This is a genomic window from Lentzea xerophila (genome assembly GCF_051094245.1).
Lineage (GTDB): Bacteria > Actinomycetota > Actinomycetes > Mycobacteriales > Pseudonocardiaceae > Lentzea > Lentzea xerophila.
On record NZ_CP194934.1, the window covers coordinates 4,103,928 to 4,160,297 of the forward strand.

Sequence of the window (56,370 nt, forward strand, 5' to 3'; positions counted from 1 at the left end):
CGGCGCGAAGAGGACGGCCACACGATCATTTCGGTCGGCGCCGAGGAACTCTCCGCACAGGAGATCGACACGCTCCTGTCCGAAACCGGGTCGACATTGCCGATACCCACAGCGTTCGAGCTGCTGAGCGACTTCTTCGGCGACAAGAGCAAACTGCGCAACGCCTATCCGGACATGCTGGGCGACGCGGTCATCGAAACCTCGAACAATCCTGATGGCTCGAACAATCCGGGTGGAACGACAACCACGATCAGCAAGCCCGGAGCAGACGCCGCCCTCACCGTCGAAGTCACGACACACATCCTGCAGGACGTTCCGACCGTGAGCGTGTCCATCACCGACACCGGCAGCAACGCGCGCCGGATACTCACATTCGACAGCCAGAACCTGGACACGATCGCCACGGATCTCCAGGACGGCACTCTCGAGAACTCCGAGACCTTCGAGTCGCTGATCTGGCCGTTCGAGTGGTACTCGCTTCCCGTTGCCCACACCAATGCGGGTCTGTTCGGCACGGACGCGCAGCAGCCTCACGCGCCGCAGCGGCGAAACTCCGACGACTTCGAGGTGCTGGACGAGTCGGACTGGTCCGACGGGTCCGACTGGTACGAGGTACCGACGGCAGACGCGACGAAGCCGGATGCCAGTGCCGGTGCCAGCAAGAAGGCAGACGAGCAGGCCGCCGAGGCCGCGTTGCAGGCTGCGCGGGCGAGCTTCCAGGCCGCGCGGACCGAGCTGCGCGCGGCACGCGACGAGGAAACCGACGCGTCGGCCGAGGTGAAGAAGAGCCGCTGGCGCAGCTACGCCATCACCGCCATGGCGGACGCCTTGACGCGGCAAACCGACGCTCGCGCGCGGCTGCGCGACGCCAAGCGCAACTTCCAGACCGCGGAACAGAACCTGAACGCGGCGTCACAGGACCGTGTCGCCCGCTCGACCGGCGTCGAGCGCCCAGCCCCACGCTCGATCATCGAAGACCGATCGTGGCTGCACAGCGACGCACCGGCCGCAGCATGGTCCCGGCCACTCGAGCCGGTGTCACAGGCCGACATCGAACGCCATCGTGACCGGGCGCCCGTCGCCAAGGTGAACACGATCTACACCGACGCCAGGGATCACGACGGCAACGGGAACTACTCCACTCCGCAGGGCCCCCTGCACGCCTTCGAAGGCCGGCTCGCCTACGACATGCGCAGGTTCACCGTCGACGGCGTCCCCGTGCGCGACCTCACCGTCAAGGTCCACCTCGACCTGCCGCCCTCGGTGACACGCGAACGCGCCGCCGATCTCCAGGCCCAGGTCCGCACCGGCGTCGACGACTTCTACAACCAAGGCCACCGCCTGCCCTCAGGAGACCAGCTCCACGTCACCGTCCAGTTCGTCTCGGCCAACGACGCCCACGGCACCATCAAAATCGTCGACACGCCCGGCCGCCACCGCTCCAGCCAGCAGAATTGGTGGATCGGCGCCTCCAACCAAACCTTCGCGCACGAGATCGGGCACTTCATCGGACTCAGCGACGAGTACCTCGACGACAGCACGATCTCCCGAAAGAACGCGACCTCATCGGGCGTGCACCACGACCACGCACCCATGACCGCCGCCTTCGAAGCTTCCGACGCCGAGATCAAACCCCGCAACCTCTGGAAGATCGAAAGGCGGGCCCTGGGCACCGGCACCCTGCCCGAACCCGCCTCCAGCAACTACCAGCACGCCGATCCCCAACCGACGCAGGACGGGGACCCGCTCGGCGATTCCGATCTCAGCTCCGATCCCGGCGACGCCGATCCTGACCTCCTCGCCGGACTCGACCCCGCCATCGACCTCGACGACGTGGACCTCGACGCCGTCCTCGACCTCGACGACGCGGACTTCGACACCGCCTTCGGTCTGCAACAGCCCGGAGAACCCACCCCGCCACAGCAGGTCGGCACACAACCGGCGGCAACGGAGGCACCGGCCCAGCGGCCGCTGCCGGCCTACCTCCGGGAAGTCAAGGCGCCCGGCACGATCGAGCCGGTCGAAGTCGACGGCGGCGCGAAAGCCGAAGCCGCCCTGACCGAACTGCTCCCGCCCCGCGAAGGCGTCACGCCGGAAGGGATCGACGAGGTCGGCGCCGCGCCGGCCCAGAACTTCGAGAGGATGACCGACCGGAGCCCGGCGAACGGCGAGCCGGTGCACGCCGAAGCCTGGCAGAACGCACACCTGCCCGGCGAGAGTCCGGCGGAGCTGCCGGGGGCCGCGACCGTGGTGAGCGAACGCGTCACCGACGCGATCGCGGGCCCGTGGCCCTCCACCGCCTCGCCGTCAGGTGACACGACGGCCGTTTCACAGCTGGTTTCCGAGTCCGAAGAGTCCACAACGGACTCCGGACGAGCGCAGTCGTCCCCCACCGGCGGACAGCCGGGGTCGAAGCGTTCACGCGACGAGTTCGAGGAACGCGGGCGCCTCGCCACCGATCAGCACGCCGTCGTCGAGCCGTTCCTGCCGCCGGCCAACGGGCAGACCGCGACAACGTGGAACCCGCCCAAGAAGGTGGAGACCCAGCTCGGCGCACCGCAGAAAGACCGGAACCCGGCCGTCTCCGCACCGATGCCCACGCCGTTCACCCAGCCGCAGGCGGGAATCCAGAAGGACCAGAAGGTCGTCGCGGCGCACGGGCTCGTGGCGTCCGACCACGTCAGCAACACGCAGCGCCAGTTGCGGTTCCTGAACGAGGACGTGCTGGCCCGCAGGCCCGCGCCCCCGACCACGGCGAACGGGCTGTACGCCGCCGTCGGGCAGGCGCGGGGCATCGACCCGGCGACGCTGCGCGGGCAGGTCGTGAGCCTGGCCGCAACCCATCAGGTCGTGACCAGGGCCGTTGCCGATTGGACCGTCAACCGGCCGATGCACCAGGGTCACCTGTACGGGGCGCTGGTGGAGAACCAGAACTGGCACCTGCAGTCCGACCCCGCCGAGAACAGTGGCGCGGGCAACGCACGCGACCTGGTCGGTCACCTGATCGCGACGCAGCTGAGCGTCAACGTGCGGATCCACCAGGCGGGCCACAACCCGGTCCTGCTGCGCCCGATGGGCCCGCTGTTCGAGGAGACCGTCGAGGTCGAGATGGTGATGGACGGCCGTCAGGTCACCTACCGGCCGTACCGGGCGCCCGGAGGACTACAGCCGGACGTGCCGATGCATTAGCGTGACCTGCGTGGACGAGTTCGCGGAGGCGCTCCGGACGGCGATCACGAACCGTGGTCTCGGTCTGGAGCGCCTGCGCGAGCACCTCTCCCAGAACGGCGTGTCCGTGTCGATGGCGACGCTGAGCTACTGGCAGACGGGCCGCAGCCGCCCGGAGCGGCAGAAGTCGCTGCAGGCCGTCGTCCACCTGGAGCACATCCTGCAGGTGCCGCCGGGCCACCTCTCCGACCTGCTCGGCTCGCCCCGCTCGCGTGGCCGCTGGCTGCGCAGGGCGCCGGCGCCGATGTCGGCCTTCTGGCCTTCGCCGTTGCCCGTCGAGCACGCGTTGCACGACCTCGACACCCAGTGGGACGACCAGCTGATCCGGGTCAGCCAGCAGGACTTCGTGACGATCGGGGCCGACCGCACCGAGCGGGCGTTCCGCTCACGGCAGGTGCTCTCGGCGTCCATGAACGGGCCCGACCGGTGGGTCGTGATCATGCACGTAGACGACCGCGACCGCCCGCTGCCGGTGGTCCGCGCGCTGAAGGACTGCCAGGTCGGCCGGGTGGTCCAGGACCCGGCGCAGGGGTTGCTGGTCGCGGAGCTGCTGTTCGACCGCGTGCTGCGCAAGGGCGAGAGCATCGTGATCGAGCACGAGCTCGTGAACCAGGCGCCGTGTCCGCCCGCGACGAACTACGAGCGGACGTTCCGCCTGCCCGCCAGGGAGTACGTGCTGGAGGTGACGTTCGAGGGCGCTCCGCCGGCCTCCGTCACGCAGCTCGCCGACGGGTCGTCCGTCGCTCCCAGGCACACCCTGCTGGACGTGGCCCTGGACGTGCCGCCGGGTGTCCGCGGGTTCCAGTGGTCCTGGGAGGTCACGGCCTAGCGCGGAACCCCCGCGAGGACGGGACCAGCGCGGCCGCCGCGGGTGCGGCGAAGCAGATCGCCGCGCAGACGCCGAGCACGGCGCCCACCCCGAACTGACCGATCGCGGGCGCGATGAACGCCAGGCCGACCGGCGCGAGGCCGTAGGACAGCAGGAAGTCCAGGGACGACACGCGGGCGAGCTTGGCCGGTTCGACCTCGCGCTGGATCGCGGTGAACCAGGGAACGTTGAACAGCTCGATGCCGATCCCCGCGACGGCGTACGCGCCGATCAGCACGAACGGGTGCACCGGCATCAGCAGGCTCAGCGGGATGACGCCGTAGAGACCGAGTCCGGCCAGCGCCGCCCAGCCCGCCCTTCGCGGCCGCCAGCGGGAGATCAGCACCGCGCCCGCGAGCGCGCCGAGGGTGTACGCGGTCGTGGCGGCCGCCAGCACCGCCTCCGTGTCGTAGCGATCCCGGCTCACCAGCGGCAGCACGACGGCCGTCGCGGAGTAACCGAAGGCGATCATCGCGGTCAGCGCGCCGAGCCCGGCGAGGAACCACGGGTGACGGCGCGCCTCCCTGATGCCGTCGAGGAAGTCCGCGGCGAACCCCGCGCGGGTGTCGCCGGTCCGCTCCGGCGTGCCCGTGCCCGCGGGCGGCACGAGCGCCGCGCACAGCCACACCACGCCGGTGATCGCCAGCAGCGCGCGGGAATCCACGAGCAGCGCCGCGAGCACCGTGAGACTCGGCGCGACCAGTGACGTCACCCGCACGGCCAGCGTGATGGCCGCGTTGGCCTGCTGCCGCCCGGACTCCGGCACCACCTCGGCCACGAGCGCCTGGAACGCCGGCCGGCACGCGCCCTGACCGGCTCCGACGACTGCCGCGGCGACGGCCATCACCAGCAGGGACTTCCCCATCCCCAGGGCGATGACCGGTGTCGCGACCCCAGCCGTGACGCACGACCAGAAGACGACGACTCTGCGCGCGTGCCGGTCTGCGAGCACACCCGCGACGGGCACCGCGGCGACGAACCCCGCCGTTCTGGTGGCCAGGACGACACCCAGCTCGACGGCCGTGATCGAACGTTCCAGCACCGCCAGACCCAGGATGAACGGCAGCGCCCACATCGCGAGGCCCGACGCCGTTGTCCCCGTCCAGAGGCGTGCGAACGCGGCGTTGCGGAAGACGGACGGTGGCGCCGGTGTCGCGTTCTCGGTCACTTGACCAAGACTCTCACCCTCAGCACGCTTCTGACTACGGTGAGATTCGGGAACATGCCGAGAAATCTCGTTGCCCGGCAGGCCGCACCGGACAGCACGATGGACGGGCACGCCCGGAGGCATGCCCGTCCATTGTGGACAGTTGTCAGCCGATCTTCTCGATCAGCGCCCTGCGGATGAGGAACTTGCCGGGCTCACGCACCTGTTCGAAGGCCGCGTTGTTCAGCAGCGCGCAGCTGCCGGACACCGACGCCACCTTGACGGTGGTGGACTTGTTGTTGTCCAGGTTGGTCACCTTGAGCGTGGTGCCGACCGGGAACGTGCCGCTCGACGCGGCGGGCGCACCACCCTCGCCGGACAGCGTGACGGTCGAGCCGTCGCAGACCTGCTGGCCGGCCGCGCCGCCGTCGCCCTCCTCGGCCTCGGGCTGCTCGGGCGCCGGCTGGGCCGTCGCGTCGCCCTCGTTGCCCGCGTTGTCGTCGCCCGCGTTGTCGTTGCCCTGTTCGGCGTTGCCCCCGCCACCGTCACCCTCGCAGCCCGCCGCCTCGCGCCGCTGCTGGATGAGGTCGACCACGGCCTGCCGGTTCGCGATGCGGGCCTCGGACTGCGCGTCCGGGCTGGCCTTCTGCCCCGCGATGAAGTTCAGGTTGTTCTGCAACGCCTTGTCCAGCCCGCCACAGTCCTCACCGGACGTGGCAGCCTGCCCCTTCCCGGGCTGCGCCTGGACGTTGCTGTCACAGCCGGCCGCCGAACGCCGCTGGTTGATGAGGTTGACGACCGCCTGCCGGTTCGCGATGCGGGCGTCCGACTGCGCGTCGGGGTTCGCCTGCTGACCTGCGATGAAGTTCAGGTTGTTCCGCAGCGCCTGGTCCAGTCCGCCGCAGTCCTCGGCCGCGTTCGAGTCGGTGCCGCTGAAGGCGAACATGCCTCCGGCGACAGCGGCGACCGCGAGCATGGCGCCCGCGCCGATCATGGCGGGCTTGCGGTGTCGAGCGCCCATTCTGTGTCTCCTCGGGGGATGGATCGGTGTTGTACCGATGACTACGGGGAGGTCACGGACGGGGTTCAAATCAAACTGGACCGCGGTGTTTTTAAATGCCTTTAAGGTTTTCGGGGTGTCAGTCCGGTTGCACTGTGGGAATACGGCGATCGGGTGATACCGGCGGCTTCGGTGGTCCTGACCTCACGTTGCCCGGTCGGCTCGGGTGAGCCGGATCCCGTTCCAGCGAAGGGGTTCCGTGCCGTGCAAACAGTCAGCCCGCCCAAGTGGTCCTGCGCATTTACCGGCCGAACCATTTCATCGCCGGTTCGCGAAGATTGGCCTTTGACCCGGAGTCTCTGGCCGAGATGCTCTATTCATACTGGTTGTCAGGCGGACTCGGCGGCGCGCTTCAACCGCTGCAACGTCGCCTCGATGTTGCGCTGGTTCGTCACGGCGCGGTTCCTGACCCCGGTCGCGAGCATCGTGATCGGCACGTACCAGCCGGGCCGGCGGTCCCACGTCGACTCGGTGACGCGGCAGCCGCCGGCCGTCTCGTCGATGTCGTACTGCCAGCGCGACACGGCCATCCCCAGCGACCTCACCTCGAACGCGAACCGGGTCGCGGAGCAGTCGGTCACCGTGGAGGTCGTCGGCCACATCCGCCAGCCGCGCCTGTTGATACCGCGGAACCGCGCGCCCACCGACGGACCGGAGCCGCCGAGCCACTTGCCGCCGGAGTACTCCTCGGCGCACTCGCTGAGGCCACGAAGGTCGCTGACCAGGTCGAAGACCCGCTGCGAAGAGGCGGCGATGTCGATCTGCGCGGAGGCGTCCGGCGTCATGCGGCCGAACTTACTACGGGTAGGTTCGCTTCACCAGGCGCCCGCGGCGGCTACCGGAGTTCGCGGATCGGTTCCCCGGCGACGAAGGCGTGGATGTCCTCCACGGCCTCGCGGAAGTACGTGCGGTAGTTCCCCTCGGTGACGTAGCCGAGGTGCGGGGTCGCGAGGACGTTCGGCAGCGTGCGCAGCTCGTCGGTCACCGGCAACGGCTCGACCTCGAAGACGTCCAGGCCCGCACCCGCGATCCGCTTGTGCCGCAACACCTCCAGCAACGCGTCGGAGTCCACGATCGCGGCACGGGAGGTGTTGACCAGGAACGCCGAGGGCTTGAGGCAGGCCAGCGCCGCCGCGTCGACCAGGCCGCGGGTCCGGTCGCTCAGGACGAGGTGGATGGACGCGAAGTCGCTCTGCGCCAGCAGCTCGTGCAGCCCGGGCGCGAGGCGGACGCCCTCCTCGGCGGTCCGATCAGGAGTGAGGTTCGCGCTCCACGCCACCACGTCCATCCCGAACGCCTTGCCCACGCGGGCGACGGCCTTGCCGAGGTGGCCGAAGCCGAGCAGCCCGAGAGTGCGGCCGGCCAGGTCCACGCCCACCGTGCTCTGCCACCGGCCGCCGGTGTGGAAGGCCTCGTTCTCGACGACCAGGTGGCGCGCGAGGCCGAGGATCAACGCCCAGGTCAGCTCGGTCGGCGGGGTCTTGGCGCTGCCGGTGCCGCACACCGTGACGCCGTGCGCGCGGGCCGCGGCCAGGTCGATCGACGCGTTGCGCATGCCGCTGGTGACCAGCAGCCGCAACCGGGGCAGCCGCGCGAACAGCTCCGCCGTGAACGGGGTCCGCTCCCGCATGACCACGACGCACTCGGCCTCGGCCAGTTCGGCGGCCGGATCGTCCAGGTGGTCGCGCAGTACCGTCACGTCGAGGCCTGACCAGTCCGCGGCGGCGAGCGCCACACCCTGGTAGTCGTCGAGCACCACACACCTCATGGGCCGATCATGTCAGAGTAGGGCCATGGGGGAATTCCACCTGGCACAGGCCAACATCTCGACCGGGCGGTGGGCGTTCGACCACTGGCGGATGCGCGGGTTCGTGAGCAGGGTCGAGGCGATCAACGACCTCGCGCGGCAGGCGCCGGGGTTCGTGTGGCGGCCGACGTCCGAGCGGATGACGGAGGACCTGACCCGGCTGGGGCTCGACCCGTGGCGCGACGCCTACAACCTCAGCGTGTGGGAGTCGGTCGAGGCGTTGTGGGCCTTCACGTTCGGCGGCGTGCACCTGGAAGCGGTCAAGCGCAGCGACCAGTGGTTCGAGTCCGGCAGCTCGTTCGACGTGATGTGGTGGATCCCCGCCGGGCACCAGCCCACGACGGAGGAAGGCCTCGCGAAGCTCGCACTGGTGAAGGAGAACGGCCCGACGCCGGAAGGGTTCACCTTCCGGCGCCGCTATCCTTGTCCTGACTAGCAGTTCGGGCGCGTGTTCTTCCCGGCGAAGCGGTCACCGAGCCAGTTCATCGCGTTCGTGCCCCACGCGCTGACGGCCGTCACGTGTCCCAGCAACGGCAACGGCGTCCACTGCACGTCGGCACCCAGCGAGCACCACTGCGAGCGGAGCTTCTGCCCGACGCTGAACGGGATCAGCTCGTCCAGCGTGCCGTGGTAGAGGTACACGGGCGCGGCCGGCTTGGCGGAGCCGAGCGTGTTCTCGTTCAACCGCTTCTGCCACAACGGGTTCTGGATGACGTCCGGTGTCGTCGTCAGCGAGTTGAGGCGCGTGAACGGTGCCACCAGGGCGAGTTCGGCGACGCAGGACTCGCGGATCTTGTCGATGACCTGCTGACCGCGCGCGTTCAGCACCGACGACAACGGCAGCTCGGGGTAGGCCGCGGCATAACCGGCCGCCGCCGCGAACACCAGGCCGGAACCGGCGTTGCCGTCGTTGAACTTCGCGACCGCGTTGAGGTCGGCCGGCACTCCACCGGCGGCCACACCGACGACGTTCAGCGAAGGCGCGTAGGACTTCCACTGCTCGGCGGCGGCCGACGCGGCCTGACCACCCTGGGAGTAGCCGAAAACGCCGACGGGCGCGTCAGCGGACAGACCGGGGAGGCCGCTCGCCGCACGCGCCACGTCCAGCAGGGCACGTCCCTCCGACCGGGCCACCGCGTAGGTGTGATCTCCTGGCGTGCCGAGGCCTTCGTAGTCGGTGACGGCGACCGCCCAGCCGTTGAACATCGCCCGGGCGAGGAACGCGATCTCGACCTCGGTGCCGTTCTGCAGCTGCCGCGAGGGCGCGCACTGGTCGCCCATGCCCTGCGTGCCCATCGCGTACGCCACGATCGGCCGGGGACCATTGGTCCACGGCAACGGCGACACGAGCACCATGCCCGACACGACGTTGCTCACGCCCGTCGCGGACGTCGAGCTGTACCGGATGTCGTAGGCCTTCACCGGAGCGGGCAACAACCGCAGCGGCTCCGGATGCCACGCCACCTCCCGGCTGCTGAGCAGCTCACCCGGTGCGGCCGCCGTAGCGGGCGTGACCAGGGAGAACAACAGGAGAACGGCGGCGAGCACGGCACGGAGCTGCATCGTTGGACCCCTTTGTGGTAACCGGCGTTACCGCAACGTAGGGCCGAACGTCGTAAAGGGGCAATAGCGCGTTCGGGTTCATGGATTCAGTTCGAGTCCACAAGGCGCAGGACGCTAGGGGTTCACCGCGAGGAACAGGAACGCCGCCAGCAGGATCAGGTGCACGCCACCCTGCAACCGGGTCGCGCGCCCCGGCACCACCGTGAGGACGCTGACCAGGACGGTGAGCAGCAGCAGGATCATCTGCGTCGGGCCGAGGCCGAGCATCAGCGGCCCGTCCAGCCAGATGGTGGCCAGCGCGATGGTCGGGATCGTGAGGCCGATGCTCGCGATCGCCGAGCCGTAGCCGAGGTTCAGGCTGGTCTGGATGCGGTCGCGCAACGCGGCGCGCGCGGCGGCGATCGTCTCGGGCAGCAGGACCAGCAGGGCGATGACGACGCCGACGAACGACTGCGGGAACCCGGCGGCACGGACGCCGGCCTCGATCGCCGGCGACTCGATCTTCGCGAGGCCGACCACCACGATCAGCGCGACGAGCAGGAAGCCGAGCGAGACGAGCGCGGCCTTGCCGGACGGCGCCTCGGCGTGTTCGTCGGCCTCGATGACGCCGTCCTCGTCGACCGGGAGGAAGAAGTCGCGGTGGCGGACGGTCTGGGTGAACACGAACATCGCGTACAGGCCGAGGGAGGCGAACGCGGCGAAGGCGAGCTGCGGGCCGGAGAACTCGGGGCCGGGCGTGGACGTGGTGAACGTCGGCAGCACCAGCGTGAGCGTGGCGAGCGTCATCACCGTGGCGAGCGCGCCACCGCTGCCCTCGGCGTTGAACAGGATCGTGTGGTGCTTCAACGCTCCGAGCAGCAACGCGATGCCGACGATGCCGTTCGTCGTGATCATCACCGCGGCGAACACCGTGTCACGCGCCAACGAGGAGGCCTCGGGCCCGCCGGACACCATCAGCGTGACGATCAGGGCCACCTCGATGACCGTCACCGCGACCGCGAGGACCAGCGATCCGAACGGCTCCCCCACCCTCAGCGCGACGACCTCGGCGTGGTGCACGGCGGCAAGCACGGTCGCGGCGAGAACCACGGCGACGAGCGCGACGAGCACGCCTCCGAGGTCGCGCCCCCAGGTCAGGACGAGCAGGAGCACGCCTAGCACGGGGGTGATGGTCGTCCAGTGGAGCAGCGAGAAGCGTGGGGCGGCGGCCATGATCACACCCTGACATACCGGACGGACCGTCCGCCATTCGGCGCAACACCCATTCCGGGTGCAACAAAATGTGTGGCGGAGCGCCCCTGCCGCGCCCCGCCACACATTTCTATTTCGGTGCCGTGATCGATCCCTAGAAATCGAAGAGGGCACCGGTGTGCGCCAGCATGACGCACGAGTTCGGGTAGGTGTGCACCTGGTTCACGGGTTCGCCGCGCCAGACACCGAACATCGCGACCTCGACGGGCGCGTAGACGAACGTGCACGCCCTGTCGTCGGCCTGCATGGCCCGCAGGTCGGCGCCGGCGGCGGCGAGCTCCGCGCAGGCGAGGGCCCTGCGCGGATGCTGGTCACCTCGCTCGCAGGTCAGGACCGTCGCCTTGAAGGCGTTGTCCTCGATGTCGGAGTACTGGACCGACAGGATCAGCGCGGTGCCACCCCGGGATGCGGCTGCGGCCGGGGCGGCCTGCGCCGTGCCGGCGAAGGCGAAAAGTGACACGAACAGAGCAACCAACACACAAATGCGGCCGGACATGAAAGCGGTCCTCCTGAGACCTCATAAACGGGCCGGTTCTCGGCCGCCGCAGATGTTGCCACCACGTTTCGTCGCGGCGAAAGGGGCCAGCAATCGTTCACCGATCACATTTGCCCGCTCCGCCGAAAGCGTGGTTGGGCCGAACGGATGTGTCGACCGCCACGTTCACCGGGACACAGCTGCCGACGGACTGTTACGGGTTGCTGACAGACACCGTCGCCCGAGGACGTATTATCGAAATCATGTCCAAGACCTCCAGACGCGTCGTGTTCGGCGTGCTCCTGATCGTCACACTCGTGGTTTCCACCGGCGGCGCGCTGGGTTACCTGGGCAGATTGACGCTCGTGTTCGACCGCCATCCCGGAAAGCCGCTCGCGATTCTCGCGGAAGTGCCGGGACCGCCGGACGGGCCGAACTGCCCGATCGACGCGCGCTACTTCGACGAGAAGCCGGAGGGCCTGCCGCCCGAGGTGCTGCAGGCGTGGCTGAAACTGCGCGCCAAGGCGTCTGAGCAGGGCGTGACGGTCTGCCTGAACGACGGCAAGCGCAGCCGCCGGCAACAGCAGGCGGAGTTCGACGAGGCCGTCCGGAAGTTCGGCAGCGAAGAACTCGCGTCGCGCTATGTCCTGAACCCGCCGGACCTCTCGATGCACGTAATCGGACTCGCCGTCGACATTCAACCCATCGAATCGGCGAAATGGGTCGAGAAGAACGGCGGCGTCTTCGGCTGGTGCCGCCGTTACGAAAACGAGCAGTGGCATTTCGAGTACGACGCCGGCTACTCCACCGGAGGCTGCCCCGCGCTCATCCCGAGCGCGACCGGCAGCTGAACCCCGGTCAAAGGTCTAGACGCCTGGGGTGCGCCCGAGGTTGCGCCGACGTAATCTGACAAGCGCAGTTACCAGATTGGAGCACCCGGTGGTTCGTGCTTACGGCGGCATCTCACCCGAGCAGCGCAGGGCAGGGCGCCGGGCGAAGCTGCTGCAGGCGGGCCTCCAGCTGTTCACCAGCACGGGTTTCGCCGCCACCAAGATCTCCGAGCTGTGCACCGAGGCCGGTGTCTCGACGCGCAACTTCTACGAGGAGTTCACCTCGAAGGAAGACCTGCTGCGCGACCTGCACGACCTGATCAACGCCACGGCGTTCACGCGGGTCCGCTCCGCGCTCGCCGAGCTGGAGACCGACGACGTGGCCATCCGGATCACGACGCTGCTGGACGTGTTCCTGCACAGCGTGACGTCCGATCCCCGCGCGCCGCGTCTCAACTACGTCGAGGCCGTCGGGGTGAACGCGGAGATCGAGCGCCAGCACGTGCGGTGGGTGACCACGTGGGCGGAGTTCATCGAGTCCGAGGCCCTGCGCGCGGCGGCCGCGGGGGTGGCGCCGCGGCGGTCCTACCGGCTCACGGCGATCGCGCTGGTGGGCGCGATCACCGGGCTGCTGCGGGAGTGGCAGGCGCACCAGCCTCCGCTCGCGGTCGACGAGATCGCCGTGGAGATCCGGGAGCTCATGCTGGCGGCCATCACCCGGCCGTGAGGGCGCTGCACCGGCGAGCGAGCCGGTGCCGGATGTGGCACAGGCCGCTAGGTCGCGAGCCTGACCAGCAGTTCGCGGAAGAGCCCCAGTTCACCGGCCGTCAGCGGCACCTCTGTACGGGCGAGTTGCGCCAGCAGGTCACCGGCTGCCGACGCGAGGTCCGACCTCCCCGCCTCCTTCACCAGGATCGAGCCGAGCACCGCCTCCCTGGTCCGCTCGGACAGCCCGTCGAGGCCGGGACGGCTGATGAGCAGGATCGTGGTGCCGACCGTGGCGGCGTGGATGCTCTGCACGGCGTCGTCCACCGGCATCGTCAGCAGCCCGGCCTCGTCGATCCGCGCGACGATGCCGCGCAGGATCCGTTCACCCTCCGCTGAAGCAGCGTGTTCGGTCGTGCGTGCGCCGCCGTACATCAGGCCGTACAGCGCGGGGTTGCGCAGGCCGAACTCGACATGCGCGTCCCAGCCGCGGCGCAGGTCCTCGACCGGGTCGACGGACGGGAGGCGGTCGCGCTTCTCGGCCAGGTACCGCTCGAACCCGACCGCGACCACGGCGTCGAGCAGGCCTTTCTTGTCGCCGAAGTGGTGGTAGACGGTCGGCGGCGTGACGCCCGCCGCCGCGCACACGTCGCGGATGGACGCGGTGACGCCCAGCTCGGCCGCCGCCGCGAGTACGCGGTCTCGCACCTGCTCACTCATGTAATGGCACTATACAGCTAGTTGTCACTGTTATAGACACCGTGTTAGCGTCGATTCGGACATTGCCTTACCAACGCTAACGTCGAAGGAGCACCATGAAGCGCGTCCTCGTCGCGACGGTCGCCGCCGCGCTGGCCTTCCCGGCCACGGCCCACGCCCACCCCGGTCACCCGGTGGCGCCCACGCCCAGCGCGCCGATCGTGGCGCCCACCTACGCCGGCGGCTGGCAGTTACGAGCCCCGATCGCCGGCGGTCCGCGCCAGGAGCACAGCGTCGCCGCGCTCGGCCGGCACGTGTACGTCGTCGGAGGCATCCGCCCGGACGGCAACGGCGGTTTCGTCACCGTCGCGGACGTCGAGGTCTACGACACTCGCGCCAACACCTGGCGCAGGGCCGCCCCACTGCCCGTGCCCATGAACCACCCCAACGTCGTCGCCGTCGCGGGCAGGCTCTACGTGCTCGGCGGCCTGTCCGGTGGCGCGTCCTGGCAGGCGCTCCCGGACAGCTACGTCTACAACCCGGTGACCGACCGCTGGACCTCCCTCCGGCCGATGCCTAAGGGAGTCGAACGCGGCAGTGCGGCGATGGGTGTGCACGGCACCCGCATCTACCTGGCGGGCGGCATGCGCACCCTGACGCCCGGTCCCGGCGGCCTTCAGGACACGGTGGCCGACGTGCACTCCTACGACGTGATCACCCGCCGCTGGACCACGCTGCCGTCCCTGCCGGAAGCCCGTGACCACGTCGGCGGCGCGTTCGTGGGCGGCACCTTCTACGTCCTCGGCGGGCGCGACCGCGGCCAGGTCAACGTCCGCGACACCGTCTACGCCTACCGCGGCGGCAGGTGGACCGAGCGCGCTCCGATGCCGACCCCGCGCGGCGGCCTCGCGTCGGCCGTGATCGGCACCAAGATCTACACGTTCGGCGGCGAGGGCAACGTGGTCAACGGCGTGAACACGGTCTTCTCCGAGACCGAGGCCTACGACACCCGCCTCGACAGGTGGGAGAAGCTCGCCCCCATGCCGATCCCCCGTCACGGCACCGCGGCCGTCGGCATCGGCGACACGATCTTCGTCCCCGGCGGCGGCAACCGCGGCGGCGGCGCGCCGATGGACGTCAACGACGCCTACCGCCCGCGCTGAACCGATCGGGCATCGCTGTCCGTATTCCCCCCATGTGAGCCGATTCGCCGTTCTCGCGCTGCTCGTGTGCCTGGGCGCCTGCTCCTCACCGCCGGAGGAGACCGCCTCGCTGGAGGAACTGGAGGCCGCTGCCGGTCCCGTCGCGGGGCCCACTCAGGTGCTACCAGGGGACATCGCGAAACTGCAGGTGGAACAGTCGCCCGCGGTCGGCCCCGTCGTCGCCGACCGCGAGCACTACACCCTGTACTTCACCACTCGGGACGGCACCGCCCCGACGTGCCTCGAACCCGAGTGCACGCTGGTGTGGCCGCCGCTGCTGGCCGCGGGCGGCCAGATCGAGGCGCCGGCTCTCGACCGGAAGCTGCTCGGCACCGTCAAGCGTCCCGACGGCCTGGAGCAGGTCACCCTGGCCGGTAAGCCGCTCTACCGGTACGTCGATGACGAACAGGCCGGCGACGCCACCGGGCACGGGGTCGACGACCGCTGGTTCGCCATCGCGCCCGACGGGTCCAAGGCGTCGCGCTAGTGCGGAATCGCCCGCAGGGCCGTCTACTGTGATCGGATGGAGCTGGAGCTTCGCCACTTCCGGATCGTGGCGGCGATCGCCGAGGCGGGCAGCATCACGAAGGCCGCGGCCGCCCTGGGGCTGGCGCAGCCTGCGCTGACGGGCCAGTTGCAGCGGATCGAACGCATCATGGGCGGCCCGTTGTTCGACCGGGACCGGCGTGGCGTCCGGCCCACGGCGATGGGCGAGCTGGTGCTCGACAGGGCCAGGGTGCTGCTGCCCGCGGTGTCGGGACTGCGCGCCGAGGCGGCCCGGCTGAGCCAGAGTGCGACCGTGCGCGGTGATGTACCCAGCAGACTACGCATCGGTGCGGCATCGGGTCCGGTGCTGGGCGGGCTGATCCGCCACCTGGGCAGCGCCTATCCCGACCTGCGGGTCAGCACGCACGTGTCCTGGTCGGCGGAAGAGCTCGTCGGCATGCTGGACGACGGCCAGCTCGACTTCACCCTGGTCGGGGTGTGTGGCGACGCCGCACCACCCACGCGGCCCGGGATGCGGTGGCGCGTCCTGGCCGTGGACCCGGTGTTCGTCCTGTTGTCGGAGCGGCACCCGGTCGCGCAACGGGTCGACGTCGAGGTCGAGGTCGATCTCGCCGAGCTGGCGGACGCGCAGTGGGGTGCGACCCCGGGAGACGGGTGCTTCGGCGAATGCTTCGCCGCCGCCTGCGCGAGGGCGGGGTTCAGTCCGCGCGTGCTGTACGAGACCGATGTGGCCACCAACATCGACATGGTCGAGGCGGGCGACACGGTGGTGTTGTGCCAGCCGATGTTCCGGCCGATGCAGGGGATCGTGGCCACGGCGATCGCGGGCAACCCGCTGACCTGGCGCACGATGATCGGCTGGCACGGGGACGGTGCGACGGCCCCGTTCGCCGAGGAGGTGCTCAAGTGCGCGGGTCTGGCCTACGGCGAGATCATCACGCGCAGGCCGAGATACGCCGCGTTCCTGGAACGGTTCCCGGACTTCGGGGTCCAGATATGAGACGACGCCGCGCATCGTGCCCGCGCGGCGCCGTCCCGGAGCTATCTGTCTAAGGGTTGTCGAACTTCAGGGTGTAGCCGCCGCCACCGCTGTAGGCGTGGATCTGCCAGCGGTAGTACCCGGCGGTGCCGCTGTAGGTCACCGTCTCGTCCGCGGCCTCGGTGGTGCCCTGGGCGACGCTCGCCCAGGCGGAGCCGTTCCACTTCTGCAGGTACAGGTCGAAGTCGCTGCCTGACGGGCCGGTCAGGCAGCCGCGGTGGGTGCCGGACGCCGTGCTCTGGTAGTACTGCCCGTCCGGCTGGTAGGCGGACTGTCCGCCGGAGAGGCTGCCGGTGCCGGTGAACTCGGAGCAGGTGCCGCCACCGGGCGGGTTCCCGCCGCCACCGAAGCGGGAGTACAGCAGGCGGTTCGGCGAGCCGGTGCCCGCACTGGTCACCTTGTTCGGCGTCGCGTTGGTCACGAGGGCGTCGCGCACCTGCGCCGGGGTGGCGCCTGGGTTGGCCGCGAGATACAGCGCGGCGACACCGGCGGTGTGCGGGGACGCCATCGACGTGCCGGACATGGTCGCGGTGCCGGTGGTGCTGGAGTGCGACGCCGAGGTGATGTCCACGCCGGGCGCGAACAGGTCCAGGCAGCTGCCCCAGTTGGAGAACGAGGCGCGCGCGTCGTTGCGGCCGGTGGCACCCACGGTGATGGCCGCGCCGACCCTGGCGGGAGACACGTTGCACGCGTTCTGGTTCTCGTTGCCGGCCGCGAGCACATAGGTGATGCCCGCGTTGATGGAGTTGACGATCGCGTTGTCCAGCGGGGTGTTCGCCCCTCCGCCCAGGCTCATGTTCACCACGGCGGGCTTGGCCGCGTTCCGGGTGACCCAGTTCACGCCGGCGATGATGCCCTCGTTGGTGCCACTGCCCTGGCAGTCCAGCACCCGCACCGCGACCAGCCGCGTGGCCTTCGCGATGCCGTAGGTGCTCCCGCCGACCGTGCCCGCGACGTGCGTCCCGTGCCCCTGGCAGTCCTGACCGTTGTAGCCGTCACCGATCGCGTCGTAGCCCACGGTGGCGCGGCCGCCGAAGTCCTGATGGCGCGTGCTGATACCGGTGTCGAGGATGTAGCTGGTGACGTTCGAGGCGCCGGTGTCGTAGGTGTAGGCGCCGTTGAGCGGCAGGTCACGCTGGTCGGCCCGGTCCAGGCCCCAGGTGGCACCGTGCTGGGTGTCAGCGAGCCGCACCCGCACCACCGGCGCCACGTAGTCCACCCGCGGGTCGGCGGCCAGCTTGCGCGCCTTGTCCTCGCTCAGCTCCACGGAGAAGCCGTTGAGCGCGTCGCTCCAGGTGCTGCGCACCGCACCGCCGTACTTGCCGGCGAGAGACCGGGCGGTCGCCGCGGACTCCGATCGCGGCGACTTCGCGTCGGACAGCACCACGATGTACCGGCCGGGGACTTGCAGGGCCCCGTTCGCCGACAGGATGGTGCCCTCCGCCGCCTGCGCGCTGCCCGCCGTGACCGTTCCGGCCGCGAGCATCGCGGCGGCGAAACCGACCGCCACTTCCCGGGATCTCCGAGAATTTCTGACCCTCATGTCATCTCCGTTTGCAGGGGGATCTTGACGGGGGAGACGTTAGGTCGGGATCGATCATTCGGGGCATCCCAGCAGGACCATCCAGCCGAGCTGATGACAACGCGAGCCACCCGCTGCCGGTGACCCGTTCGGCCTAGTCAGGCCCCTCCGTTCGTACCGGAAATGCTGAAACCGGTTCCGCGCGGAACCGGTTTCAGGTATCAACTGTGAGAGCGCTCCCATGAACGCTGCCGCCGCACGAGCCCTCCCGGAGACCACATGGATCGCGACGACGTGCCCTACCTCGACGCCACGCTGCCGACCGCGGAGCGGGTCGCCGACCTCCTGGCCCGCATGACGCTGGCCGAGAAGGTCGGTCAGATGATGCAGCTGGACTCGAGGGAGGACCTGGACGACCACGTGCTGCACAAGCATGTCGGCTCGATCCTGCACACCTCGCCCGAACGAGTGCTGCGCGCGCAGGACCTCACCACGCGGACACGTCTGCGCGTCCCGTTGCTCATCGCCGAGGACTGCATCCACGGCCACTCGTTCTACGAGGGCGCGACGATCTTCCCGACGCAGCTCGGCATGGCGGCGACCTGGGATCCCGGGCTCGTCGAGCAGGTCGCGCGGGTCACCGCCGTCGAGGCCGCCGCGACCGGCGTGCACTGGACGTTCTCGCCGGTGCTGTGCATCTCCCGGGACCTGCGCTGGGGCCGCGTCGACGAGACGTTCGGCGAGGACCCCGTCCTGATCGGTGAGCTCGCGGCCGCGATGGTCCGCGGCTACCAGGGCGACGGTTTGACCGACGAGACGGCGATCCTCGCGACCGCCAAGCACTTCGCCGGCTACTCGGAGACCCAGGGCGGCCGTGACGCGAGCGAGGCGGACCTCTCGCGGCGCAAGCTGCGGTCGTGGTTCCTGCCGCCGTTCGAGCGGGTCGCCCGCGAGGGCTGCGCGACGTTCATGCTCGGCTACCAGAGCACCGACGGCGTGCCGATCACGGTCAACTCGTGGCTGCTGGACGAGGTGCTGCGCGGCGAGTGGGGCTACCAGGGCACGTTGATCACCGACTGGGACAACGTCGGCCGCATGGTCTGGGAGCAGAAGCTGCAGCCCGACTACGCGCACGCCGCCGCGGCCGCCGTGAAGGCCGGCAACGACATGATCATGACGACCCCGCAGTTCTTCGAGGGCGCGCTGCAGGCCGTCGAGGAGGGTCTGCTGGCCGAGTCCGACCTGGACCGGGCCGTCACCCGCATCCTGACGCTCAAGTTCGACCTCGGCCTGTTCGAGAACCCGCGCAGGCCCGACGCCGAACGCCAGCGCACGATGATCAACCACGACGACCACGTGGCGCTGAACCTCCAGGTCGCCCGGCGTTCGCTGGTGCTGCTGCGCAACGACGGCGTGCTGCCGTTCAGCAAGCCCAAGGGCAGGATCGCCGTAGTCGGCCCGCTCGCCGACGACGCCCAGACCCAGCTCGGCGACTGGGCGGGCTCCTCCGGCCAGGCCGACTGGCTGCCCACCGGCCACCCACGCGAGATGATCACCACGGTCCTCGACGGCCTGCGGGAACTCTCCTCGCAGGAGGTCACCTACGCCCGTGGCGCCGACATCCTGACGCTGGAGCCGGACCCCGAGGGCGACACGTTCCCGGACGGCCAGCCGCGACCGCCGATCGTGCGGCCGTGCGCGCCGGACGCGGACCTGATCGCCGAGGCCGTCGCGGCGGCCGAGGACGCCGACTACGTGGTGGCCGTCGTCGGCGACCGGATCGAACTGGTCGGCGAGGGCCGGTCCACCGCCACGCTCGACCTGATCGGCGGCCAGATCGCCCTGCTCGACGCGCTGGCCGAGACCGGCAAGCCGTTGATCGTGGTGCTGCTCGCCTCGAAGCCGCTGGTCCTGCCCGCGTCGGCGCACAAGGCCGCCGCGCTGCTGTGGGTGGCCAACCCCGGCATGCAGGGCGGCCGGGCGATCGCCGAGGTGCTGCACGGACTGGTCGAGCCGAGCGGCCGGCTGCCGATCTCGTTCGCGGCGCACGCCGGGCAGCAGCCGACGTACTACAACCAGATCCGCGGCCAGCACGGCACGCGCTACGCCGACCTGACGCAGGAGCCGGCGTTCGTGTTCGGCGAGGGCCTCTCGTACACGACGGTCGAGTACGGCGACCTGCGCGTGGAGACGGCCGTGCTGCGGCCCGACGAGACCGTCAAGGCGAGCATCTCGCTCACGAACACCGGGTCACGGCCTTCTCGCGAGACCGTGCAGGTCTACGTCAGCGACGCCGTCACGTCGGTGAGCTGGGCGGACAAGGAGCTCAAGACGTTCAGGCAGGTCGACGTGGCGCCGGGCGAGACCGTCAAGGTCGATCTCGAACTCCCGGTCGCCGCCTGCACGATCGTCGACGCGGACGGCAACCGGGTGGTCGAGCCGGGCGAGTTCGTCCTCCTGGTGGGTCCGAGCTCGAGGGACCTCCGCCGGGCGGAGTTCACCGTGAAGCCTCAGTTTTAGACGACACTGAAAGTATTGAGAGCGCTGGGAACGATCGTGAGGTAGCGGGGAGGGACCTCCACCGCCTTCGTGATCGCCCTCTTCACCGCCGGGACCAGGTCCGCGTCGACCAGTGCGACCGCGGGCCTGCCCGGCGGGTCGATGAGCATGCTCGCCCCTCGCGCACCGGCGGCGAGGGCGGCCCGGACCACCGCGTCCTGCTCCGGATCCGGGTCCTGGACGTGGTGGTACGCCGTCAAAGCCGCCCCGAGATCGTCGGTGTCCGCGGTGTACGGCCGTTCCGCCTGCGGTTCCTCGCGCCGGATCCGCGTGTCGACGACGAGCAGCCGCCGGCCGGGCAGGTCGAGCGCTGTCGCCGGAGGCTCTTCGAACCTCTCGCCCGCGAGGTCCCGCAGCGCCAGCCCCACCGCGGTCCGCAGAGCCTCACCGGCGGACAGGCCACTCCCCTGCGGCAGGTCCACGCTGCACATCAGCGCGGCACCGCCCTTCGCTCCCAGGCCCGCCGCCCACCGCGGGACCTCGTCCGACGGCAGCAGCACGCGCTCGACCGGCCGGTTCACCGACACGAGCTCGAGCCTGCCGTCGTCGCGCCGGTCCCCCGCCACGATGGCGCCCCACTTGGCGTGCACCTTGACGGCACCGCCCAGCAGGTTCAGCACGCCCGGCGCGTACCAGACGCCTTCGGCGGGCCGTCCGAACGTGCGCCGGAACGCGTGGGGCACCAGCCTGAGCTCCGGCGCGAGCTCAGGCCTGTCCGCGATGTCGGTCATGACGTCTTCCTGGCCAGCAGGCGGTAGGCGTTGCCGTTTCCGGTGCGGTGCGCCAGGAACCGGTTCACCGTCTGGTCCAGCCCCAGCGCGACGAAGAACGCCGGGATGCCGAGCGTCCACACCAGGAAGCTCCTGGTCCTGCGCAGCCGCACCCTCTCCGGACGCCACGGTGCCGGGGTGCGAGGTGCCTTGTTGCCGAGGAACAGCAGCAACGCGAGCGTGAAGTCGTTGCAGAGGTGGGCTTTCGCCCGTTCGGTGGCCACTGTGGTCAGTCCGCGCTCGGCCAGCGCCTGCTCCAGGTTGCCGATCGGCATCATGTGCTGGTGCTGCGGCTGGAACCACGGCATCCAGTACTGGCCGAACAACCGCCCGAGCCGCCACTCCGGGTCCGGCAGCTCGATCAGCAGGTAGCCGCCGTCCGGCAGCACGTCCGCGGCGATGTCGAGCTCCTCCCACGGATCGCGCACGTGCTCCAGGTAGTGGTGCATGCTGATCACGTCGTAGCGGCCCTTGAGCTCGCCCGCGAACTCCTTGAAGCTGCCGCGGTAGGCCTGCTCGATGCGGCCGAGCCGGGCGGCGTCCTCGATGGCCGCGCCCTGGTCCAGCCCGTCGAACGTCGTCCGTGGCAGAACCTCCTTGGCCCCCAGGCAGAAGTGGGCGTGCCCGGAACCGACGTCCAGCCACCGCTCGGGTGTGGTGAACGGCTCGACCATCCGCGCGCGGCCGTAGTACGGGTCGGTCTTGCCCGAGAACACCGCTTCCGCCGAGGTCTCACCGAGACCGTCGTAGAAGTCGCGGTAGTAGAAGCCCAGGCCTTCCTCGGACAGCCGCGGGTTCTGCCAGACGTGTCCACATCGGACACAGCGGTCCATCGTGAACGTGCCGGGCTTGCGCTGCACCAGGTCCGTGGCGGTGACCCAGCGGCGCAGCTCGGTGCCCCCGCAGGACGGGCAGGTGTCGCGCGGTGCCTCGTGGAAGTTCCGGTCGCGGTTCTGCTCGTACCAGGGCGTGGCCTGCCTGAGGTGCTCGGCCTGGCGGCGTTCGGCCGTGGACTTCTTGCCCCCGGCCGTCTTGAACCACAGGTAGGGCGTGCGCAGAGGCCGCGGCACCCACAGGTCACGCGGCCGCAGCGGCGTTCCGGCGAACACCAGGACCGGGTGGGCCCAGTAGGCGGCGAGCGCGACGAGTCCCCACTGCCAGTTCGTGACCAAGGCGGCCACGACGGTCGCATAGCCGATGACCGAGCCCGCGATCCACAGCGACGGCCGCTTGCCCAACTGCCGCAACGTCGCCGCGCGGTACCCGAGGTCGTACGGCCCTGCCCTGAGCCCTGGAGCGACCGCGAGGTCGACCCGTGCGCGGACGTGGTCCTTGACCCGCCGCACGAACGCGACGAACTCGGTGGGATCGTCCGGGTTGATCTCCTCGGCGTACTCCGCCCGCACCAGGACGGCCTGCGACGCGCTGATCCCGCGCGTCCACTGGTCGTCGCGGTACTTCGCCGGGTCGACCGAGCCGATCAGGTCCAGCGCGGCCACCGTGGGCAGATCGCGCGGAACGAGGTCGACCAGGTCGGCATCGGTCTCCCACGAGCCCTCCGGATGGACTCCGGTGGCGGTGAGGAGCGAGTGCCCGCCCGCGCCCTGGGCGAGCACTCGCAGCTTCGACGCGCGGGAACGCAGGCGCAGCACGTCCAGCAGGACGACCACCACGACCAACACGCTCAGGATCACCCGGCCACCACCTTTTCGAGTCGGTCGGCCGCGGCCGCTGCGCCGCCTGCCGCCAGGAACGATTCGCGCACGACCTCCGCGGCGGCCGCGTACTCCGGCTCGTCCAGCACGGATTCCAGTGCGCTTCTGATGTCCGCGGCCCGCGCCCGTGAGTAGGTCAGCCGCACGCCCGCACCCGCCTCGACGACCTGGGCGGCGACGGTCGGCTGGTCGTCCCGGATCGGCGCCACGACCAGTGGCAACCCGTGTGCCAGCGCCTCGCAGACCGTGTTGTGCCCGCCGTGCGTGACGACGGCGTCCAGGTGTGGCATCAGCGCGAGCTGTGGCACGGACGGCAGCATGAGGACGTTCGGAGGCGCGGGTCGCGGTGGTGCGACCATGACCACCTGAACGTCGAGGTCCGCGACGGCCTCCAGCACCTGGCCGAAGAACCGTTCGCCCGCAGGCCCGTTCAGCGTGCCCAGCGAGACGAGCACGCGGCGTTGACCGGTCAGCCGCTCCCAGGGGAACTCCGCACGTTCCACGCGATGCGCCAGAGCCGGTCCGACGAAGGCGACCTCATCCCCGAACTCCTCGGCCACGAGCGCCTTCGAGCTGTAGACCAGCACCAGCCGGTCGGAGAACCTGATGTCCCCACCGGCGAAGTCGTGCAGGAGATCGCGCACCCAGGCGTCGACCTTCGGCATCGTCCTCAGTGGATTGACCAGCTCGGCCGACGTGCTGGCCGACGTCACCCACGGCAGTCCCGCGCCGCGCGCCACCAACGGTCCCGCCAGCGCCTGCTGGTCGGCGACGACCACGTCCGGGGCGAACACCGTGACGGCGTCGGAGACTCCGGGCACCATCGCGTGCCCCAGCGGGAGCAGGAACTCCTCCCAGAAGAACTTGAGCACCGCCATCCCGCGCAACGCGAGCCAACGCTCCCGCTGCGCGCGGATGCCGTCCTCCAGGACGTCGTCGATCGCGGCGAACACGAGCGCGTCGTCCGGCAGGAGTGGTTCCAGCGTGCCGGGATGCCCGACCCACGCGACCTCGTGGCCGCGCGCCAGCAGCTCGCCGCCCACGGAGGCGGTCGGGTTGACGTGGCCGGTCAACGGCGGCACCACGAACAGGAACCGGCTCATGACGGCAACCAGTCGAACAGCACGTCGAGCAGTTCGGCCGTGGCTTCGCGGAGAACTGTGTGCCCCAGCCCGGACACCACGTGCAGGCGGCACGACGGGATGCGCTCGCGCAGTTCGGCGGCGGCCCCGATCAGTTCGGACTCGGCGCCGTAGACGCCGAGCACCGGGCACCGCACCTCGGTGAGGTCGAGCTTCGCGCCGGAGCCGAGGTCGTCGATCAGCGTCGTCCCGTTGAGCAACGCGTCGGCGTTCACGGCGAGCTTCGCGATCTTGCGCTGGCCCAGCGCCATCAGCTGGTCGTGCGTCCGGTCGAACTCCAGGCCCAGCGCCGCTACCGTCAGCGTGTTGGTGATGTCCTCGAACCACGCGTCGCCGACCACTCCCCCGACCGCCGACTCGACCAGCACGACGCCGCCGACCCGGTCGGGGGCCGCAACGGCCGCGTGCATCGCGACGACGCCGCCGTAGCTGTTGCCCAGCAGGAAGACCGGCTCGGTCACGCCGATCTCGTCCAGCACCGCGACCAGGTCCGCAGCGCTCTCCTCCGGCGTGTAGCCGGTCGGCGGCCGTTCGGACAGGCCGTGCCCGCGCAGGTCGAACAGCACCGTGCCGAACCCGGCCTTGGCCAGCGGTGCGGCGAGCGTGTAGTAGAAGCTGGACAGGTTGTCCATCACCAGGCCGTGCACGAACACCACGGTCGGCGCGTCTACTGGCCCGAGCCGCTGCACGTGGAACCGCAGCCCTCGGGCGTGAACGTCAGACACGAGCCGTGATGTGGTCGACGAGCCGGCCGACGGACATCGCCATGATCTCGTCGATGTCCATGTCCGCGAGGAACGCCACCAGGTCGACGCCGTAGTGGGCGTTGAGCCTGTCCGCGAGCGCGACGAACTCGATCGACTCCAGGCCCAGGTCGTCGCTGAACGTGGTGTCGCGGGTGATCTCCACGCCCAGCAGGAAGTCGGGCCCCACCACCTCCGTGACCATCCTGGCGACCTGTTGCAGCACCTCGTCCATCACTTCTCCGTTCGCACTCGGGCCGCGGCTCGCCCGGTTTCAGAGGTCACGTCGATCCGGGGCACGGCGAAGGCTCCGCGCACCCGCGCGTCGGCGTCCACGGTCAGCTCCGCCGGGTAGACGGGGCCGGCCCCGCGGTCCCACAGCCAGGCGCGCACGGCGTCCTTCACCGCGATCACGCGCAGCAGCCAGGCCCGTTGGGCGGGCACGTCGAGCCCGCCGTAATGCTGTCGTTCGGCGGAGTTCAGGTAGCGGCGCATGATCAGGTCGCGCGTCGCGCTGTCGGACCAGTTCTCGGCGACGGTGAGCCACTCACCGTCCCGAGTGGACAGCATCTCGGTGCCTGGCTTGAGCTTGACCTGCCAGATCCGGTCGTCCGTGGTGAACCGGCGGGTGGTCCAGCCGGTGATGCGGCACCACAGCGAGCCGTTCACGGTCAGCTCGGCGTCCGCGATCATCGCCTGCTCGGTGACCTCGCGGATCCACGCGGTGCAGTGGACGTCACCGGCCGGTGCCGGACCGTGGAACGACACCTGCTCGATCCCGGTCGGCAGCACCGTCTGGTCCTCCGTGCGGCAGACCTGCATCCAGTGCCCGATCAGCTGTCCCGCACTGTCCAGCAACGCACCCGGCGCGGGCAACGGCGTCAGCACTCCCGCGATCCCGTTGTCCGCCAGGCAGTCGATCGTCACCACACCTGCGAACGCCGGTCCGTGGAACATCCAGTTGTCCCGGTACAGCTCGGCGGCGGACACCGGTGCCGCGCGGACACCTTCGAGCTCCTTGCCGACCGGCTGAGGCGTCTGCGGGGACATCAGCACGATGCCTTCGGCGTAGTCGCCGACCTTCACCACAACGCGCTCGGGGCCTTCCGAGCGGGCGGAGATCTTCACGGTGGTCGCGGGCAGGGCCGTGAGCCAGCGCTTGGCCCTGACCTGCGCGAACCCGTGCACCGTGCCGCCGGTGAGCCTGCGGGCGGCGTCGGCGAAGACCTCCAGCAGGCCGGTCGCGGGCACGATCGGGAACCCGTCGGCGAGGTCGGGCCAGCCCGGTGCCTGCGGGAACACCGAGTGGTCCACCAGTTCCGGCATGGTCCGCAGGGAGAACTCGCGGGTGAACCCGGCCTCGTTCGGCCTGAGCGCGCCGGCGACCTCGCGCGCCACGGCGTTGGTGTGCGCCAGGAGCTTGGTGACCGCCGCCGACATGGGGCTGTCGTCGGCCACCAGCACGGGTTCGGTGCCGAGCGGGTCGAGGGTGATCCTGGGCGTGCCGAGCCGCAGGGTGACCTTGTGGTCGGTGCCGCGCTTGAGCCCGAACGCCCACAACGCTTCCGGCGCGATGTCGGCGGTCACGGCGATGTGCGGCTTGCCGTTCAGCGTGTCGCCGACGAAGCCCGGCAGGCTGCCCTGTCCGATCTGGACGAACGCGCGGAAGCCCTCCCGGTGCAGGCGTTCCAGCAACGGGCGGAACCTGACCGGTTCGACCAGGTGACGCAGGACCAGGTCGCGGACCTCGCCGGCGCTCATCGGTTCGAGGGAGTTCGCCGACCACACCGGGATGTCCGAGGCGCGGACCGGCAGCTGGTCGAGCATCTCCCTGGCCCGTCCCAGGTACGGGGCGAGCGCCGGGGTGTGGAAGCCGGTGCGGAACGGCATCAGCTGCGCCATGACGCCGTCGGCCTTGAGCCTGGCCAGGACCTCTTCCAGCTGGTCGATCGGCCCGCAGATCACCGACTGGTGCGGGCAGTTGTCGTGGCTGACCGTCACGCCGCCGGTGAGGTACCGCTCGGCCGTCTCGGCGGAGCATCCCAGTGCGGCGTAGGCGATGTCGACGACGGCGACCGCGCCGGGTCCCAGCGCGGCGACGAACTCGTCGATCGTCGGGTAGATGCCGCCGACGACCATCGCGGTCCACTCGCCCATGCTGTGCCCGGCGAGCGCGCCGGGGGTGATGCCGTGGGCGATGAGTTCGCGGGCCTCACGGCGGCCGTCCTGCAGCAGCCCGACGGCGTGGTCGACGACCTCGCCGCTGAACTCGCGCTCGAAGCCGGGGAACACGAACGCGACCTGGTCGGTGCTGCTCAGCAGCGGTTGCGGGGTGAACCAGATGTCGTGGCGGCCGGGCCAGGCCCTGCCCTGGGCCAGCACCCGTTCGGCGAGCTTGAGCTTGCGCTCGTCCGGGTTGCCGATGGCGAGCCGGAACGCCCTGTCGGCGCTGGAGGTGCGCCGGTTCCGCAGAGCCTCCGCCAGTTCCTCCGCGGTGTCGGCGGCGAAGGTCATGACCGGCTTGCGCGGCTTGGCGATGGTGTGACCGTCGAGGACGGCGTGGGCGTTGATCCCGCCGAACCCGAACGCGTTCACGACCGCTCGGTGCCGCCCGGTCCACTCGCGGGCGGTCGTCACCGGTGTGAACCTGGTGCCGTGCAACGCCGAATGCGGGTTCTCGACGTGCAGGGTCGGCGGCATCGTGTTGTGGTGCAGAGCGAGCGCGGCCTTGATGAGCCCCGCCATTCCGGCGGCGGGCATCGCGTGGCCGATCATCGACTTCACCGTGCCGATGCCGATCTCGTCGCCCTGCCCGCCGAACGCGTTGATCATCGTCTGGAGCTCGGCGGCGTCACCGGCCGGCGTGGCCGTGCCGTGCGCCTCGATCAGCCCCGGTGCATCGTCGTGGGGATCGAGACCCGCGCTGGCCCAGGCCCGGTGCACGGCAAGCAACTGGCCGTCGGGGTTGGGCGTCATCATGCTGGTCGCGCGGCCGTCGCTCGCGGTGCCGATGCCGCGGATCACCGCGTAGACGCGTTCGTCGCCGACGTCCTCGATGCGCTTCAGCACGACCATGCCGACGCCTTCGGACAGCAGCGTGCCGTCCGCCTTCTCGTCGAACGGCCGGATTCGCTCGCTCGGGCTGAGCGCCCGGAGCTGGGTGAAGACGCTCCACAACGTCGGGTGGTGGCAGACGTGCACGGCACCGGCGAGCATGGCGTCCGCGCGGCCCTCCTGGAGCTCGCGGACGGCGTGCTCGACGGCGACCAGCCCGGACGCACAGGCCGCGTCCACCGTGTAGGCGGTGCCCCTGAGGTCGAACCGGTTGGCGATCCGCGACGCGGCGAGGTTCGGCACGAGGCCGATCGACGACTCCGGCTGCTCCGGCCCGAACCTGTCCCGGATGGCCTGGCGCACCGTGTTCAGCTCGGCGCCGGCGAGGTTCGGGAAGAGGTCACGGACGACCGACACGACCTCGTCGGCGAGCCTGACCCGCTGGTCGAGGCGCGCGCAGCCCGGCGTCAGGTATCCGCCGCGTCCGACCACGACGCCGATGCGGTCCCGGGCCGGCAGGGCCGCTTCACCACCGGCGTCCGCGATGGCCTCGGCGGCCGTGGCGAGGGCGAGCAGCTGGTCGGGCTCCGCGCCGTCCACTGTGGACGGCATGATGCCGAACCTCGTGGGGTCGAACTCCGCCAGGTCGTCGACGAACCCGCCCCTGCGGCAGTAGAACCGGTCGCCGCTGGTGCTGTCCTGGTCGTAGTAGGTGGCAGGGTCCCAGCGGCCGGGTGGGATCTGCCCGATCGCGTCGACGCCGGCGGCGATGTTGCGCCAGAACGTGGCCGCGTCGGGGGCACCGGGGAAGACGGCGCCGATCCCGACGATCGCTATGCCTCCCATCGGTAGACCACCTGCACGTCCTCACCGGCGGCGATCTCGTTCAGCAACGCGTCGACGCCGTGCTTCGGCTCGATCAGCCCGATGCCGCGGCGCGCGTACTCGCCGGCGAGCCCGACGGCCATGCCCGCGCCGGCCCAGGGACCCCAGTCCACGGCGACGACCCTGCGCTGGCCACCCCAGAACCTGGCCATCCGGTCCAGGGCGTCGTTCGCGGCCGAGTAGTCGGCCTGCCCGCGGTTGCCGAACACCCCGCTCACGCTGCCGAACAACACCAGGAACCCGTCACCGAACGCCTTGGCGCCGTTGACCTTCGTGGTCCATACCCGGTCGAACGACTCCTGGGTCTTGGCTTCGATCAGCCTGTCGTCCAGCACGCCCGCGCCGTGGATGACGCCGTCGATCCGGCCGAACCGGGCCCTGACGTCGTCGAGGACCTTGCCCACGGCTTCGGCGTCGGTGACGTCGCACTCGTGGTAGCGCACTGAGGAAGCCTTGGCGCGCAACCGGTCCAGGGTCTGGCGGACTTCACGTTCGGCGAGCACCTTGCGCGCCCTGGCCGGCACGTTGTCCTTCTCCCCCAGCTCGAACAGCGCCTTCACGAGTTCGGGCTCGGTCGTGGCGTGGCCGAGCCGGTGGTCCTCCGGCGCGATCGGGGTGCGGCCGATCAGCTCGATGTGGCATCCGGTGCGCCCGGCGAGCTCGATCGCGGCCAGCGCAGTGATGCCGCGGGCGCCACCGGTCAGCAGCACGACGCTGTCCGCGTCGAGGGTGAGGGCCGCCGGACGGAGGTCCTCCGGCACGGCTTCGATGACCTGGCGCCTGCCCGCGGTGTAGCCGACGACCGCCGGGCCCGGTCCGATCTCGGCGAGGAGCGCGGTGGCGATGTCGCGGTGGCTTTCCTTGGGGTTGACGTCGACCGAGCGGACGACGAGGTCCGGGTACTCGAGCGCGGCCGTGCGGATCAGGCCGTGCAGGCCGATGTCCGCGGGCAGCTCGTCGGGCGTGTGGTCGAAGCCGAACGTGCCGCCGCCCGTGGTGACCACGACGAGCGCGACGCCGTTGGTCACACAGGCCTTGACCTCGCTGAAGGCCTCCGGCAGCCGTGCTCCGAGCCGGACCACGACGTCGACGCCGGAGAGGTCGGCCGGGAAGACCGGCTCGACGCGCGGGCGGGTGGTGTGGCGTTCGAGCAGGTCGGCGAGTTCGAGGCCGATCCCGTTGTCGTCGATGATCAGCACGCTCTTGCCGGTGAGGTCGGGCGGCGTCGCCGGCTCGTACGGCACGATTCGCGGCACGAGCCGCACCAGCCGTCCTGAGGTCGCTGGAGCCGGCGTCTCCCCGAACCACGCGACGATCCCGTCGATCGTCTTGAGCTGTGCCAGTTCGTCGATTTCTCCTGGCGCGCCCAGCTCCTGGGCCAGCTCGCCCACGATCTCCGCGCGCTTGATGGAGTCGATCGACAGGTCCGCTTCCAGATCCAGACCCGGCTGCAGCATCTCGATCGGATAGCCGGTGCGGGTGCTGATCGTCCGCAGCACGGCCGCCCGCACGTCCTTGGTGGGAGCGGCAACCGGTGCGGCGGCACCGAACCAGCCGACGATCCCCTCGATGGTCTTGAGCTGCGCGAGCTCGTCGACCGAACCGGCCGCCCCCAGCTCGGCCACCAGTTCGCCGACGATCTCCGTGCGCTTGATGGAGTCGATCGACAGGTCCGCTTCCAGATCCAGACCCGGCTGCAGCATCTCGGCCGGGTAGCCGGTGCGGGCGCTGATCGTGCGCAGCACCACCGCCGCAACGTCTTCCTGCGGTTTTGCTTGTGGTTGTGCCTGCGGTTCCACGTCGACGGAGGTCTGCTCGATCACCTGCCTCGGCGCCGGGCTCTCGGCGGGTGCGGTGCCGAGGTAGCTCACCAGCACGTCGCGCTGGGCGCTGACCGCGTCCCGCATCCCGTCCAGGAACTTCTCGATGATCTCGTCGCGCCCCAGCCCTGTTCCCACCCGCAGAGTGGGGAACTCGGTGGCGGGCCGGAGCCCGCCGGGCAGTGCGTCGCCGTTCGCGTCCCGCACGAGACCTCCATCCACGTACCAGGACGGCCGCCCCGGCACGGCCGTCGCCGGTTCGGCCCTGTCCTCGAACAGCGGTGCGGTGTCCACCTCGACACCGGCGACCGCGAGCGCCGCCAGAGTGCGCAGGAACGTCACGTGCTCGTCGCAGCGCAACGCCTGGTGCGGCCGGTCGCCGAGCGTCTTGCCCACCAACGACGTCAGCACGCCGCCAGGCCCTGCCTCGACGAAGATCCGCGCTCCCGACGCGTACATCGACTCGATCTGGTCCACGAACCGGACCCGGCCCGCGAGTTGCGCGGACAGTCCTTCGCGGACGTCCTCGTGTGGTCGCGCGGACACGTTCGACCACACCGGGAAGGCCGTCTGTCCAAGGGGAACGGCAGAAAGGCGTGCCGCGAACCGGTCGCGGGCGCCTGCCATCAACGGGCTGTGGAAGGCGGCGGCGACCGGGATGTTCTTCACGGTCAGCCCGGCACCCCGAAGCACCTCGACGGCGTTCTCCACGGCCTTGGTGGCACCGGAGATCACGACCTGCTCGGGTGCGTTGTGGTTGGCCACCACGACGTCCGGCGGCAGCAGTGCCTCGACCTCGGCCACCGGTGCGGACACCGCGGCCATGGTGCCGGGGTCCTCGCCGACCGCGTCCAGCATGGCCTCGGCACGGGCGGCGCTGAGGTCGAGCAGTTCCGCGGCGCCGAACGCACCGGCGGCCGACAACGCGACCAGTTCGCCGTAGCTGTGGCCACCGGCCAGGTCCGGCCGCACTCCCACGGAATCGAGCAGCGCCGTGACCATGAGCCCGGCGATGCCGAGCGTCGGCTGGGCGTTGCGGGTGTCGGTGATCTCCGCGCGCTGCCGTGCCACGTCGTCGGCGGTCAGCGCGGCCGGCGGGTACATCACCCGCTCGTACCGGGCGTCCAGGAAGTCCTGCAGCCGTGGGAAAGCCGTCACGAGGTCGAGCAGCATGCCCGGCCGCTGGCTGCCCTGGCCGGGATAGAGGAAGGCGACCTTCGGCCGTTCTCCGCTCCGCAGCCGCACCACGTCGGACTCGCGCCACGCTTCGACGTCCGCGAGCGCCCTGCTCAGACTCTCGTGATCACTGACCACGAACGCCGCCTGCACCGTGCCGCCACCGCACGCGGCGGCCAGCGACCGCAACGGCGTCCTCGGGTCGACCAGCGCGGCGAGGCGAGCGGCTTCCCGTTGCGCGGCAGCCTGGTCGTCACCGCGGACCAGGAACAGCTCGGCCGGCCAGGCGGTCAGGCCGTGGCGTGGCTCGTCGGCGCCGGTGTAGCCGGCCAGGACGGTGTGGAAGTTCGTACCGCCGAAGCCGAACGCGCTCACGCCCGCGACCCGGTTCCTGCTCGCCCAGGTCCGGTGGCCGAACGCGAACGGGCTGGTCTGCGCGTCCCAGAAGGCGTTGGGCTGCTTGACGTGCAACGTGCCGGGCCGCACGCCGGTGTGCACGGCGAGCGCCGCCTTGATCACACCCGCGAGTCCGGCTGCGCACTTGGCGTGCCCGATCTGCGACTTGACCGAGCCGATCGTGCAGGAGCCCGGTTCGGCCTCGGAGAACATCTCGGTGAGCGAGGCGAGCTCGGTCCGGTCGCCGACCACGGTTCCGGTGCCGTGTGCTTCGACGAGCCCGACGTCGGTGACCGGCAGTCCGGCGGACGCGTAGGCACGGCGCAGTGCCCGCTGCTGGCCTTCCGGACGTGGCGCGGTGAGGCCCATCGACCGGCCGTCGCTCGACGCGCCGATGCCCTTGATCACCGCGTAGACCCGGTCACCGTCCCGTTCGGCGTCCGCGAGGCGCTTCAGCACGACGCAGGCCACGCCCTCACCGAGCGCGATGCCGTCCGCCGCCGAGTCGAACGTGGCGCAACGCCCCTTGGCGGACAACGCCTTGACGGAGGCGAACATCTGGTAGTCGTGCGCGCTGTTGTGCAGGTCGACCGCGCCGCACAGGACCATGTCGCTGGTGCCGCCGACGAGTTCCTTGCACGCCACGTCGAGCGCGGCGAGGCTCGACGCGCAGGCCGCGTCGACCGTGTAGTTCGCGCCGCCGAGGTCGAGCCGGTTCGCGACCCGGCCCGCGATCACGTTGCCCAGCACGCCGGGGAACGAGTCCTCGGTCAACGCGGGCAGGTGGTCGTCCAGATCGTGGATACCCAAGGCGGGCAACGCGGTGCGGACGGTGTAGGCGTTCGCCAGGTCGGCGCCGGCCTCCGCTCCGAAGATGACCGACGTGCGTTCACGGTCGAACACCCGCGTCGCGTAGCCGGCGTCCTGGAGGGCTCTCGCCGAGACCTCCAGCGCCAGCAGCTGAGCGGGTTCGATCGAGGTCAGCGAGGCGGGCGGGATGCCGTACGCGAGCGGGTCGAACGCCGTGCGCGGCAGGAAGCCGCCCCAGCGGAACGGGCTGCCGTAGCGTTCGGGCGACCAGCGGTCCGGGGGGATCTCGGTGATGGAGTCGGTGCCCGCCAGGACGTTCGCCCAGAACTCGGCGACGTCCCGCGCGCCCGGCATGATCGCGGCCATGCCGACGATGGCGACGTCCAGCGGTTCCGCCGTGTCCTGCCGCTCGGCGGTCTCGGGGACGGTGCCGGAGACGATGTCCTCGTGCAGCTGAGCGATCGTGGTGCGTTCGGACCGCAGGGTCGCGACCTGACCGATCATGAACATGCCTTCGCGGCGCTGCTCGTCCTCACCGACTTCCCTGAGCCCGCCGTCGTCCCGGACGAGACCACGGCTGGCGAGCCGGAGCCGTCCCAGGTTGAGCTCTTCGAGCCGTTCCCAGCTCTCCTGCTTCGGCAGCCCGGCGAGCTCGGCCCGCGCCCGCTCGAACGTGTCCACGTAGGACGTCTGAGCGCAGCGGACCGCGTGGCCCGGCGAGGTCTCCAGCAGTGCGGTGTCCTCGCACTCCAGCGCGACCTGCTGGAACACCGGCCGGATGGCGCCGTGCGTGACGGCTTCCTCGGTGAACAGGTAGGCCGTGCCGACGAGGACACCGACCGCGGCGCCCAGGGCCGCGATCGGTGCGGTCATCGCGGAGATCATCGCGGCCGAACGGGCGTCGTGGACTCCCCCGGCGAACAACACCGTGATGTCGCCGATGTCCTTCTTGCGGCCGCGCAGCACGTCGATCTGCTGCTGCCACAACGTGAAGCTGGACCGCGGGCCGGTGTGCCCTCCGCACTCCGAGCCCTCGAAGACGAACTTGCGCGCGCCCTCGTCGAGGGACCGGCGCAGCAGCGCGGGTGACGGCACGTGCAGGAACGCCTCGATGCCGGCGTCCTCCAGCTCGCGCGCCTGCGCGGGCGTGCCACCGGCGACGATCGCGTACTTCGGCCGGACCGCCAGCACGGCCTCCAGCTGCCGCGCCCGCAACTCCGGCGGCGCGAAGCCGAGCAGGCCAACACCCCACGGCCGGTCACCGAGCCTGGCCGCGGTGTGGTCCAGCAACTCGCGGACCGCCGCGCCCTCCATCAGCGCGAGCGCGAGGAACGGCAGCGCCCCGCCCTCGGCGACGGCGGCGGCGAACGCGGGCTGGTCGCTGACGCGCGTCATCGGCCCCTGCGCGATCGGGTACCGCAGGCCGGGCACGCGGTCGCAGAACGGACCGCCGGCCCGGATCGAGCGGTGCTCACCCGTCAGGGTGAGATTGTCCCGGATGCCGCGCTGAATCGCGCCGACGACGCCCCCGACGGTGCCATGTGAGATACGGTAGAAATCGGCCAGGGAACCTTCTTGACCAATTTCCAGCGCCTTTTGACGAACATGCACGCGTAACCCGTCGTTCACGACGGTGTCAGCGCCGTCCATCATCCGGACCGCGTTGACAATTTCTCCGGAAATCTGTTTCCGAGCCTCCGCGACGAGTGCGAGCTGCCCTTCCAGCACCACTCCACGCGCACCACCGGCGACCGCGGCGGCCGCCGTGTCGGGCCCGATCGACCCGGCCACCCAGACCGGCAGATCGGTCAGCGCGAGCACCTGCTGGAGCAGGACGAACGCGGGCGAACCACCCACTCGGCCGCCTGCCTCGGCACCCTTGGCGATCAATCCGGCCGCCCCGAACTCGATCGCGGCAACGGCTTCCGCCACCGAGGTGACCACCGCCAGAACCCGGCGTTCACCCAGCTCAGACAGGTTGGGAGCATGCCGGGCGAGATCGACTACGACGGTGTCGACAGCCTCAGGCAACGGGACCGTCAACGGCCCGTGCAGCCGCACCCCGAACGCACGCGAGTACCGCGCCGTGACGCGCCCGAGGTCGGCGGCGGCGTCCGGCCCGAGGTCGAGCACGCCGAGCCCGCCCGCCCGTTCGGCGGCGACCACGAGGGCAGGGTTGGGGGTGCTGAACGGACTCAGACACAGCACCCGTTCTCGATCCGAGAGCATCTTCACTGCGCTCACTTCCTCACCCGGCAGGGTGGGGAGAAAGGAATTCAGCTAGGGCTTCCTACTGGCCGGTACGGTGACAACGCGCTCACCGTACGCACAAACCCGATGTGCCGTCGAGAGGGGTGGTGAAACTTTCTCACATACGTAACCTGACGAATGACCCCGGATGGCGGGGTGCATTACTCCGGTTCGCGGATGGCGTGACGTGCTATGGCGAGCTTGGCAACTGCATGATGTCGGCGCCGCACCGACAGGTTCTGTTCACCAAGATCGGCCGGGCGCCTCGGCGTGGTGGGTGACGATCACCTGGCGCGCGCCCGGGAGTGTCCGGACCGGCGGCTCGACCGGCTTGCGGGCGGCCGCCGGCGTGCTGTGCCCGGCGCCGGTCACGAGCTCAGCCGTCGACGCCGCACCGGTCGGCCGGTCCCGCCGTGCACGCAGGCCGCCTTACACCGGTACTGGCCGCCGCTTCCGGTGCCCACCCTCGCTCTTCCGCGAAACCGTTGCGCGCCAACCGGTCCGCGTCGGACGGCACAACGAAGTGATCGCGTTCACCGCGATCTAGGCGCGGCACACCTGGTCGATGCCACCGTGCCCCAGCTCGGCGAGCGCAGCCCGTGCCGGCGCGGGAACTGCGTGCGGACCCGTTCGTCCACAAGGGACAAGTCGATCCGCGTCAGTCCTCCCAGCCGGGGCACACCGCGTCGAGCGTGCGGCGGGCGATTCCCGCCAGGAACCTGTTGGTGTCCCGGTAGTACGGGAGCGCGAGGACGGCGAGGTGCAGCGCCCAGCCCTTCGCGCGCACCCAGGTGGCGTCGTCGAACTCGCTGAGCTCACGCTGGAAGAGCTTGCGGCCGCGCTCGTCAAGGTAGAGCCAGGCCGTCATCAGGTCACCCGCCGGGTCGCCCACGCCCGCGCTGCCCCAGTCGATCACACCGGTCAGCTCGCCGTCGCGGAACAGCAGGTTGCCGACGTGGAAATCGGCGTGCACCCAGCGGGCGGGCCGATCCCACGGCGGCGCGGCGAGCGACTCCTCCCAGATGGCGGTGAGCCTCGGGTCGCCACCGAGCTGGCCGACGCGGTCGCGGACGGAGTGGTCGTCGCCGAGTCCGTCCAGCCGGCCGCGATTAGGGGTCCACTGGCCGGTCGCGTCGATCTCGTGCAGTGCGCGGATCAGGTCCGCCAGCCGGAACGGCGTGTCGTCGCCGACGGTCTCGATCGGGGCGGTCTCGCCGTCGAGCCAGCGCACCACGGACCACCGGTACGGGTAGCTTTCGGTCGGCTCGCCCAGTTCCAGCGGTTCCGGGACCTCGACCGGGAGGTGCGGCGCGACCAGCGGCACGATCGCGGCCTCCTTCGCCGCTTCGTCCTTCGCCCATTCTCGGCGCGGCAGCCGCACCGCGAGCGTGTCGCCGAGCCGGTACATCGCGTTGCTGGTGCCGCCGTGCCGGACCTCGGTGATCGGCAGGCCGTGCCAGCGCGGGAACTGCGTGCGGATCAGTTCGTCTACAAGGGACACTTCGGTGGCGGTCTCGCCGTCGCGCATCGATCAACTCCCCCTACCGGCCTCTCTCATGCAACACCGGGCCTCCAGCCGGAGCAACTCGTTTTCGCGGCGGAAGCAGCTGTTGCCTTGACGTGAACGTCAAGGTTTAGCGTGGGGTCCATGAGGATCGGCGAACTGGCCAAGCGAGCCGGCACCACCACCCGCGCACTGCGCTTCTACGAGTCCCAGGGGCTCCTGGAGGCGCAGCGCACCGCCAACGGCTACCGCGAGTACGGCGAGCACGACCTGCGGCTGGTCCGGGAGATCCAGTCATTGCAGGCGGTCGGGCTGTCCCTGGAGGACACGCGGCCGTTCGTGGCGTGCCTGCGCGCGGGGCACGAGTCCGGCGACTCGTGCCCCGACTCGCGGGAGGTCTACCGGCGCAAGCTCGCCGAGGTGGACGCGTGCCTGGAGCGGCTCACGGCCGTCCGGGAGTTCCTGCTGGCCAGCCTCGCCTTCCAAGACCCGTGCCTCGTGCCAGAACCCAAGGAGTTCCAGTGCAGCTGACCGACGCCACGTTCGCGGAGAAGACCAGAACCGGCACCGTGCTGGTCGAGTTCTGGGCGCAGTGGTGCGGGCCGTGCCACATGCTCACGCCCGTGCTCGACGAGATCGACCGCGAGCGCGGTGACCTGACCGTGCTCAAGATCAACGCCGACGAGAACACCGCCAGCGCCCGCGACTACCAGGTCATGTCGCTGCCGACGATGCTGCTGTTCCGCGACGGCGTGCCGATCCGGCAGATCGTGGGTGCGCGTCCCAAGGCACGCCTGCTGGCGGAACTGGACGACGCCCTGAGCGCGTGAGCCGCTTGTGGTGCTGTCCTGCGAACAGGCCAACCAGGACGCTCCTCAAGGGACTGAAACGTGAGCGGCGCTGGGAGATCCGCTCGGCCGGCAAGGGCTCCGAAGGCGACCGGTGGTATGCCTGGGCCTGGATCGCCACCGCCTGACCTCCGGCCCGTGGCCGACTGATCACCCAGCTGCGCCTCAACCAGCGTCCTCATCCACACTGTGAACCAGTACGTCCTGAACCCGTTCGGTCCGTTGAACCCTAAGGAACCATTCGAGTGAGACAACGCGTCTGCACGCTTCTGGCACTCGCCGCACTGCTCACCCTCGCGACGAGCTGTGCGGCCGGAAGTGAACAGGGGTGCCAGGAGGTGTCGATCGCGGTCGCGGACGTCGCGACCGTCAGTCCGGCGGATCCGGTCGAGCTGACCGCCAAGATCCTGGTCGACGGCGCCCCTGTCCCCGGTGCCGACGTGGCGTTCTACGTCCATGACGGCAGCGAGGGGGGCAGAGTCACCGCGAACGCGGCGACGGACGCGGAGGGGGTCGCGACAGTGGTGTATGCCGGGTCCGACGACCTGCCGGGGTTCAGCGACCAGACTGTCAGCGGCTACAGCGCCGCGCTCGTGAGCAGCGAGGGATCGTACTGCCGGTCCCGGAGCGAGATCGCGAGCCTCGACGTGCCGTGCGCCGGGTTCGCCTGCGGCGGCCGGTGAGCCCACGGAAGCTTCCGCAGGCCTCAGGAGCGTCGCACCGTCCCGGACGGCGTATCGCTACAGCGAGGAGATCCCCGGCGCCGAGTTCGTCGCGCAGACCCTCGCCGAGGCGCGCTGCCGGTGACCGACATCCGCGCCACCACGGGACGGAACCGCCGGTCGGGAGAGCATGCCTTCCAACACCGCGCCTGCTGGAAGGCATGGCGCAGCTCTCCTCGGAGCGGTTCGCCGCAGTGGCGATTACGGTGCGAACTCAGTGGATGGTTCCGTGGCGTAGTTCTGCCAGATCGGCACCATGGTTTCGCGTGTCATGGGCTGCCCGGACTCGACCATGGCCTTCAGGTCGCGGAAGTACTGCACGTAGTGATCCGGTGTGAAGGTGGTCAGCATGACCGCCGGGTCGTCGCCCGGGTTGGCGAAGGTGTGCGGTGCGCCCGGCGGGACCGTGACCCACGTGCCGGCTTCGACGTCGTGGTCGTCCTGCCCGATGGTGAACCGCACGTTGCCGGTGAGCACGTAGAAGCCTTCGTCGTGCTGCGCGTGGCGATGTTGCGGCGGACCGGGAGTGTGCGGGGGAATGACGACCTCACCGATGCCCAGGCGGTGAGCGGTATTGCTGCCGTCTTCGAGGATCCGGATCTGCGACGGACCGCTGGCGATGAGTTCGCCCTCGCCGGGACGGACGATCGACACCTCGGCCATGAGGAAGCCTCCCTGATGTGATTGCAGCTTGTGCAATCACCCTAGCACCAGCGAGTGCACATTGTGCAGTCGCTAGGCTCACGGCATGCCGCGATGGAAACCGGACGCAGCCGAGCGCCTGCAGACCGCCGCGTTGGAGCTCTTCGACCAGCAGGGGTTCGAGCGCACGACGGTCGCCGAGATCGTCCAGCGGGCGGGGCTCACCCAGCGAACGTTCTTCAACCACTTCGCCGACAAGCGCGAGGTGCTGTTCAGGTTGAGCTCAGAGCTCCAGCAGGAGGTCGTCCGCGAGATCGCAACGAGCGACGACACCGTGCCGCCGCTCGACGCTGTCGTGCGCGCGCTGGAAGTCGTTGCCGACAAGATGTTCGAGAATCACCGTGCCGTGGTGGCGCGCCGTCACGCTGTTGTCACCGCGAACCCGGAGTTGCTGGAGCGCGAACTGGGCAAGAACGCCGCGCTCACCGAGGCCGTCGCGGCCGCGCTGCACGCGCGGTGCGGTGATCCGGAAACGGCGTTCCTCGCCGCGGGTGCCGCCATGCTCGCGCAGCAGGCGGCGTTCCGGCAATGGACGCGACCGGGCGAGACCCGGACCTTGCGCGATCTTCTGCTGGACGCGGTGCGCACTCTGCGCACGACGGTCAGCCAGAACCCGGCTAGCTGACCAGCGAGAGGCCCCGGCGGACCGGCTCCGGGGCAGTAGCCGGCACGGCCGAAGGCACCTCGACCTCCTCACCGCCGATCTCGCGCGTGATCCACGCCCCGGACTCCACCATGACCTTCAACGTGCGGGTGTCCAGGGCGCTGACCCGGCCGTAGTACCACTCGTCGGTCGCCAGCGGCCCCATCCGGTCGCCCATGCGCTTCTTGATGTCCAACACGCGCTCGAACAGCGTCTGCACGAGGGCGGCGCGGTCGTACGGACCCTGGAGGCCCTCGCGGATGCGGTCCTCGATGCCGCGCGGCGTGCCTTCGGAGTCGGGCATGAGCATGGTGGTCCAGGCGCGGGACTTCTCCCGGTACTGGAGCTGCTGCATGACGCCCTCGTGCCGGGCGAAGTCGGCGGCGCGGAAAGCCTTGCCCCGCCAGCGCTTCTGCAGGTTCACGGCCAGGGACAGCGCGCTCTTGAGCCCGGTGTTCAGGCCGCGGCCCGGCCAGAAGTGCAGCGAGTTCGCGGCGTCTCCCAGCAGGAACCCGAACGTCGAGGGGGCGAGCTGGGCGGTGAACTTCGACATCTGCTGCATGCCGAGGGTGAACGAGTTGATGCCCACGACGTCGGCCACACCGACGCCGAAGAAGCGCAGACCGTCGAGAATCCGGGGCCACAGGTAGGAAAGCTTGTCGACCGACGGCTTGAACACCGCGCGGTGACGATCGCAGACGAAACGGCCGCCCGCAGGACGCATGGCGCACCCGAACTTGCCGATGCACGGCACCGGGCCGCTCTCCCCCAGTGCGACGATCTCGGAGGCCTCCTCGGCGGTCAGCCGCATGTTGATGAAGCCGCCGCCGAGCGAGTTGAAGAGGAACCTGTTCTGCGCCACGGTCAGCGGCACGGTGTGCTCGTCGGGAACCTTGGCGGTGACGCGGATCCCGAGCACACGCTCGTCGAGCGGGGAACCGTCCACTGAGAACAGTTCGCGGCTCGGGGTGCCGAACTGCGCGGAGAACGCGTCGCGGGTGGCGGAGCGGGCGCCGTCCGCGATGGCGAGGACGTGCAGGCCGTCGAAGCGGGCGGGCGCGGTGTAGGCGCCGGGGACGACCTCGATGCCGTAGACGTCCTGCGCCATGTCGAGCAGGCAGTCCTCGATCCAGCGGATCTTGATGTTGCGCGGACGGCCCTTCGACGCGGGCGAGTCCGGGCCGAGGGGCCACATCTCGGAGAACTTGCCGGGCGCGAACAGCCGCTGCTGCACGGCGGTGGGCAACGAAGCCCACACGTTGCTCTGCAGCGTCACGACCTGTTCGCGGCGGTTGTTGCCCTCGGGCAGACCCTTCCACACGATGCGGCTGCCCTGACGCATCCAGCGGCGGTCGTGGACGCGGACCGAGACCTGGTCACCCAGCAGCGACTTCACGGTGCAGGCGAACGCGAGACCGACAGGGCCACCGCCCGCCACGTCCACCCGCAGCGGGGTGGCCTGGCGCAGCGGCACGACCCGGCTGCCCTGCTTCGGCAGCATCACCGTCGGAGCGATCCTGCCCACCAGCACCGTCTTCTCGTCCATGACCCGTCCCCCTCGTTCCTGCTCGACGGCGGGTACACGTGCTGAGACGGGAGACGGTTCAACGATTCTCGAGGAAGTTTTTCCAGGCGGACGAAGTGAAGGTCAGGACGCCTCCGGAGGGGTTCTTGGAGTCACGGACGAGAGCGTCGGCGGACAGCGACACCTCGACGCAGTTGTCGTCCTCGGTCCCGCCGCTGTAGCTGCTCTTACGCCATGCGCGTTCCTGGGTCATCGAAGTCCTCTCGCGGTCGGCCGACGTACTCCGCCAGCTTGCTCCGCGATTGTTCCTCATCCAAGGCGACCTCAGCCAAACGGTCGAACAGCAGGCGGGTACGGGCGATCGCGCCCGGATCCTGCACGAACACCTTCGCCAGGTCTGTCGACGTGAAGGCCACCGGCATCGCCTTCTCGTACTCCCACAACACGCAACTGGTCCACGCGACCGAAACGCCGGCAGGCACGATGCGGATCTTGTTCGGGCTGAACAGCAGCGCCGCGTACTGGTCCTCCATGATCTGCGGACTGCCGACCTGCATCCGCAACGCGTGCTCGTGGATGTAGAACAAGCAGGTCGGCCGATCGTGTCGCTTCAAGATCGCCTGCCGATCGATCCGGAACTGGACCACCGTGGGAATCCGCTCCTCCGGGACGAATCCGGTGAGCCGGTAGATCCCGTCTGCGTACTCAGGGGTCTGAATGAGGCCCGGCACCGCCTGCACGTCATAGCTCGTGATCGTCGTGGCGGTCGCCTCGGCCATCGCGAGTGTCCGCAGGTTGTCCGGCACCTGGACGATGTACTCCTCGAAGGCGCAGCGGTAGCGGCGCTTGAAGTCCTCGAAGAAGTCGATGTCCTTGCCGAGCATCGAGAGGTACTGCAACAGGTCGATCTCGCTCGGGCGGTACTTGCCGTTCTCCAGGGTCGAGACCTTGCTGGGGTCCCACCCCAGGCGCACAGCGAACGCGGCACCCGTCAGGTTGACGCAGGTCTCGCGGACCTTGCGCAGTTCGTCGCCGAGGTCCCTGCTGAGTGCGGTGGATGGAGTACTCGTGGCCATGGCTCGACCGTAGGGCTTGCTCGAAGAGCAACAAGGGGCTCGTTCGGGTGAAAACCAACCGGCCGATCTTCAGCCGGCTCCCAGGAAACTCGCAGCTCTGACACAGCTTCGGGGCCGAGGATCCCGAGCCATGACTCGACGTCGCAGATCCTTGGTGATCAACGGACTGCTGGTGGTGGTGCTCCTCGGCGCCGGCGTGGCCGGCTACCTGGTGTTCTTCGGTTCCTCAGGCAGCGCCCAGCCCACCGCCGCTCGCACGGCCGCGGCCGCGAACCGGGACGTCAGCGAGGTGGTGACGGCGGCGGGGACGGTGCAGAGCTCGTTCAGTGCCGCCGCGTCGTTCGGGGCGAGCGGCACGGTCACCGAGATCAACGTCAAGGTCGGCGACGTCGTCACCAAGGGCCAGCAGCTCGCGAAGCTCGACCCCACGCAGGCGCAGCTGCAGGTCGACATCGCGCAGGGCAACCTGAACGCCGCTCTGGACAAGGGCACCGGCACGACCGCGTTGCTCACGGCGTACCGGCAGGCGCAGCTCGCGCTCCAGCAAGCGAAGGACGCCCTCGCCGCCACCACCCTCACCGCGCCGGGCGACGGGACGATCACGTCCGTCACGGGTTCGGTCGGCCAGAAGGTGGCCGGCGGTAACACCAGCTCGACGACCAGCAGCAGCACCACTTCGGCGGCCACGTCCGGGTTCGTCGTCGTCACCGACCTGAAGAACCTGGTGCTGCACGCGAACGTCTCCGAGTCCGACGTCAGCAAGCTGAAGGCCGACCAGGCCGCGACCGTCACGGTCAACGCGATGCAGTCGCAGCCGATCCAGGCCAAGGTCACCCAGGTCGACCTGACCCCCACGACGTCGGAGAACGTCGTCCAGTACGGCGTGACGCTGACGCTGACCGAACCGCCGGCCGGGCTGCGGCCGGGGCAGTCAGCGAGTGTCGAGGTCACGGTGGCGGGGGCGGCCAACGTCCTCGCCGTCCCCGCCGCGGCCGTGCAGACGGTCGGCGGTGCCAGTTCCGTGCAGGTCATGGAGAACGGCGCCGAGACGCGCAGGACCGTCGAGGTCGGCGTGCGGGGCGACCAGTACGTGGAGATCAAGTCGGGGCTGGCCGCGGGCGAGGAGGTCGTGCTCCCGCAGGTGACCACGTCGACCAACCAGAACCGCACCGGTCAGCAGCAGGGCGGCCAGTTCCCCGGCACAGGCGGCGGGCAGCGCAACGGCGGCGGCCTCACCGGGACCGGTCGATGAGCCCGGTGATCGAGGTCCGGGACCTCCGCAAGACGTACGGCAACGGCGACACGGCCGTGCACGCGTTGCGGGGCCTCGATCTGACCGTCGAGAAGGGCGAGTACATCGCGATCATGGGCGCGTCCGGGTCGGGCAAGTCGACGTTGCTCAACATCCTCGGGTGCCTCGACGTGCCGACGTCCGGCAAATATCTGCTCGACGGGATCGACACGGGCGAGTTCGACGAGGAGCAGCTTTCGTTGCTGCGCAACAGGAAGATCGGGTTCGTCTTCCAGTCCTTCAACCTGGTGCCGCGCACCTCGGCACTCGCGAACGTCGAGCTTCCCCTGGTCTACGCGGGAGTTCGGCGGGCGCAGCGTCGTGAGCGGGCGCTGGCGGCGCTCGAGCTCGTCGGCCTGGCGGACCGCACGCACCACCGGCCCAACGAACTGTCCGGCGGCCAGCAGCAACGTGTCGCGATCGCCCGCGCACTCGTCACCTCGCCGGCGATCGTGCTCGCCGACGAACCGACCGGCAACCTCGACACGGACTCCAGCCGCGAGGTCCTGGGCATCCTCGACCGCCTCAACGCCAGCGGCCGCACGGTCGTGCTGATCACGCACGAGGACGAGGTCGCCGGCCACGCCATGCGGACCGTGAGGGTCGTCGACGGCACAGTCGCGGGGGTGCTGGTGTGAGCTTCTTCGAGATCGCCGCCTTCGCGGTGCGGGGCCTGACCGCGAACAAGATGCGGTCCGGACTCACCACGCTGGGCATCCTGATCGGTGTCGCGTCGGTGATCCTGCTGATCGCGGTCGGCAACGGCGCGTCGAGCGCGGTGCAGCAGAGCATCGCGGGGCTCGGCACGAACGTCCTGACGATCAGCCCGCAGCGCGCCCAGCCCGGCACCACGAGCAAGCCGCTGACGACGGCGGACGCGGCGGCGCTGGTCGGCCAGGACTCCCCCGCCGTGAAGTACGCGTCGCCGGTGGTCTCCGCGCAGGCGACCGCCGGGTACGGCGACACCACGCACGACATCGGGCAGTTCATCGGCTCGGACCCGCGCTACTTCGACACCACGAACAGCGCTGTCGCGCAGGGCAACCTGTTCTCCGACAACGACGTCCAGCAGGCGCGCAAGGTCGTGGTGATCGGCGCGACGGTCGCGACCCAGCTCTTCCCCGGCACCGATCCGATCGGGAAACCCATGCTGGTCAACAACATCCCGTTCACGGTCGTCGGGGTGCTGGCGGCCAAGGGTTCCAGCGGGTTGCAGGACGCGGACGACCTGGCCGTGGCGCCGCTGACGACCACGCAGAACGCGTTGACCGGGTACGGCAGCCTGACCCAGATCGTGGTGCAGGCGCGGTCGGCCGACGCGCTGCCGGACGCGCAGGCGCAGGTGACGACGATCCTGAACGGTCGGCACAAGATCACCGGCACCGCCGACTACCGGATCCTCAGCCAGGACCAGCTGCTCACCGCGCGGACCGCGACGACGGAGACGTTCACCGTGCTGCTGGCGTCGGTGGCGGCGATCTCGTTGCTGGTGGGCGGGATCGGCATCACGAACATCATGCTGGTCACCGTCACCGAGCGGATCCGCGAGATCGGCATCCGCAAGGCCGTGGGCGCGCCGCGGTCGTCGATCCTCGGGCAGTTCCTGGTCGAGGCGACGCTGCTGAGCCTGTTCGGCGGGGCGCTCGGCGTGGCCGCGGGGATGATCGGCAGCCGGTTCACCATCGCCGGTATCCAGCCGGTGCTCGTGCCGTCGTCGGTGCTGCTCGCGTTCGCGGTGTCGGCGTTGATCGGCCTGTTCTTCGGCAGCTACCCGGCCTCCCGCGCCGCGAAGCTCCGTCCCATCGAAGCCCTCCGGCACGAATAGGAGTCCCCGGACGTGACCAACCCACTCGACCAGCCGCTCGAGAACGACATCTCGGACGAGCTGAAGGAGCGCAAGGCGGGCTTCGGCAAGACCACCATCGTCCTCGGGGTCGCGGTGCTCGCCATCGTGGCGTTCGTCGGCGGGGTGTTCGTGCAGAAGTCCTTCGGTGCCAGTCAGACGCCCGGACAGAACCTCGCGGGGCGGCAGTTCAACGGCGGCACTCCCCCGTCGGGTCAGAACCGGCCCAACGGTGGCAACTTCGGGCGCGGCACCATCGGAACGATCGACCGCGTCGAAGGTACGACGGTCTACGTGAAGACGCAGAACGGTCAGGTCGTCAAAGTGTCCACTTCGGACACCACGAAGGTGGAGATCTCTTCGGAGGGCGAGCTCAGCGACCTCGAGGCCGGGCAGCAGGTCGTCGTCCAGGGCCAGGCAGGCGAGGACGGCACGGTGGACGGGCAGACGATCACCCAGCGGCCGGCCACCGGCTGATGCCCGATCCACGCGCGCGGGATTCACCGTGACCAGCGCGGCGACCGGCGGCGAGGCCCTCCAGGCGGCGCGCGGTGACACGCCGGATCCGGTGCTGCCCGACCGGGACGGGTTCGAGGTTGTGCTGCGGCTGCGTTCCGACGGCGTCCAGGTGCCCGTGCTGTATCTGACGGCGCGGACGACCGTATCACCGGTCTGACGATCGCGGCGACGGGTACATCACCAAGCCGTTCAGCCTGGAGGAGGTCATCGCACGCATGACGGCTGTGCTGCGCCGCACCCGGCGTGGATAGTCATGTCGTGCGGCGCGGTGCGCGGGTCACTACTTCCTGCGCAACAGCGGGCGGGTGCCGATCACGGTCGGGCCGTCCGGGGCGATGCCGTTCATCGAGGTGTTCGGCGCGCTCGGGTTGCGGCAGAACGGAACCACGGCGATCGACGTGCCACGCCTGCTCGCCGCGCGCGACGTGCACGCGGTGGTGGCCGATGACGGTGATGAACTGGGTGCAGTCGTTGACGTTGCCGCCGGTCAATACCACCGACAGCGGTCGACCGTGGCCGTCGCAGGCCAGGTGGATCTTGGTGGTGGGTCCGCCGCGTGAGCGGCCGATGGCATGATCAGCTGGCTCGCTGTGCCCACCGCGCGATCCGTCCGCCCCCTGTGCGGGACGCGGCCACGGGTGTGCGGCGGGCTCCGGCGCGTGCTGGTGGGCGCGCACGATGCTGGAGTCCACCGACACCTCGCGGTCGAGCTCGTCGATCGCTTCGGCGATCACCCGGACCCGCGACACCAATGTCGTGAGGGTGCCGTTGCGCGACCAGCGCCAGAACCGGTTGTAAACCGTCTTCCACGGCCCATAACGTTCCGGCAGGTCACGCCACACCGGTCTTGGCCTTGAACAGCATCCCGTTGATCATCCGCCGGTCGTCCACCCGAGGACGACCCTTCACACCCGAAGCGGGCAACAGCGGCTCGATCACCTGCCATTGCTCATCGGTCAACTCATGCGCCACCTCTCCCCGGCCGACACCCCCTGGCTGACCCGGCAGATCACCGACCTGCTGACCGGGACCGCGGGCTGACCGCCAGCTTCTCCGGAAACCCGGAGTGATCTCGGTCGCCGTCGCTAGGCTGTCGGGAGTGACCGAGAGGGGGGACTCGATGGGCACTTTCCAGGCGGATCTCGCGGACATCGAGAACGGGATCCGCAAGGACATCCGGCCGGCGGTGGAGCACTTCACCCAGCTGGTGAAGGACGTGGAGAAGATCGAGGACCACCCGGCCGCCACGGTGATGGGAGGCGGTCTCACCGTCATGCCCGCCAACCTCGTGATCATCCCTTTGTACGGGACGGTGAGCGCGGCGCTGGTCGAGGGGCAGCGCGCGGCCGTGCGGTCGTTGGAGGAGTTTCACGAGGCGTTGGAGGACGTGGTGCGGACCTACCGCACGGTCGAGGAGGCCAACGCGGAGAGCTTCCGGGGGCAGCCGTGACCGACAGCGTCTCCGACTACAACCTGGACCCGACCTTCACCGAGGCACTGCGAGGGAGCTTCCCACTGCTGGCGGTGATGGCCACCTGGGTGCACTTCCTGACCGTCGAGTCCAGCGACCCGTTCGAGCGGAACAGGCAGGCCTTGCAGGGGCTGCCGGTCCAAGGCGTTGCCTACGAGGACTTCTTCCGGGTGCCGATGCTGCTCAGCGGTCAGCCCCTGGACGAGGTCGGTGCGGTGTACGAGGCGCTCGTGCGCAACAGCCGTGAGATCGACGACGGCATGGAGAACTTCCAGAGCGGCTGCACCAACACCTTCCGCAACTGGACCGGTGCGGCGCAGAAGGCGTGTGCCGACTACGGCGGCGCCCTGATGGACTACGTCAACGACGAGCGCGACCGGGGCACCAGGCTGGCCGCCACGGTGCTCGCGTACGGCAGCATCATCAAGGCGGCCCGCGAAGACTGGCTGAAGATCGCCAACCAGTTCATCGATGCGCTCGGGCAGAAGGTCGAGGAGGACCGGGCGTCCGACCAGAAGGTCCTGATCACCGCGCTGGGCGCGCTCGCGGGCGTCGCGTTGGCTGTGGTCACCGCTCCGGCCTCCATGGTGGCGGGGACCTTCGTGGCGGCCGCCGGCTCCGCGATCGCAGACGTAGGCGCCGAGGTGGCGAAGGAGTCGCTCGGCGGCGAGTTGTTCGCCGACATCGCCCACAACTACCTCGCGGTGTGCCGTGAGCTGGAGGAACGCCTGACGAGCGCGATCACCACCGAGGTCGCGGACAAACTGGCCCACCTGAACGAGGTGCGACCGGCACCGCCGCCGGCACCGTTGGACATGGGCGAGTTCGACCGGAACCCCAAGGGCCAGCTCGCGCCCGAGCACCCGACGCCCGGCGTCGAACAGTGGCTGGACAAGAAGGAGAAGCAGGCTCAGCAGGCCGAGCCGTCGAACATCTCCGCCCGACTGGGCTGACAGGGGCCGGCTCGCGATGGCCGCTTTCGAGGACGAGTTCCGCGAGATGCACGTGCGCGCGTTGCGGCGCAACTCGGTGAAGGTCATGGCGGACACGTTGGCCAGAGCACGGGAGATCACGGGCACGGCGAGCTCGCCGGACGGGTCGATCACCGTGGTGGTCGACTCGACCGGCATGCTCACCTCGCTCGACCTCGGCACGTCGCGGCACGCCAACGCCACGCTCGCCACACAGGTCACCGCCGCGATCCAGAAGGCGGCTGCGCGGGCACGTGCCGAGGTCCGCAACCTCTACGCGACGCTGATCGACGGCGGCGTGATAGACGAACTGCCGGACTGGCTGCCGGAACCGCCGCACGTGACACCCCCACCCGCCGCGCCACCCGCCCAGGAAGAAGAACCGCCCGAGCCGAGGCTGTCCGAGGACGCCTGGTAGCGGGGTCTTCAGGTGTCAGGGTGAGCCGCAGAACTCGGTGAGCAGCACGGTGTTCATCGCCTCCTGCACCGCCGGATCCAGCGTGAGGCCGCGATTGATCCCCATCGCCGCCGCGATATGGGCTCGGGCCAGCCGACCTGATGCCGCTCGACGATCAGCAGTCTGCCCAGGAGCGTGGTCCGGGCGTTACGGTGGGACACGAGAGCGTCCGGCCCGCGTGGACCCTAGCCGCTACCGACGTCTCGGCCAAATACAGCCAGGCGCACTCCTCGATACGCGTGATCAGGCCGTTCTCGAAGCGGAAGTACACGACGGCGCCGCCCGCGCAGCCGTAGCGGCCCGCGTCGAACTCCAGGGCGCCGCCGTCGGGCACCTCGGTGGTCACGCCGTCCGGGTTTCGCTCATTTGCTCGCCGCCCATACTTCGCGTTCGGTGCGCAGGGAGAGGTCGTCACGACGCAGGGCGTCTTCGACCGCCTCGGGATCGAGGTGCCTTCGCAGAACGATGCGCGCGTACCGTTCCACGGCGGGTGACCGTTCGATGTGGATGGTGACGGTGCGCTCACCCTCCACGGTGAACCCGGCCCCGGTCAGTTTGGGTCCCCAGTCCGCACCCCGGTGGGGCACGCGTTCGTCGTGGCCGTCCGGAGCCTGCTCGGGGAAGAACCGCGGCATCCCGGCCATTTCCACGACGGCGACCACGCCACCGGGAGCGAGCGTGTCGTGGAGCCGGCGCAGGGTGTCGTCGGGGTCGGCCATGTGGTGCAACGAACCCGAGGCCCACACGAGGTCTGGCTTGCCGAGGTCGGGCCACTCGGCGTCGAGGTCCGCCAGGACGGTGTGGACGCGGTCGGCCAGGCCGAGCTCGCCCGCCTTGTCGCGGAGTCGTCCCAGGTGGTCGACCGAGGAGTCCACCGCGGTGATGTGCGCTTCGGGGAAGCTCGCCAGCAGCGCGAACGTGCCGGCGCCGGTGCCGGCGCCCAGGTCGACGATGTGGCGGGGGTTCGAGACGGGCAGCCACTCGATGATGGACGCGGTGTGCCCGGCGAGGAGCTCCGCGTCGAGGTCGAGGACGTCCGCCAGGTCGTCACCGTTGCCGTGACCATGGCCGTGGCCATGCCCGTGGCCGTCGTGATGTCCGTGGCCGTGGCCATGTCCGTGTTCGCTCATAAGGCCAAGGTAGGACGGTCGTGCGCTACGTGCACGGTCACTTGCGGATTTGGCAAGGCGGTGACCCTCGGCGCTGCCAACGGCGCAAGATCCTAGGCTGACGAGCGTGAGCTACCGCTACGAGATCACCCAGGCAGTCGTGCGGCAGGGCATCATCGCGATCATCCGCACCGGTGACGCCTCCTCCGCCGTTCAGGCCGCGGTTCCGCTGCTGGACGCGGGCCTCACGTCCCTCGAGCTGCCGCTGACGAACCCCGGCGCCCTGGCGGCGATCAGTGAGCTGCGCTCGGCCTACCCGGACGCCGTGATCGGCGCGGGTTCCGTGCTGGACGAGGCCTCCGCCGTCGCCGCCGTGCGGGCCGGCGCCCAGTTCCTGGTGGCGCCGAACCTCGACGTGCCGGTGATCCGGGCCGGGCACCGGTACGGCGCCGCGGTGCTTCCGGGCGCCGGGACCGTGTCGGAGATCGTGCAGGCACTGGAAGCGGGCGCGGACGCGGTGAAGGTCTTCCCCGCGCCCACACCTGGATGGATCAGGGACGTGCTCGCGGTGCTGCCGTACGCGCCGCTGGTGCCCACCGGCGGCGTCGCTCCGGCTGACGTTCCCGCGTGGCTGGCGGCCGGTGCGGTGGCGTGCGGGGTCGGGTCGGCCCTCGCCCGCACGCCGATCGAGGACGTCAAGGCCCTCATCCGGCCCTGAACCGGCTTGAGCGGCACCACGCGACCAGCCAGGTCGAGCGGATCGGGGCAATCCTCGTCTGGGTCCGCTGAACTGCGGCAACACTTAATCGATACGACACCATCAGGCCGACCGCGGACGGTTGTGAAAGACATTCACGTCCGCCAGCATCGGGCCTCATGCGTCTGATCACGCTCGCCGCCGCCGTCGCCCTGACGATCTCGGCCGCACCCGCGGCCGCGGCCCCCGCCGCCGCGAAGATCGCCACCTACAACGTGTTCATGCTGTCGCGGAACCTCTACCCCAACTGGGGACAGCTCGCCCGCGCCGACCTGATCGACAGCACCGGCGTGCTGAACGGCCAGGACGTCGTGGTGCTGCAGGAGGCGTTCGACAACGCCGCCTCCGACCGCCTGCTGGCCAACCTCCGCGACACCTATCCGCACCAGACCCCCGTCGTCGGCCGCGGCACGGCCGGGTGGGATGTCACCTCGGGCGCCTACAGCTCCTCCACGCCGGAGGACGGCGGCACCGCCGTGCTCAGCAGGTGGCCCATCACCACCCGCGTCCAGCACGTCTACCGCGACTCGTGCGGCGCGGACTGGTTCTCCAACAAGGGGTTCGCGTACGTGCGGATCGAGGCGCCGTCCGGGCCGCTGCACGTGATCGGCACGCACATGCAGGCCGAGGACTCGACGTGCACGAGCGCGCCGGGCGGGTACCGGGCCCAGCAGCGGGCCGAGATCAAGGCGTTCCTCGACGCGCGGAACATCCCCGCGTCCGAGCCGGTCTATGTCGCCGGCGACCTGAACGTGGTCAAGGCGGGTCCCGAGTTCCCGCGGATGGTCGCCGAGCTGGGCGCTTCGACGCCGGAGGTCGGCGGGCACCCGTTCTCGTGGGACTGCGCGGACAACAGCGTGTGCCGCGACCAGTACGGGCCCGAGTACGCGTCCGAGCACCTCGACTACGTGCTGACGGTTGAGGGACCCGTGCTGCGCAACGAGACCCGGCGCGTGAAGAGTCCTGAGTGGTCGATCTGGTCCTGGGGGCGGAAGTACACGTACAACGACCTGTCCGACCACTACCCCGTGTTCGCCGGCTGAGTCAGACGTATCGCCGCAACAGGTCCTCCTCCGTCTCGCGCCGCACGATCGGTCGCGCCACGCCGTCCCGCACGGCGACGACCGGCGGGCGGCAGACCTGGTTGTAGTTCGAGGCCAGCGCGTGGTGGTAGGCGCCCGTCACGGGGACGGCGATCACGTCACCGGCGTGCACGTCGTGCGGGATCAACACGTCCTCGGCCAGCACGTCGCCGGCTTCGCAGTGCCTGCCGACGACCGTCACCCGCCGAAGCCTGCCGCCGCGCCCGACGAGCCTCGCCGCGTACCTGGCGCCGTACAGGGCGGGGCGCGGGTTGTCGCTCATGCCGCCGTCCACAGCCACGAACGTGCGGTTCACCCCGCGTTTGACCGCGCACACCCGGTACAACGTCACGCCGGCGTTCGCGACGATCGAACGGCCCGGCTCGACGAGCACGCGCGGAACCGGCACGCGACGCACGCCGCACTCGTAGTTGAGCGTGCCGGTGACCCGGTGCGCGAACCCGGTGAGGTCGAACGACGGCTCGCCCGGCAGGTACGGCGCGCAGAAGCCGCCGCCGAGGTCGAGTCGCCCGATCCTGGTGCCGCAGCAGGCGATCAGGCCGACCATGCGGCGCACGGCCTCCTCGTAGCTCGCGACATGCCTGACCTGGGAACCGATGTGGCAGTGCAGCCCGGCGAGGTTCAACGAGGGTTGCTCGACCACGCGCAGGACCGCTTCCAGGGCGGCGCCGGACGCCAGTGAGAAGCCGAACTTCTGGTCCTCGACGCCGGTGGCGACCGCCGCGTGGGTGTGGGCGTCGACTCCGGGCGTCACGCGGATCATGACTTCTTGGCCGTGCGTCGCCAACGCGCCGAGTTGGGCGATCTCGTCGAAGGAGTCGACGACGATCCGGGAAACGCCGTACTCCAGGGCGGACTTGAGATCCTCGGCCGTCTTCACGTTGCCGTGCAGGACGATCCGCCGCGCCGGGAAGCCCGCGGCCTTGGCGAGTGCGAGCTCTCCGGCCGAGGACACGTCCAGCGACAGGCCCTCGCCTGCCATCCACCGGTAGACCTCGGGGCAGGGCAACGACTTGCCCGCGAACACCACCTCCGCGTCCGGGAGTGCCGCGGCGAACGCGCGGGCGCGGGACCGGACCGTTGCCTCGTCCAGCACCTGGCAGGGCGTGCCGAACCGGGCCGCGATCCGGGTGGCGGGGACTCCACCGAGGACGAGGTCCGAGCCGGACAGCACGGTGCCGTCCGGCCACAGCCCCTCTTCCAGCACCGGCTCGGTGGAGCATCCGATGCCGGGTAGCAGCTCCGCGAGTGTCATGACCCCGATTGCACGCCCGGAGAACCCTCATGCCCAGGCCACGGACGAGACCCTGACACTCCGGACGGCTACCTTGACGCGATCCTGACGGACGCCGTAACGCGGGTCACTGGCTCGTCCTCCCGCGCTCGCAGCGGCCGGTTTCACACAGTGCGAACCTCGTGGGCCGGAAGGCCGTTCCACCACCGCGCGAAACGCCGGTAGACCTGCGGTTCGCGGTCACCGAGGAGCTTGCGCAGCGACTCCGCCTCCTCCGCCAGACCGGCCCACTGGTCGTCGTCGAGGGCGTGGAAGGCCGTCGCCTCAACGCCTCCGTCCCCGGTCGGCCGCCACACCCCGGCGACCTGCCCGTCGACGAGGAGAGTCGGCAGCGTGTCACCGTTGCTGCGGATCACGAGCTTGCGGTACTCGTCCGGGATGATCCGGCTGCGGTCGGCGTACGCGAGCAACGTGCTGTCCCACATGGCCATCAGCCGCGGTGGCGCCGGGGTGTCCTCGTCCGGGATCGTTCCGTCGGGAACGTCGTAGTGGTCGCCGTGCCGCTCAAGCTCGAGCGATGTCAGCGCTTCCCGGATCGTCGTGCGCGGCAGCATCGTGAACTGGTTCATGTCCGGCACGGTCGCGGGGCCGAACCCGGTGAGGTAGCGGCGCAGCATCTCGGCCACGCACGCCGGCCGTTCGCGCGGCTCGGTCGTCACGGCCTGGTAGGACGGCCTGAGCCCGAACGACCACGGGCCGCCCGTCGGGGCGTGCACGAGCCCGCCGTAGGTCCGCAGCGCCCACCAGACGCCGGGCTGGCCGACGTCACCGGCGTGCGAGTGCAGCAGTTCCTCGATCTCCGCCTTCTGCCGGGGCGTTCGCGCGAACTCCAGCAGGTGCTCCAGCAGCGCGTCCGCCTGCTCGATCGTGATGTCCATGCCCTGGAAGCGCTTGTCGTACAACCGGGAGGCGCGCAGCGCGGGCAGCATCGCGTGGTGGAACACCTCGTGGTCCGCGGCCGTGACGGCGTGCAGGGTGATCCGCATCAGCGATGCCTTGCGGACCACCCCGCTCGCGAACGCCTCGTCCAGGTCGGCCGGGTCGAAGCCGGAGACCCTGTTCCACAGCGCGACGTACGGCGACGCCGGTTCCTGCGCCTGGATCGCCACGATCCGGTCCACGGCCGTCAGCACGTCGACCGGTTCGCGCCGCAGCAGCATCTGGCGGTCGAGCGTGGCGCGGTTGAGCTGACGTGCCGTGAGGGTCATGCCCGGAATCCTGACTCACCGCAGCTTCGACGGCCACCAGATTCGCCCGCCGATGTCCACCGACAGCGCCGGCACCAGCAACGACCGCACCAGCAACGTGTCCAGCAGGACGCCGAACGCCACGATGAACGCGATCTGCGTCAGGAACAGGATCGGCAGCACGGCCAGTGCCGCGAACGTCGCCGCCAGCACCACACCCGCCGACGTGATCACACCACCGGTCAGGCTGAGTCCCCTGATCGTGCCCTCGACGGTGCCGAGGTGCCGGGTCTCCTCGCGGGCGCGGGTCATCAGGAAGATGTTGTAGTCGATGCCCAGCGCCACCAGGAACACGAACCCGAACAGCGGCACCACCGGATCGGAGCCGGGGAAGCCGAGGACGTGGTTGAACACCAGCGCCGACACGCCCATCGTGGCCGCGAACGACAGCACCACGGTCGCGATCAGCAACAACGGCGCCAGCAACGACCTGAGCAGCAGCGCCAGCACGAGGAAGATCACGACCAGGACGATCGGGATGATCAGCAACCGGTCGTGTTCGGACGTCGTCCTGGTGTCGAGCAACGTCGCCGTCTGCCCGCCGACCTTCACGTCGTCGATCCCCTGCACCGCCGCACGGATGCGCTCGACCGTCGCCACCGCGGCGTCCGAGTCCGGCGCGTCCGTCAGCGTGGCCTCGACGCGGACCAGGCCCTCGGCCGTTCCGGTCGGCCGCACGTCGGCGACACCGTCCACTTTGGACTTCCGCAGGACCTCGGCGGTCTCGCCCTCGGCGGCGATGATCACGGTCGGCGACCCGGCGCCACCGGGGAAGTGCCGCGACAGCACCTCCTGCCCCGCGACGGACTCGACCTCGGTCAGGAACACGTCGGACTGCGCGGTGCCCGATGCCTTGAGCTGCGGCAGGAACGCGGCGCCGGCGAGCAGTACGAGCGTCGTGACGATCCAGATCGCGCGCGGCCTGCGGCGCACCAGCTTCGCGACGCGACCCCACAGACCGCTGGTCTCCGGGTGCGTCGAGCCGAACTTCGGCGCGAACGGCCAGAACGCCCCGCGGCCGAGCAGCGCCAGTGCGGCGGGCAGGAACGTCATCGTGGTCAGCAGCGCGGCGCCGATGCCGATGGCCGCCACCGGCCCGAGCCCCTTGTTCGAGTCGAGGTCGCTGAACAACAGGCACAGCACGCCGAGGATCACCGTGCCGGCCGACGCCGTGATCGGTTCGATCGTGCCGCGCCAGGCGGTGCGGATGGCCGCGACCTTGTCCTGGCTGTCGCGCAGTTCCTCGCGGAACCTCGACACGAGCAGCAACGCGTAGTCCGTCGCCGCGCCGAACACCAGGATCGAGAGGATGCCCTGACTTTGGCCGTTCAGCGTCAGCACGTCGTTCTTGGCCAGCAGGTAGACGACGAAGCTGGCGAGGCCGAGAGCGAACACGGCGGACACGAGCACGACGACCGGCAGCAGCGGGCTGCGGTAGACGACGAGCAGGATCAACGCGACCACGGCGGCCGCGACGATCAGCAGCAACCCGTCGATCCCGCCGAACGCCTCGACGAGGTCGGCGACCTGCGCTGCGGGTCCGGTGACCAGCACCGTCAGCCCTTCGGGAGCGCCACGCGCGCCGTCGCGGAGCTCGGCGACCGAGTCCTTCACGTCCTTCGCCGGGTCGAGCAGCACGACGAGCTGGGCGGCCTCGTTGTCGTTCGGTGCCGGGATCACCGGCGAGGCCTGGAAGCGCTCGCCACGCTCGGCGAGGAACTTCTTGTCCTCCTCGGTCAGCCCGCCCGCCCGTTCGGCCACGACGATCGCCGGGATCGCGTTGGTCCGCTGGAACTTCTTCTGCAGCTCGGCGACCTGGGTGGACTCGGCGGAGTTCGGCAGGAACGCGCTGCTGTCGTTCTCCGAGACCTCCGACAACTTGCCCGCGTAGGGCCCGGTGAAGCCGCCCAGGGCCAGCCAGACGACGAGCAGGACCCCGGCAAGGACGCGCATCGGACATTCCTTCGATCGTCGAACGTTTCGGTGGCCGAAACAGTAGGCTGTGATCCGTGAGCGACGCAACCGACTACGACCTGAGCATGATGCTGCGCGCGTTGGTGATGGA

General features: G+C 70.0%; 51 protein-coding genes and 2 pseudogenes (2 of these 53 running past the window's edge). 24 read left to right on the forward strand and 29 right to left on the reverse strand.

Annotated elements, in window-relative coordinates:
* On the forward strand, positions 1 to 3,189 hold the final stretch of the coding sequence (locus ACRSBM_RS19550; RefSeq protein ID WP_434445052.1) for a hypothetical protein. The gene continues 14,073 nt to the left of window position 1, outside the view; the window shows 3,189 of its 17,262 coding nt (coding positions 14,074-17,262); its start codon lies off the left edge, out of view; its stop codon occupies positions 3,187 to 3,189.
* 10 nt (positions 3,190 to 3,199) lie between these two features.
* A complete protein-coding gene (locus ACRSBM_RS19555) occupies positions 3,200 to 4,057 on the forward strand; it encodes an XRE family transcriptional regulator (RefSeq protein ID WP_434445053.1) in 858 nt (285 codons plus the stop codon).
* On the opposite strand, the gene ACRSBM_RS19560 is transcribed toward ACRSBM_RS19555, so the two are convergent.
* The 4 genes from ACRSBM_RS19560 to ACRSBM_RS19575 form a co-directional block, all read right to left on the reverse strand.
* On the reverse strand, positions 4,047 to 5,264 hold the full coding sequence (locus ACRSBM_RS19560; RefSeq protein WP_434445054.1) for an MFS transporter: 1,218 nt from the start codon (positions 5,262 to 5,264) through the stop codon (positions 4,047 to 4,049). The genes ACRSBM_RS19555 and ACRSBM_RS19560 overlap by 11 nt on opposite strands.
* Before the next feature lie 145 nt (positions 5,265 to 5,409).
* Positions 5,410 to 6,264 (reverse strand): hypothetical protein, encoded by an 855-nt coding sequence (locus tag ACRSBM_RS19565; RefSeq protein ID WP_434445055.1) that lies wholly within the window; start codon positions 6,262 to 6,264, stop codon positions 5,410 to 5,412.
* 368 nt (positions 6,265 to 6,632) lie between these two features.
* Positions 6,633 to 7,088, reverse strand: coding sequence for an SRPBCC family protein (locus ACRSBM_RS19570; protein WP_434445056.1), 456 nt, complete (start codon positions 7,086 to 7,088; stop codon positions 6,633 to 6,635).
* Between the two features lie 50 nt (positions 7,089 to 7,138).
* Positions 7,139 to 8,071 carry a D-2-hydroxyacid dehydrogenase family protein gene (locus tag ACRSBM_RS19575; RefSeq protein WP_434445057.1) on the reverse strand — a complete coding sequence of 311 codons (933 nt, stop codon included), beginning with the start codon at positions 8,069 to 8,071 and terminating at the stop codon, positions 7,139 to 7,141.
* Positions 8,072 to 8,096: 25 nt separating this feature from the next.
* Here ACRSBM_RS19575 and ACRSBM_RS19580 point away from each other — a divergent pair, with 25 nt between their 5' ends.
* Positions 8,097 to 8,546, forward strand: a complete 450-nt coding sequence (locus ACRSBM_RS19580) for a DUF3291 domain-containing protein (protein ID WP_434445058.1) — start codon at positions 8,097 to 8,099, stop codon at positions 8,544 to 8,546.
* Here ACRSBM_RS19580 and ACRSBM_RS19585 read toward each other — a convergent pair.
* From ACRSBM_RS19585 to ACRSBM_RS19595, 3 genes are all read right to left on the reverse strand, one after another.
* Positions 8,543 to 9,673: a lipase family protein gene (locus ACRSBM_RS19585; protein ID WP_434445059.1), complete on the reverse strand. Its 1,131-nt coding sequence runs from the start codon at positions 9,671 to 9,673 to the stop codon at positions 8,543 to 8,545. The genes ACRSBM_RS19580 and ACRSBM_RS19585 overlap by 4 nt on opposite strands.
* 114 nt (positions 9,674 to 9,787) lie before the next feature.
* Positions 9,788 to 10,885, reverse strand: coding sequence for a calcium:proton antiporter (locus ACRSBM_RS19590; protein WP_434445060.1), 1,098 nt, complete (start codon positions 10,883 to 10,885; stop codon positions 9,788 to 9,790).
* A gap of 133 nt (positions 10,886 to 11,018) precedes the next feature.
* Positions 11,019 to 11,384 (reverse strand): SSI family serine proteinase inhibitor, encoded by a 366-nt coding sequence (locus ACRSBM_RS19595; RefSeq protein WP_434445061.1) that lies wholly within the window; start codon positions 11,382 to 11,384, stop codon positions 11,019 to 11,021.
* A gap of 278 nt (positions 11,385 to 11,662) precedes the next feature.
* Here ACRSBM_RS19595 and ACRSBM_RS19600 point away from each other — a divergent pair, with 278 nt between their 5' ends.
* Entirely contained in the window at positions 11,663 to 12,250 is a 588-nt protein-coding gene (locus ACRSBM_RS19600) for a D-alanyl-D-alanine carboxypeptidase family protein (RefSeq protein WP_434445062.1), read from the forward strand.
* Between the two features lie 88 nt (positions 12,251 to 12,338).
* Entirely contained in the window at positions 12,339 to 12,956 is a 618-nt protein-coding gene (locus tag ACRSBM_RS19605) for a TetR/AcrR family transcriptional regulator (RefSeq protein WP_434445063.1), read from the forward strand.
* A gap of 47 nt (positions 12,957 to 13,003) precedes the next feature.
* On the opposite strand, the gene ACRSBM_RS19610 is transcribed toward ACRSBM_RS19605, so the two are convergent.
* On the reverse strand, positions 13,004 to 13,654 hold the full coding sequence (locus tag ACRSBM_RS19610) for a TetR/AcrR family transcriptional regulator (RefSeq protein WP_434445064.1): 651 nt from the start codon (positions 13,652 to 13,654) through the stop codon (positions 13,004 to 13,006).
* A 95-nt stretch (positions 13,655 to 13,749) separates the two neighbouring features.
* Between ACRSBM_RS19610 and ACRSBM_RS19615 the strand changes: the two genes are divergently transcribed.
* The 3 genes from ACRSBM_RS19615 to ACRSBM_RS19625 are packed head-to-tail and all read left to right on the forward strand — an operon-like array spanning position 13,750 to position 16,342.
* On the forward strand, positions 13,750 to 14,796 hold the full coding sequence (locus ACRSBM_RS19615) for a Kelch repeat-containing protein (RefSeq protein WP_434445065.1): 1,047 nt from the start codon (positions 13,750 to 13,752) through the stop codon (positions 14,794 to 14,796).
* 34 nt (positions 14,797 to 14,830) lie between these two features.
* Complete coding sequence (locus tag ACRSBM_RS19620) at positions 14,831 to 15,322, forward strand: COG4315 family predicted lipoprotein (protein WP_434445066.1); 492 nt, start codon at positions 14,831 to 14,833, stop codon at positions 15,320 to 15,322.
* Between the two features lie 36 nt (positions 15,323 to 15,358).
* Positions 15,359 to 16,342, forward strand: a complete 984-nt coding sequence (locus tag ACRSBM_RS19625) for a LysR substrate-binding domain-containing protein (protein WP_434445067.1) — start codon at positions 15,359 to 15,361, stop codon at positions 16,340 to 16,342.
* A 49-nt stretch (positions 16,343 to 16,391) separates the two neighbouring features.
* Here the strand turns inward: ACRSBM_RS19625 and ACRSBM_RS19630 are convergent, their stop codons facing one another.
* Positions 16,392 to 17,891: a S8 family peptidase gene (locus tag ACRSBM_RS19630; protein WP_434445068.1), complete on the reverse strand. Its 1,500-nt coding sequence runs from the start codon at positions 17,889 to 17,891 to the stop codon at positions 16,392 to 16,394.
* A 291-nt stretch (positions 17,892 to 18,182) separates the two neighbouring features.
* On the opposite strand from ACRSBM_RS19630, the gene ACRSBM_RS19635 reads away from it, so the two are divergent.
* The gene (locus ACRSBM_RS19635) at positions 18,183 to 20,423 is read left to right on the forward strand and encodes a glycoside hydrolase family 3 N-terminal domain-containing protein (protein ID WP_434445069.1); all 2,241 of its coding nucleotides are present in this window, start codon (positions 18,183 to 18,185) and stop codon (positions 20,421 to 20,423) included.
* Here ACRSBM_RS19635 and ACRSBM_RS19640 read toward each other — a convergent pair.
* From ACRSBM_RS19640 to ACRSBM_RS19675, 8 genes are all read right to left on the reverse strand, one after another.
* Positions 20,420 to 21,193 carry a hypothetical protein gene (locus ACRSBM_RS19640; protein ID WP_434445070.1) on the reverse strand — a complete coding sequence of 258 codons (774 nt, stop codon included), beginning with the start codon at positions 21,191 to 21,193 and terminating at the stop codon, positions 20,420 to 20,422. The genes ACRSBM_RS19635 and ACRSBM_RS19640 overlap by 4 nt on opposite strands.
* Positions 21,190 to 22,926 carry a methyltransferase domain-containing protein gene (locus ACRSBM_RS19645; RefSeq protein ID WP_434445071.1) on the reverse strand — a complete coding sequence of 579 codons (1,737 nt, stop codon included), beginning with the start codon at positions 22,924 to 22,926 and terminating at the stop codon, positions 21,190 to 21,192. The genes ACRSBM_RS19640 and ACRSBM_RS19645 overlap by 4 nt, the downstream gene beginning before the upstream one ends.
* Positions 22,923 to 24,050 (reverse strand): glycosyltransferase, encoded by a 1,128-nt coding sequence (locus ACRSBM_RS19650; RefSeq protein WP_434445072.1) that lies wholly within the window; start codon positions 24,048 to 24,050, stop codon positions 22,923 to 22,925. Before ACRSBM_RS19650 ends, ACRSBM_RS19645 begins: the two co-directional genes overlap by 4 nt.
* Positions 24,047 to 24,814, reverse strand: coding sequence for an alpha/beta fold hydrolase (locus ACRSBM_RS19655; protein ID WP_434445073.1), 768 nt, complete (start codon positions 24,812 to 24,814; stop codon positions 24,047 to 24,049). Before ACRSBM_RS19655 ends, ACRSBM_RS19650 begins: the two co-directional genes overlap by 4 nt.
* On the reverse strand, positions 24,807 to 25,067 hold the full coding sequence (locus ACRSBM_RS19660; protein ID WP_434445074.1) for an acyl carrier protein: 261 nt from the start codon (positions 25,065 to 25,067) through the stop codon (positions 24,807 to 24,809). Before ACRSBM_RS19660 ends, ACRSBM_RS19655 begins: the two co-directional genes overlap by 8 nt.
* On the reverse strand, positions 25,067 to 28,732 hold the full coding sequence (locus ACRSBM_RS19665) for a beta-ketoacyl synthase N-terminal-like domain-containing protein (protein ID WP_434445075.1): 3,666 nt from the start codon (positions 28,730 to 28,732) through the stop codon (positions 25,067 to 25,069). The genes ACRSBM_RS19660 and ACRSBM_RS19665 overlap by 1 nt, the downstream gene beginning before the upstream one ends.
* Positions 28,720 to 35,217 carry an SDR family oxidoreductase gene (locus tag ACRSBM_RS19670; protein ID WP_434445076.1) on the reverse strand — a complete coding sequence of 2,166 codons (6,498 nt, stop codon included), beginning with the start codon at positions 35,215 to 35,217 and terminating at the stop codon, positions 28,720 to 28,722. Before ACRSBM_RS19670 ends, ACRSBM_RS19665 begins: the two co-directional genes overlap by 13 nt.
* Before the next feature lie 664 nt (positions 35,218 to 35,881).
* The gene (locus ACRSBM_RS19675; RefSeq protein WP_434445077.1) at positions 35,882 to 36,751 is read right to left on the reverse strand and encodes an aminoglycoside phosphotransferase family protein; all 870 of its coding nucleotides are present in this window, start codon (positions 36,749 to 36,751) and stop codon (positions 35,882 to 35,884) included.
* 120 nt (positions 36,752 to 36,871) lie between these two features.
* On the opposite strand from ACRSBM_RS19675, the gene ACRSBM_RS19680 reads away from it, so the two are divergent.
* The 3 genes from ACRSBM_RS19680 to ACRSBM_RS19690 all read left to right on the forward strand — a co-directional run bounded on the left by ACRSBM_RS19680 (position 36,872) and on the right by ACRSBM_RS19690 (position 38,258).
* Positions 36,872 to 37,258, forward strand: coding sequence for a MerR family transcriptional regulator (locus tag ACRSBM_RS19680; RefSeq protein ID WP_434445078.1), 387 nt, complete (start codon positions 36,872 to 36,874; stop codon positions 37,256 to 37,258).
* The gene (trxA, locus tag ACRSBM_RS19685) at positions 37,249 to 37,557 is read left to right on the forward strand and encodes a thioredoxin (RefSeq protein WP_434445079.1); all 309 of its coding nucleotides are present in this window, start codon (positions 37,249 to 37,251) and stop codon (positions 37,555 to 37,557) included. Before ACRSBM_RS19680 ends, trxA begins: the two co-directional genes overlap by 10 nt.
* 263 nt (positions 37,558 to 37,820) lie before the next feature.
* Positions 37,821 to 38,258, forward strand: coding sequence for a hypothetical protein (locus ACRSBM_RS19690; RefSeq protein ID WP_434445080.1), 438 nt, complete (start codon positions 37,821 to 37,823; stop codon positions 38,256 to 38,258).
* 240 nt (positions 38,259 to 38,498) lie between these two features.
* Here ACRSBM_RS19690 and ACRSBM_RS19695 read toward each other — a convergent pair whose 3' ends face one another.
* Positions 38,499 to 38,960, reverse strand: coding sequence for a cupin domain-containing protein (locus ACRSBM_RS19695; protein ID WP_434445081.1), 462 nt, complete (start codon positions 38,958 to 38,960; stop codon positions 38,499 to 38,501).
* 85 nt (positions 38,961 to 39,045) lie between these two features.
* Between ACRSBM_RS19695 and ACRSBM_RS19700 the strand changes: the two genes are divergently transcribed.
* Positions 39,046 to 39,624, forward strand: a complete 579-nt coding sequence (locus ACRSBM_RS19700; RefSeq protein WP_434445082.1) for a TetR/AcrR family transcriptional regulator — start codon at positions 39,046 to 39,048, stop codon at positions 39,622 to 39,624.
* Here the strand turns inward: ACRSBM_RS19700 and ACRSBM_RS19705 are convergent.
* Genes ACRSBM_RS19705 through ACRSBM_RS19715 form a run of 3 tightly spaced genes read right to left on the reverse strand, consistent with a single transcriptional unit; the run spans position 39,617 to position 42,243 of the window.
* A complete protein-coding gene (locus ACRSBM_RS19705; protein WP_434445083.1) occupies positions 39,617 to 41,188 on the reverse strand; it encodes a hypothetical protein in 1,572 nt (523 codons plus the stop codon). The two genes, ACRSBM_RS19700 and ACRSBM_RS19705, sit on opposite strands and share 8 nt — an antisense overlap.
* 58 nt (positions 41,189 to 41,246) lie before the next feature.
* A complete protein-coding gene (locus ACRSBM_RS19710; RefSeq protein ID WP_434445084.1) occupies positions 41,247 to 41,480 on the reverse strand; it encodes a DUF397 domain-containing protein in 234 nt (77 codons plus the stop codon).
* Positions 41,395 to 42,243 (reverse strand): helix-turn-helix domain-containing protein, encoded by an 849-nt coding sequence (locus ACRSBM_RS19715; RefSeq protein ID WP_434445085.1) that lies wholly within the window; start codon positions 42,241 to 42,243, stop codon positions 41,395 to 41,397. Before ACRSBM_RS19715 ends, ACRSBM_RS19710 begins: the two co-directional genes overlap by 86 nt.
* A gap of 130 nt (positions 42,244 to 42,373) precedes the next feature.
* Between ACRSBM_RS19715 and ACRSBM_RS19720 the strand changes: the two genes are divergently transcribed.
* From ACRSBM_RS19720 to ACRSBM_RS19740, 5 genes are read left to right on the forward strand one after another with little or no spacing between them, the layout of a single operon-like run.
* On the forward strand, positions 42,374 to 43,495 hold the full coding sequence (locus ACRSBM_RS19720) for an efflux RND transporter periplasmic adaptor subunit (protein WP_434445086.1): 1,122 nt from the start codon (positions 42,374 to 42,376) through the stop codon (positions 43,493 to 43,495).
* Positions 43,492 to 44,172: an ABC transporter ATP-binding protein gene (locus tag ACRSBM_RS19725; RefSeq protein ID WP_434445087.1), complete on the forward strand. Its 681-nt coding sequence runs from the start codon at positions 43,492 to 43,494 to the stop codon at positions 44,170 to 44,172. The genes ACRSBM_RS19720 and ACRSBM_RS19725 overlap by 4 nt, the downstream gene beginning before the upstream one ends.
* Positions 44,169 to 45,359, forward strand: coding sequence for an ABC transporter permease (locus ACRSBM_RS19730; RefSeq protein WP_434445088.1), 1,191 nt, complete (start codon positions 44,169 to 44,171; stop codon positions 45,357 to 45,359). The genes ACRSBM_RS19725 and ACRSBM_RS19730 overlap by 4 nt, the downstream gene beginning before the upstream one ends.
* Positions 45,360 to 45,371: 12 nt before the next feature.
* Complete coding sequence (locus ACRSBM_RS19735; protein WP_434445089.1) at positions 45,372 to 45,854, forward strand: hypothetical protein; 483 nt, start codon at positions 45,372 to 45,374, stop codon at positions 45,852 to 45,854.
* A gap of 28 nt (positions 45,855 to 45,882) precedes the next feature.
* Positions 45,883 to 46,053, forward strand: coding sequence for a hypothetical protein (locus ACRSBM_RS19740; RefSeq protein WP_434445090.1), 171 nt, complete (start codon positions 45,883 to 45,885; stop codon positions 46,051 to 46,053).
* A 94-nt stretch (positions 46,054 to 46,147) separates the two neighbouring features.
* Here ACRSBM_RS19740 and ACRSBM_RS19745 read toward each other — a convergent pair whose 3' ends face one another.
* Both ACRSBM_RS19745 and ACRSBM_RS19750 read right to left on the reverse strand, forming a co-directional pair.
* A complete protein-coding gene (locus ACRSBM_RS19745) occupies positions 46,148 to 46,726 on the reverse strand; it encodes a transposase (protein WP_434453133.1) in 579 nt (192 codons plus the stop codon).
* A pseudogene (locus tag ACRSBM_RS19750) lies at positions 46,706 to 47,072 on the reverse strand (transposase); the annotation flags it as partial. The pseudogene ACRSBM_RS19750 and the gene ACRSBM_RS19745, both read right to left, overlap by 21 nt.
* On the opposite strand from ACRSBM_RS19750, the gene ACRSBM_RS19755 reads away from it, so the two are divergent.
* Genes ACRSBM_RS19755 through ACRSBM_RS19765 form a run of 3 tightly spaced genes read left to right on the forward strand, consistent with a single transcriptional unit; the run spans position 46,996 to position 48,756 of the window.
* On the forward strand, positions 46,996 to 47,346 hold the full coding sequence (locus ACRSBM_RS19755; protein ID WP_434453513.1) for a hypothetical protein: 351 nt from the start codon (positions 46,996 to 46,998) through the stop codon (positions 47,344 to 47,346). The pseudogene ACRSBM_RS19750 and the gene ACRSBM_RS19755 sit on opposite strands and share 77 nt — an antisense overlap.
* Positions 47,343 to 48,320 carry a hypothetical protein gene (locus tag ACRSBM_RS19760; protein ID WP_434445091.1) on the forward strand — a complete coding sequence of 326 codons (978 nt, stop codon included), beginning with the start codon at positions 47,343 to 47,345 and terminating at the stop codon, positions 48,318 to 48,320. Before ACRSBM_RS19755 ends, ACRSBM_RS19760 begins: the two co-directional genes overlap by 4 nt.
* Before the next feature lie 16 nt (positions 48,321 to 48,336).
* Positions 48,337 to 48,756 (forward strand): YbaB/EbfC family nucleoid-associated protein, encoded by a 420-nt coding sequence (locus tag ACRSBM_RS19765; protein WP_434445092.1) that lies wholly within the window; start codon positions 48,337 to 48,339, stop codon positions 48,754 to 48,756.
* Between the two features lie 90 nt (positions 48,757 to 48,846).
* Here ACRSBM_RS19765 and ACRSBM_RS19770 read toward each other — a convergent pair.
* From ACRSBM_RS19770 to ACRSBM_RS19780, 3 genes and pseudogenes are all read right to left on the reverse strand, one after another.
* Positions 48,847 to 48,956: pseudogene (locus tag ACRSBM_RS19770) on the reverse strand (IS481 family transposase); the annotation flags it as partial.
* Positions 48,911 to 49,141: a hypothetical protein gene (locus ACRSBM_RS19775; protein WP_434453514.1), complete on the reverse strand. Its 231-nt coding sequence runs from the start codon at positions 49,139 to 49,141 to the stop codon at positions 48,911 to 48,913. The pseudogene ACRSBM_RS19770 and the gene ACRSBM_RS19775, both read right to left, overlap by 46 nt.
* A 16-nt stretch (positions 49,142 to 49,157) precedes the next feature.
* Complete coding sequence (locus tag ACRSBM_RS19780; protein ID WP_434445093.1) at positions 49,158 to 49,925, reverse strand: class I SAM-dependent methyltransferase; 768 nt, start codon at positions 49,923 to 49,925, stop codon at positions 49,158 to 49,160.
* A gap of 106 nt (positions 49,926 to 50,031) precedes the next feature.
* Between ACRSBM_RS19780 and ACRSBM_RS19785 the strand changes: the two genes are divergently transcribed.
* Together ACRSBM_RS19785 and sph are read left to right on the forward strand one after the other, a co-directional pair.
* Positions 50,032 to 50,622 carry a bifunctional 4-hydroxy-2-oxoglutarate aldolase/2-dehydro-3-deoxy-phosphogluconate aldolase gene (locus tag ACRSBM_RS19785; RefSeq protein WP_434445094.1) on the forward strand — a complete coding sequence of 197 codons (591 nt, stop codon included), beginning with the start codon at positions 50,032 to 50,034 and terminating at the stop codon, positions 50,620 to 50,622.
* 158 nt (positions 50,623 to 50,780) lie between these two features.
* A complete protein-coding gene (sph, locus tag ACRSBM_RS19790) occupies positions 50,781 to 51,704 on the forward strand; it encodes a sphingomyelin phosphodiesterase (protein ID WP_434445095.1) in 924 nt (307 codons plus the stop codon).
* Between the two features lies 1 nt (position 51,705).
* On the opposite strand, the gene lysA is transcribed toward sph, so the two are convergent.
* From lysA to ACRSBM_RS19805, 3 genes are all read right to left on the reverse strand, one after another.
* Complete coding sequence (gene lysA, locus ACRSBM_RS19795) at positions 51,706 to 53,019, reverse strand: diaminopimelate decarboxylase (protein WP_434445096.1); 1,314 nt, start codon at positions 53,017 to 53,019, stop codon at positions 51,706 to 51,708.
* Positions 53,020 to 53,162: 143 nt separating this feature from the next.
* Positions 53,163 to 54,266 carry a winged helix DNA-binding domain-containing protein gene (locus tag ACRSBM_RS19800; protein ID WP_434445097.1) on the reverse strand — a complete coding sequence of 368 codons (1,104 nt, stop codon included), beginning with the start codon at positions 54,264 to 54,266 and terminating at the stop codon, positions 53,163 to 53,165.
* Between the two features lie 15 nt (positions 54,267 to 54,281).
* Positions 54,282 to 56,258, reverse strand: a complete 1,977-nt coding sequence (locus ACRSBM_RS19805) for an MMPL family transporter (protein ID WP_434445098.1) — start codon at positions 56,256 to 56,258, stop codon at positions 54,282 to 54,284.
* A gap of 56 nt (positions 56,259 to 56,314) precedes the next feature.
* Here ACRSBM_RS19805 and ACRSBM_RS19810 point away from each other — a divergent pair, with 56 nt between their 5' ends.
* On the forward strand, positions 56,315 to 56,370 hold the 5' end (the start) of the coding sequence (locus tag ACRSBM_RS19810) for a MarR family winged helix-turn-helix transcriptional regulator (protein ID WP_434445099.1). Its footprint extends 388 nt past the window's final position; 56 of the gene's 444 nt are visible here — the first part of the coding sequence; it begins with the start codon at positions 56,315 to 56,317; its stop codon lies beyond the right edge, outside the window.

Excerpts from the sequence above, each read along its gene's own strand:
- ACRSBM_RS19660 (WP_434445074.1), bottom strand. The coding sequence starts at position 25,067 with ATGGACGAGGTGCTGCAACAGGTCGCCAGGATGGTCACGGAGGTGGTG.
- ACRSBM_RS19625 (WP_434445067.1), top strand. The coding sequence starts at position 15,359 with ATGGAGCTGGAGCTTCGCCACTTCCGGATCGTGGCGGCGATCGCCGAG.
- ACRSBM_RS19570 (WP_434445056.1), bottom strand. The coding sequence starts at position 7,088 with ATGACGCCGGACGCCTCCGCGCAGATCGACATCGCCGCCTCTTCGCAG.
- ACRSBM_RS19715 (WP_434445085.1), bottom strand. The coding sequence starts at position 42,243 with ATGGCCACGAGTACTCCATCCACCGCACTCAGCAGGGACCTCGGCGAC.
- ACRSBM_RS19575 (WP_434445057.1), bottom strand. The coding sequence starts at position 8,071 with ATGAGGTGTGTGGTGCTCGACGACTACCAGGGTGTGGCGCTCGCCGCC.
- ACRSBM_RS19680 (WP_434445078.1), top strand. The coding sequence starts at position 36,872 with ATGAGGATCGGCGAACTGGCCAAGCGAGCCGGCACCACCACCCGCGCA.
- ACRSBM_RS19765 (WP_434445092.1), top strand. The coding sequence starts at position 48,337 with ATGGCCGCTTTCGAGGACGAGTTCCGCGAGATGCACGTGCGCGCGTTG.
- lysA (WP_434445096.1), bottom strand. The coding sequence starts at position 53,019 with ATGACACTCGCGGAGCTGCTACCCGGCATCGGATGCTCCACCGAGCCG.
- ACRSBM_RS19700 (WP_434445082.1), top strand. The coding sequence starts at position 39,046 with ATGCCGCGATGGAAACCGGACGCAGCCGAGCGCCTGCAGACCGCCGCG.
- ACRSBM_RS19600 (WP_434445062.1), top strand. The coding sequence starts at position 11,663 with ATGTCCAAGACCTCCAGACGCGTCGTGTTCGGCGTGCTCCTGATCGTC.
- ACRSBM_RS19695 (WP_434445081.1), bottom strand. The coding sequence starts at position 38,960 with ATGGCCGAGGTGTCGATCGTCCGTCCCGGCGAGGGCGAACTCATCGCC.
- ACRSBM_RS19725 (WP_434445087.1), top strand. The coding sequence starts at position 43,492 with ATGAGCCCGGTGATCGAGGTCCGGGACCTCCGCAAGACGTACGGCAAC.
- ACRSBM_RS19565 (WP_434445055.1), bottom strand. The coding sequence starts at position 6,264 with ATGGGCGCTCGACACCGCAAGCCCGCCATGATCGGCGCGGGCGCCATG.
- ACRSBM_RS19800 (WP_434445097.1), bottom strand. The coding sequence starts at position 54,266 with ATGACCCTCACGGCACGTCAGCTCAACCGCGCCACGCTCGACCGCCAG.
- ACRSBM_RS19720 (WP_434445086.1), top strand. The coding sequence starts at position 42,374 with ATGACTCGACGTCGCAGATCCTTGGTGATCAACGGACTGCTGGTGGTG.
- ACRSBM_RS19805 (WP_434445098.1), bottom strand. The coding sequence starts at position 56,258 with ATGCGCGTCCTTGCCGGGGTCCTGCTCGTCGTCTGGCTGGCCCTGGGC.
- ACRSBM_RS19675 (WP_434445077.1), bottom strand. The coding sequence starts at position 36,751 with ATGCGCGACGGCGAGACCGCCACCGAAGTGTCCCTTGTAGACGAACTG.
- sph (WP_434445095.1), top strand. The coding sequence starts at position 50,781 with ATGCGTCTGATCACGCTCGCCGCCGCCGTCGCCCTGACGATCTCGGCC.
- ACRSBM_RS19650 (WP_434445072.1), bottom strand. The coding sequence starts at position 24,050 with ATGAGCCGGTTCCTGTTCGTGGTGCCGCCGTTGACCGGCCACGTCAAC.
- ACRSBM_RS19665 (WP_434445075.1), bottom strand. The coding sequence starts at position 28,732 with ATGGGAGGCATAGCGATCGTCGGGATCGGCGCCGTCTTCCCCGGTGCC.
- ACRSBM_RS19780 (WP_434445093.1), bottom strand. The coding sequence starts at position 49,925 with ATGAGCGAACACGGACATGGCCACGGCCACGGACATCACGACGGCCAC.
- ACRSBM_RS19615 (WP_434445065.1), top strand. The coding sequence starts at position 13,750 with ATGAAGCGCGTCCTCGTCGCGACGGTCGCCGCCGCGCTGGCCTTCCCG.
- ACRSBM_RS19610 (WP_434445064.1), bottom strand. The coding sequence starts at position 13,654 with ATGAGTGAGCAGGTGCGAGACCGCGTACTCGCGGCGGCGGCCGAGCTG.
- ACRSBM_RS19590 (WP_434445060.1), bottom strand. The coding sequence starts at position 10,885 with ATGGCCGCCGCCCCACGCTTCTCGCTGCTCCACTGGACGACCATCACC.
- ACRSBM_RS19640 (WP_434445070.1), bottom strand. The coding sequence starts at position 21,193 with ATGACCGACATCGCGGACAGGCCTGAGCTCGCGCCGGAGCTCAGGCTG.
- ACRSBM_RS19705 (WP_434445083.1), bottom strand. The coding sequence starts at position 41,188 with ATGGACGAGAAGACGGTGCTGGTGGGCAGGATCGCTCCGACGGTGATG.
- ACRSBM_RS19585 (WP_434445059.1), bottom strand. The coding sequence starts at position 9,673 with ATGCAGCTCCGTGCCGTGCTCGCCGCCGTTCTCCTGTTGTTCTCCCTG.
- ACRSBM_RS19580 (WP_434445058.1), top strand. The coding sequence starts at position 8,097 with ATGGGGGAATTCCACCTGGCACAGGCCAACATCTCGACCGGGCGGTGG.
- ACRSBM_RS19635 (WP_434445069.1), top strand. The coding sequence starts at position 18,183 with ATGGATCGCGACGACGTGCCCTACCTCGACGCCACGCTGCCGACCGCG.
- ACRSBM_RS19710 (WP_434445084.1), bottom strand. The coding sequence starts at position 41,480 with ATGAGGAACAATCGCGGAGCAAGCTGGCGGAGTACGTCGGCCGACCGC.